Source organism: Achromobacter sp. LC458, from assembly GCF_001005835.2.
GTDB classification, from domain to species: Bacteria; Pseudomonadota; Gammaproteobacteria; order Burkholderiales; family Burkholderiaceae_B; genus Achromobacter; species Achromobacter spanius_B.
Genome location: NZ_LBHW02000001.1, coordinates 400,521 through 456,119, shown reverse-complemented (window position 1 = coordinate 456,119; position 55,599 = coordinate 400,521). Strand labels below are relative to the sequence as shown.

The 55,599-nt window shown below is 64.4% G+C and carries 57 protein-coding genes and 1 tRNA gene (2 of these 58 running past the window's edge); 19 read left to right on the top strand and 39 right to left on the bottom strand.

Translation table 11 applies throughout. From position 1 onward, the window contains the following. Nucleotides 1-719, top strand: the 3' portion of a protein-coding gene (locus tag YH64_RS02085) for a recombination-associated protein RdgC (protein WP_006218333.1). It extends 181 nt beyond the left edge of the window; 719 of the gene's 900 nt are visible here — the last part of the coding sequence; its start codon lies beyond the left edge, outside the window; it ends in the stop codon at nt 717-719. Nucleotides 720-815: 96 nt separating this feature from the next. Here YH64_RS02085 and YH64_RS02080 read toward each other — a convergent pair whose 3' ends face one another. From YH64_RS02080 to YH64_RS02060, 5 genes are all read right to left on the bottom strand, one after another. Further along, nucleotides 816-2,237: a diguanylate cyclase gene (locus YH64_RS02080; protein WP_046802819.1), complete on the bottom strand. Its 1,422-nt coding sequence runs from the start codon at nt 2,235-2,237 to the stop codon at nt 816-818. Nucleotides 2,238-2,373: 136 nt separating this feature from the next. Next, complete coding sequence (locus YH64_RS02075; protein WP_046802818.1) at nt 2,374-3,666, bottom strand: aspartate carbamoyltransferase; 1,293 nt, start codon at nt 3,664-3,666, stop codon at nt 2,374-2,376. 166 nt (nt 3,667-3,832) lie between these two features. Then, nucleotides 3,833-4,243, bottom strand: a complete 411-nt coding sequence (locus YH64_RS02070; RefSeq protein ID WP_046802817.1) for a hypothetical protein — start codon at nt 4,241-4,243, stop codon at nt 3,833-3,835. 3 nt (nt 4,244-4,246) lie between these two features. Beyond that, nucleotides 4,247-4,678: a BPTD_2524 family lipoprotein gene (locus YH64_RS02065; protein ID WP_046802816.1), complete on the bottom strand. Its 432-nt coding sequence runs from the start codon at nt 4,676-4,678 to the stop codon at nt 4,247-4,249. Between the two features lie 128 nt (nt 4,679-4,806). Beyond that, complete coding sequence (locus tag YH64_RS02060; protein ID WP_039883990.1) at nt 4,807-4,935, bottom strand: entericidin A/B family lipoprotein; 129 nt, start codon at nt 4,933-4,935, stop codon at nt 4,807-4,809. Between the two features lie 274 nt (nt 4,936-5,209). On the opposite strand from YH64_RS02060, the gene YH64_RS02055 reads away from it, so the two are divergent. After that, nucleotides 5,210-5,569: a hypothetical protein gene (locus YH64_RS02055; protein WP_046802815.1), complete on the top strand. Its 360-nt coding sequence runs from the start codon at nt 5,210-5,212 to the stop codon at nt 5,567-5,569. Nucleotides 5,570-5,582: 13 nt separating this feature from the next. After that, on the top strand, nt 5,583-5,990 hold the full coding sequence (locus YH64_RS02050; RefSeq protein WP_046802814.1) for a hypothetical protein: 408 nt from the start codon (nt 5,583-5,585) through the stop codon (nt 5,988-5,990). 28 nt (nt 5,991-6,018) lie between these two features. Here the strand turns inward: YH64_RS02050 and YH64_RS02045 are convergent, their stop codons facing one another. The 4 genes from YH64_RS02045 to YH64_RS02030 form a co-directional block, all read right to left on the bottom strand. After that, complete coding sequence (locus tag YH64_RS02045) at nt 6,019-7,281, bottom strand: TIGR03862 family flavoprotein (protein ID WP_143215216.1); 1,263 nt, start codon at nt 7,279-7,281, stop codon at nt 6,019-6,021. Between the two features lie 293 nt (nt 7,282-7,574). Further along, a complete protein-coding gene (locus YH64_RS02040) occupies nt 7,575-7,919 on the bottom strand; it encodes a hypothetical protein (protein WP_046802813.1) in 345 nt (114 codons plus the stop codon). A gap of 222 nt (nt 7,920-8,141) precedes the next feature. After that, a tRNA-Met gene (locus YH64_RS02035) sits at nt 8,142-8,218 on the bottom strand. 24 nt (nt 8,219-8,242) lie between these two features. Further along, nucleotides 8,243-8,632 carry a hypothetical protein gene (locus tag YH64_RS02030; protein ID WP_046802812.1) on the bottom strand — a complete coding sequence of 130 codons (390 nt, stop codon included), beginning with the start codon at nt 8,630-8,632 and terminating at the stop codon, nt 8,243-8,245. A 169-nt stretch (nt 8,633-8,801) separates the two neighbouring features. Between YH64_RS02030 and YH64_RS02025 the strand changes: the two genes are divergently transcribed. Next, the gene (locus YH64_RS02025; RefSeq protein WP_046802811.1) at nt 8,802-10,241 is read left to right on the top strand and encodes a PLP-dependent aminotransferase family protein; all 1,440 of its coding nucleotides are present in this window, start codon (nt 8,802-8,804) and stop codon (nt 10,239-10,241) included. Beyond that, nucleotides 10,238-10,801: a DedA family protein gene (locus YH64_RS02020; protein WP_046802810.1), complete on the top strand. Its 564-nt coding sequence runs from the start codon at nt 10,238-10,240 to the stop codon at nt 10,799-10,801. Before YH64_RS02025 ends, YH64_RS02020 begins: the two co-directional genes overlap by 4 nt. Nucleotides 10,802-10,810: 9 nt before the next feature. Here the strand turns inward: YH64_RS02020 and YH64_RS02015 are convergent, their stop codons facing one another. Together YH64_RS02015 and YH64_RS02010 are read right to left on the bottom strand one after the other, a co-directional pair. After that, nucleotides 10,811-11,083: a hypothetical protein gene (locus tag YH64_RS02015; protein WP_223264785.1), complete on the bottom strand. Its 273-nt coding sequence runs from the start codon at nt 11,081-11,083 to the stop codon at nt 10,811-10,813. A gap of 236 nt (nt 11,084-11,319) precedes the next feature. Further along, nucleotides 11,320-11,565 carry a hypothetical protein gene (locus YH64_RS02010; RefSeq protein WP_046802809.1) on the bottom strand — a complete coding sequence of 82 codons (246 nt, stop codon included), beginning with the start codon at nt 11,563-11,565 and terminating at the stop codon, nt 11,320-11,322. 183 nt (nt 11,566-11,748) lie between these two features. On the opposite strand from YH64_RS02010, the gene YH64_RS02005 reads away from it, so the two are divergent. The 5 genes from YH64_RS02005 to YH64_RS01985 all read left to right on the top strand — a co-directional run bounded on the left by YH64_RS02005 (nt 11,749) and on the right by YH64_RS01985 (nt 15,430). Beyond that, nucleotides 11,749-12,354 carry a hypothetical protein gene (locus tag YH64_RS02005; RefSeq protein ID WP_046802808.1) on the top strand — a complete coding sequence of 202 codons (606 nt, stop codon included), beginning with the start codon at nt 11,749-11,751 and terminating at the stop codon, nt 12,352-12,354. A gap of 77 nt (nt 12,355-12,431) precedes the next feature. Next, nucleotides 12,432-12,890 (top strand): Lrp/AsnC family transcriptional regulator, encoded by a 459-nt coding sequence (locus tag YH64_RS02000; RefSeq protein WP_046802807.1) that lies wholly within the window; start codon nt 12,432-12,434, stop codon nt 12,888-12,890. Between the two features lie 105 nt (nt 12,891-12,995). Then, nucleotides 12,996-13,304: a hypothetical protein gene (locus tag YH64_RS01995; protein WP_052945921.1), complete on the top strand. Its 309-nt coding sequence runs from the start codon at nt 12,996-12,998 to the stop codon at nt 13,302-13,304. Beyond that, entirely contained in the window at nt 13,301-14,281 is a 981-nt protein-coding gene (pdxA, locus tag YH64_RS01990) for a 4-hydroxythreonine-4-phosphate dehydrogenase PdxA (RefSeq protein ID WP_143215215.1), read from the top strand. The genes YH64_RS01995 and pdxA overlap by 4 nt, the downstream gene beginning before the upstream one ends. 171 nt (nt 14,282-14,452) lie before the next feature. After that, nucleotides 14,453-15,430, top strand: a complete 978-nt coding sequence (locus YH64_RS01985; protein ID WP_046802804.1) for a bile acid:sodium symporter family protein — start codon at nt 14,453-14,455, stop codon at nt 15,428-15,430. A gap of 121 nt (nt 15,431-15,551) precedes the next feature. Here the strand turns inward: YH64_RS01985 and YH64_RS01980 are convergent, their stop codons facing one another. The 12 genes from YH64_RS01980 to YH64_RS01925 form a co-directional block, all read right to left on the bottom strand. Further along, nucleotides 15,552-16,934 carry a replicative DNA helicase gene (locus YH64_RS01980; protein WP_006218311.1) on the bottom strand — a complete coding sequence of 461 codons (1,383 nt, stop codon included), beginning with the start codon at nt 16,932-16,934 and terminating at the stop codon, nt 15,552-15,554. Continuing rightward, nucleotides 16,931-17,770, bottom strand: coding sequence for an RIO1 family regulatory kinase/ATPase (locus YH64_RS01975; protein ID WP_046802803.1), 840 nt, complete (start codon nt 17,768-17,770; stop codon nt 16,931-16,933). The genes YH64_RS01980 and YH64_RS01975 overlap by 4 nt, the downstream gene beginning before the upstream one ends. 126 nt (nt 17,771-17,896) lie before the next feature. Next, complete coding sequence (gene rplI / locus YH64_RS01970) at nt 17,897-18,352, bottom strand: 50S ribosomal protein L9 (RefSeq protein WP_046802802.1); 456 nt, start codon at nt 18,350-18,352, stop codon at nt 17,897-17,899. Nucleotides 18,353-18,367: 15 nt separating this feature from the next. Next, on the bottom strand, nt 18,368-18,640 hold the full coding sequence (gene rpsR, locus YH64_RS01965; protein WP_006218308.1) for a 30S ribosomal protein S18: 273 nt from the start codon (nt 18,638-18,640) through the stop codon (nt 18,368-18,370). A gap of 118 nt (nt 18,641-18,758) precedes the next feature. Then, nucleotides 18,759-19,082: a primosomal replication protein N gene (gene priB / locus YH64_RS01960; RefSeq protein WP_046802801.1), complete on the bottom strand. Its 324-nt coding sequence runs from the start codon at nt 19,080-19,082 to the stop codon at nt 18,759-18,761. Between the two features lie 51 nt (nt 19,083-19,133). After that, the gene (rpsF, locus tag YH64_RS01955) at nt 19,134-19,508 is read right to left on the bottom strand and encodes a 30S ribosomal protein S6 (protein WP_006218306.1); all 375 of its coding nucleotides are present in this window, start codon (nt 19,506-19,508) and stop codon (nt 19,134-19,136) included. 215 nt (nt 19,509-19,723) lie between these two features. Then, nucleotides 19,724-20,647, bottom strand: a complete 924-nt coding sequence (locus YH64_RS01950) for a DUF817 domain-containing protein (protein WP_046802800.1) — start codon at nt 20,645-20,647, stop codon at nt 19,724-19,726. A 7-nt stretch (nt 20,648-20,654) separates the two neighbouring features. Further along, the gene (gene folE2 / locus YH64_RS01945; RefSeq protein WP_046802799.1) at nt 20,655-21,452 is read right to left on the bottom strand and encodes a GTP cyclohydrolase FolE2; all 798 of its coding nucleotides are present in this window, start codon (nt 21,450-21,452) and stop codon (nt 20,655-20,657) included. 292 nt (nt 21,453-21,744) lie between these two features. After that, nucleotides 21,745-23,613: a 1-deoxy-D-xylulose-5-phosphate synthase gene (gene dxs / locus YH64_RS01940; protein ID WP_046802798.1), complete on the bottom strand. Its 1,869-nt coding sequence runs from the start codon at nt 23,611-23,613 to the stop codon at nt 21,745-21,747. Between the two features lie 53 nt (nt 23,614-23,666). Beyond that, nucleotides 23,667-24,578: a polyprenyl synthetase family protein gene (locus YH64_RS01935; protein ID WP_046802797.1), complete on the bottom strand. Its 912-nt coding sequence runs from the start codon at nt 24,576-24,578 to the stop codon at nt 23,667-23,669. Nucleotides 24,579-24,585: 7 nt separating this feature from the next. Beyond that, nucleotides 24,586-24,852, bottom strand: a complete 267-nt coding sequence (locus YH64_RS01930) for an exodeoxyribonuclease VII small subunit (protein WP_046802796.1) — start codon at nt 24,850-24,852, stop codon at nt 24,586-24,588. Between the two features lie 82 nt (nt 24,853-24,934). Next, a complete protein-coding gene (locus tag YH64_RS01925) occupies nt 24,935-25,789 on the bottom strand; it encodes an IclR family transcriptional regulator (protein ID WP_046802795.1) in 855 nt (284 codons plus the stop codon). A gap of 169 nt (nt 25,790-25,958) precedes the next feature. Here YH64_RS01925 and YH64_RS01920 point away from each other — a divergent pair, with 169 nt between their 5' ends. From YH64_RS01920 to YH64_RS01910, 3 genes are all read left to right on the top strand, one after another. Next, nucleotides 25,959-26,927, top strand: coding sequence for a tripartite tricarboxylate transporter substrate binding protein (locus YH64_RS01920; protein ID WP_046802794.1), 969 nt, complete (start codon nt 25,959-25,961; stop codon nt 26,925-26,927). A gap of 244 nt (nt 26,928-27,171) precedes the next feature. Beyond that, entirely contained in the window at nt 27,172-28,182 is a 1,011-nt protein-coding gene (locus YH64_RS01915; protein ID WP_046802793.1) for an acyltransferase, read from the top strand. Between the two features lie 318 nt (nt 28,183-28,500). Then, on the top strand, nt 28,501-29,646 hold the full coding sequence (locus YH64_RS01910) for an aromatic ring-hydroxylating dioxygenase subunit alpha (RefSeq protein WP_046802791.1): 1,146 nt from the start codon (nt 28,501-28,503) through the stop codon (nt 29,644-29,646). 151 nt (nt 29,647-29,797) lie between these two features. Here the strand turns inward: YH64_RS01910 and YH64_RS01905 are convergent, their stop codons facing one another. The 5 genes from YH64_RS01905 to YH64_RS01885 all read right to left on the bottom strand — a co-directional run bounded on the left by YH64_RS01905 (nt 29,798) and on the right by YH64_RS01885 (nt 35,863). Next, the gene (locus tag YH64_RS01905) at nt 29,798-30,928 is read right to left on the bottom strand and encodes a TIGR03364 family FAD-dependent oxidoreductase (protein WP_046802790.1); all 1,131 of its coding nucleotides are present in this window, start codon (nt 30,926-30,928) and stop codon (nt 29,798-29,800) included. A 13-nt stretch (nt 30,929-30,941) separates the two neighbouring features. Continuing rightward, nucleotides 30,942-31,964 carry a putative 2-aminoethylphosphonate ABC transporter substrate-binding protein gene (locus YH64_RS01900; RefSeq protein ID WP_046802789.1) on the bottom strand — a complete coding sequence of 341 codons (1,023 nt, stop codon included), beginning with the start codon at nt 31,962-31,964 and terminating at the stop codon, nt 30,942-30,944. A gap of 136 nt (nt 31,965-32,100) precedes the next feature. Beyond that, a complete protein-coding gene (phnX, locus tag YH64_RS01895) occupies nt 32,101-32,931 on the bottom strand; it encodes a phosphonoacetaldehyde hydrolase (RefSeq protein ID WP_104143187.1) in 831 nt (276 codons plus the stop codon). 15 nt (nt 32,932-32,946) lie between these two features. Further along, nucleotides 32,947-34,701, bottom strand: coding sequence for a putative 2-aminoethylphosphonate ABC transporter permease subunit (locus YH64_RS01890; protein WP_370512717.1), 1,755 nt, complete (start codon nt 34,699-34,701; stop codon nt 32,947-32,949). Between the two features lie 7 nt (nt 34,702-34,708). Continuing rightward, the gene (locus tag YH64_RS01885) at nt 34,709-35,863 is read right to left on the bottom strand and encodes a putative 2-aminoethylphosphonate ABC transporter ATP-binding protein (protein WP_255444068.1); all 1,155 of its coding nucleotides are present in this window, start codon (nt 35,861-35,863) and stop codon (nt 34,709-34,711) included. 149 nt (nt 35,864-36,012) lie between these two features. Between YH64_RS01885 and YH64_RS01880 the strand changes: the two genes are divergently transcribed. Next, nucleotides 36,013-36,876 (top strand): LysR family transcriptional regulator, encoded by an 864-nt coding sequence (locus tag YH64_RS01880; RefSeq protein WP_046802885.1) that lies wholly within the window; start codon nt 36,013-36,015, stop codon nt 36,874-36,876. Between the two features lie 54 nt (nt 36,877-36,930). Continuing rightward, entirely contained in the window at nt 36,931-37,500 is a 570-nt protein-coding gene (locus YH64_RS01875) for a phosphonate degradation HD-domain oxygenase (protein ID WP_006218288.1), read from the top strand. A gap of 84 nt (nt 37,501-37,584) precedes the next feature. On the opposite strand, the gene YH64_RS01870 is transcribed toward YH64_RS01875, so the two are convergent. Together YH64_RS01870 and YH64_RS01865 are read right to left on the bottom strand one after the other, a co-directional pair. Continuing rightward, nucleotides 37,585-38,436: a sulfurtransferase gene (locus YH64_RS01870; protein ID WP_046802786.1), complete on the bottom strand. Its 852-nt coding sequence runs from the start codon at nt 38,434-38,436 to the stop codon at nt 37,585-37,587. 29 nt (nt 38,437-38,465) lie between these two features. Further along, nucleotides 38,466-39,320, bottom strand: a complete 855-nt coding sequence (locus YH64_RS01865) for a DMT family transporter (RefSeq protein ID WP_046802785.1) — start codon at nt 39,318-39,320, stop codon at nt 38,466-38,468. Nucleotides 39,321-39,473: 153 nt separating this feature from the next. Between YH64_RS01865 and htpX the strand changes: the two genes are divergently transcribed. Continuing rightward, nucleotides 39,474-40,355, top strand: coding sequence for a protease HtpX (gene htpX / locus YH64_RS01860; RefSeq protein WP_046802784.1), 882 nt, complete (start codon nt 39,474-39,476; stop codon nt 40,353-40,355). A gap of 88 nt (nt 40,356-40,443) precedes the next feature. Here htpX and YH64_RS01855 read toward each other — a convergent pair whose 3' ends face one another. Next, complete coding sequence (locus YH64_RS01855) at nt 40,444-41,835, bottom strand: L-serine ammonia-lyase (protein WP_046802884.1); 1,392 nt, start codon at nt 41,833-41,835, stop codon at nt 40,444-40,446. A gap of 175 nt (nt 41,836-42,010) precedes the next feature. On the opposite strand from YH64_RS01855, the gene YH64_RS01850 reads away from it, so the two are divergent. Beyond that, entirely contained in the window at nt 42,011-43,672 is a 1,662-nt protein-coding gene (locus YH64_RS01850; RefSeq protein WP_046802783.1) for a Na/Pi cotransporter family protein, read from the top strand. Nucleotides 43,673-43,831: 159 nt separating this feature from the next. Here YH64_RS01850 and YH64_RS01845 read toward each other — a convergent pair whose 3' ends face one another. From YH64_RS01845 to polA, 3 genes are all read right to left on the bottom strand, one after another. Then, on the bottom strand, nt 43,832-44,620 hold the full coding sequence (locus tag YH64_RS01845; protein ID WP_046802782.1) for a dienelactone hydrolase family protein: 789 nt from the start codon (nt 44,618-44,620) through the stop codon (nt 43,832-43,834). A 65-nt stretch (nt 44,621-44,685) separates the two neighbouring features. Then, nucleotides 44,686-45,525 (bottom strand): ZIP family metal transporter, encoded by an 840-nt coding sequence (locus YH64_RS01840; RefSeq protein WP_046802781.1) that lies wholly within the window; start codon nt 45,523-45,525, stop codon nt 44,686-44,688. A gap of 117 nt (nt 45,526-45,642) precedes the next feature. After that, nucleotides 45,643-48,360 (bottom strand): DNA polymerase I, encoded by a 2,718-nt coding sequence (gene polA, locus YH64_RS01835; protein ID WP_046802780.1) that lies wholly within the window; start codon nt 48,358-48,360, stop codon nt 45,643-45,645. 52 nt (nt 48,361-48,412) lie between these two features. Between polA and YH64_RS01830 the strand changes: the two genes are divergently transcribed. Then, nucleotides 48,413-49,039 (top strand): TIGR00730 family Rossman fold protein, encoded by a 627-nt coding sequence (locus tag YH64_RS01830; protein WP_046802883.1) that lies wholly within the window; start codon nt 48,413-48,415, stop codon nt 49,037-49,039. A gap of 160 nt (nt 49,040-49,199) precedes the next feature. Here YH64_RS01830 and YH64_RS01825 read toward each other — a convergent pair whose 3' ends face one another. Beyond that, nucleotides 49,200-50,063: a LysR family transcriptional regulator gene (locus tag YH64_RS01825; RefSeq protein ID WP_046802779.1), complete on the bottom strand. Its 864-nt coding sequence runs from the start codon at nt 50,061-50,063 to the stop codon at nt 49,200-49,202. A 105-nt stretch (nt 50,064-50,168) separates the two neighbouring features. Between YH64_RS01825 and YH64_RS01820 the strand changes: the two genes are divergently transcribed. Beyond that, a complete protein-coding gene (locus YH64_RS01820) occupies nt 50,169-50,567 on the top strand; it encodes a 4-oxalocrotonate tautomerase (RefSeq protein ID WP_046802778.1) in 399 nt (132 codons plus the stop codon). A 117-nt stretch (nt 50,568-50,684) separates the two neighbouring features. On the opposite strand, the gene typA is transcribed toward YH64_RS01820, so the two are convergent. The 4 genes in view from typA to infB are tightly spaced (at most 38 nt apart) and all read right to left on the bottom strand, a layout consistent with a single transcriptional unit that may run on beyond the window. Continuing rightward, nucleotides 50,685-52,508: a translational GTPase TypA gene (gene typA, locus YH64_RS01815; protein ID WP_046802777.1), complete on the bottom strand. Its 1,824-nt coding sequence runs from the start codon at nt 52,506-52,508 to the stop codon at nt 50,685-50,687. After that, complete coding sequence (gene truB, locus YH64_RS01810) at nt 52,505-53,257, bottom strand: tRNA pseudouridine(55) synthase TruB (RefSeq protein ID WP_046802776.1); 753 nt, start codon at nt 53,255-53,257, stop codon at nt 52,505-52,507. Before truB ends, typA begins: the two co-directional genes overlap by 4 nt. Before the next feature lie 38 nt (nt 53,258-53,295). Then, nucleotides 53,296-53,697, bottom strand: a complete 402-nt coding sequence (rbfA, locus tag YH64_RS01805) for a 30S ribosome-binding factor RbfA (protein ID WP_006218273.1) — start codon at nt 53,695-53,697, stop codon at nt 53,296-53,298. 23 nt (nt 53,698-53,720) lie between these two features. Further along, a protein-coding gene (gene infB / locus YH64_RS01800; protein ID WP_143215214.1) for a translation initiation factor IF-2 crosses the window boundary here: on the bottom strand, nt 53,721-55,599 show its 3' portion. It continues 1,175 nt past the right edge of the window; only the last 1,879 of its 3,054 coding nucleotides appear in the window; its start codon lies beyond the right edge, outside the window — the gene reads right to left on this strand; its stop codon occupies nt 53,721-53,723.

Below are 55,599 nucleotides of genomic sequence, written 5' to 3'. Positions count from 1 at the left end.
TCCTGCTTAGCCTGCGCGCGGAAAAGAAGCTTCTGCCGGGCACCGTCGTGAACCAGGTCGCCAAGGCGCGCGCCCAGGAAATCGAAGAGCAGCAAGGCTACAAGCCGGGCCGCAAGCAGATGAAGGAAATCAAGGAACGCGTCACTGACGAACTGCTGCCGCGCGCCTTCAGCGTCTATCGCGACACGCGCGTCTGGATCGATCCGCAGAACCACTGGCTGGTCATTGACGCCGCCGCTTCCGCGAAAGCCGACGAAGTCATCGGCCTGCTGGCCAAGTGCGTGGACCCCTTCCCGCTTGAAAACCTGTACGTGGCGCAATCGCCCGCGTCCGCCATGACGGGCTGGCTGGCCGAAGACGAGGCTCCCTCGAACTTCAGCATCGACCAGGACACCGAACTGCGTTCGTCGGGTGAAAGCGGCGCGGCCATCCGCTACGTGAAGCACTCGATCGACGCCGACGACGTGCGCCGCCACATCCAGTCGGGCAAGCAGTGCACGCGCCTGGCCATGACGTGGGCCGACCGCATTTCGTTCGTGCTGACCGAAGGCCTGGACGTCAAGCGCGTGTCGCCGCTGGACGTACTGAAGGAAGGCAACGAAGGCGTTGCCGCCAACGACGATGAAAAGTTCGATTCCGACATGATGCTCATGACTGGCGAACTGGCCAAGATGATGGCCGAATTGGTCGAAGCGCTGGGCGGCGAAAAGAAGATCTGATCGCTTACGCGGATCACGCCCCAAGCAAAGACCGCCCATGAATGGGCGGTCTTTTTTTGCGGCTATTTTGCGAGCGCACGAAACCGCCGCACCCTCTTACGCCGCCACGCTGCGGTCGCGTCCGGCCAGCTTGGCCTGGTACAGCGCCTTGTCGGCCTGGTCGATCAGGTAGGCGTAGTCCGGGTGGCCGTCAAAGGTGGCCACCCCGATGCTGGCCGTGATGCGTTGCGCCCCCGCCTCGGGGATGGTGAACGCGTGGCGGCGGATCTCGGCGCCCAGCTTCTGCGCCGCCGCCAGCGCGGCTTCCCGGCCGGTGTCCACCAACACCACCAGAAATTCCTCACCGCCATAACGGAACACAAAATCGCTGGACCGGCACGACTGGTGAACCACTTCGGCAAACTGGCGCAGGATGTGGTCGCCGCCCGAATGCCCGTGCGCGTCGTTGATGGCCTTGAAGTGGTCGATGTCCAGCAGCAGGACCGAAAAAAGGCTGCTCTGACGGCTGGAAATGGCAATCTCGCGCCCAATAACCGACGGTAAAAAGCGCCGGTTCAGCACGTTGGTCAGCGGGTCGCTGCCGCTTTCAATCTCGGCCACCATATCGAACAGGCCATTGAGCAGATGCTTGATGCGCGCCACCAGCTCCTGCAATTGCCGCACCTGGTCGGGCATCGACAACTGGCGCTCGCCGTCGTCCATCAGCAGCCGGGGCAGCACCACGTCGTCCAGCTCGGCAACCGCGTCGGTGATCTGGCGCAATGCAGGGGCGCTTTCAAACAGCACACCGCCCTTGTGCTGCAACCACAGGCCGAATTCCGAAGCCGCCAGGCGCGGCAGCGCCTGTTCCGGCGCGCGGTAATGCAGGCCGATCAGCACGGCCTGGCTCCACTCCAGCAGTGCGGCGCGCTGGCGCTCGCGCTCGGTGGAAATGTTCTGCCCCAACGCGAACAGCCGGTAGGCCTCGTCGTTGCGCGCGCCACGGTTGATGTCGCGCATGAAGGCACGGCTCATCTGCTCGATGGCCAGGTCAAACAGATTGCAAACGTATTGCGTGGCGATGGACGCAGCCATGCCGTCCAGATCGCTGGCACGCAGCCGTTCGGCAATCTCGTTTTTCAGCACGCGCGCGCCCGCCATCACCAGATGGATCGGGATATGGACGCGGGCATGCACTTCGCCCACCTTTTTCTGCGTGGCCATCAACGCCACGATATCGCCCTGGTCGCGCACGCAAAGCAGCCCCAGCAGCCAGTGTTTCATGCCTTTGTGCAGCCGCGTCGAGACGATCTCGTGGGACAGGCGCGGGCCGGCTTCAACGTCGGCCAGCAAGGTCGAATAGAACGCGTCCACCAGTTCCTTGGCGCTGTCCGCGACCACGGCGGCCACCTGGCCGCGCGTGTAGGCGTCCACTGACTGGTAGACCGCTTCCCACGCTTGCGCGTTGGATGCGCTGAGGTAGCACGCTTGATCAGCGCCGCTTGTCCAAACCGGCAACGCCGTCTTGCTCGAAGACATAAATCATCCGCCCCAAAAACTTCGCGCGTGCCAAAAGCGACACGCGACGAAAAACCAGCGCGGATTATGCGCTAAAAGAAAGTGGGCCCCTAGAGGGGCCCACGCGCGGCGGCGGTATCGCGGCTTATGACGCCGCTTATTCCAGGCCGTGGAAGACCGAATCGTCCGGGCCCACGTGCGACGGATGCTGCCACGTGACGTCGCGCAGCGAATGCTGCACCAGCCCTTCAACGCCCAGCAGCACCGCGAAGATCGCCATGCGGATCGGAATGCCGTTGTCCGTCTGGCGGAAGATGGCCAGGCGCGGATCATGATTCAGGTCCACGCTCAGGTCGTTGGCGCCCGGTCGGCTGTCGCGCGGCAGCGGGTGCATGACGATGGTTTCCGGGCTGCAATACGCGTCGATGATGGCGCGGTTGATTTGGAAATCGGGCGTGTAGCCTTCGTTTTCCTCGTTGGCGAAGCGCTCTTTCTGCACGCGCGTCGCGTAGATCACATCCGCGCCCGCCAGGCCTTCAGCCAGCGACGTCTTCTGCTCGATGATGTTGCCGTTGCGGCTGGCCTGCTCAATGATGTAGCTGGGCATCTCCAGCCCCTTGGGCGACACCAGCGAAAACTTCACGTTCTTGTACAGCGCCATCAGCTTGATCAGCGAATGCACGGTACGGCCATACTTCAAGTCGCCGACCATGGCGATGTGCGCGCCATCCAGCAACTTACCCAGGCGCGAAAATTCCGTCAGGATCGTGTACAGGTCCAGCAGGGCCTGGCTGGGGTGTTCGCCCGGGCCGTCGCCGCCGTTCACCACCGGAATGTTGGTGGCGCGCGCGAATTCCGCAACCGAACCTTGCTCGGGGTGGCGGATCACCATGGCGTCTACATAGCCGCTCATGACGCGGCTGGTGTCATAAATCGACTCACCCTTGGCCATCGACGAAAACGTGAAGCCCGTGGTGTCGCACACCGAACCGCCCAAGCGGCAGAATGCCGAGCCGAAGCTGACGCGGGTGCGGGTGCTGGCTTCAAAAAACAGGTTGCCCAGCACGGCGCCTTCCAGCACGCGCGACACTTTCTGGCGGCGCGCGATGGGCTGCATCATGTCGGCCACTCGGAACAGGTCTTCAACCGATTCGCGGGTGAACTGGTCCACCGACAGCAACTGGTTCTTGCCTTCTACGGCGATCCTTTCACGCAGGGGGCCGTCTTGTACGCTTTGCGTATATTTTTCCAGCAGCACGCCGTTTTGGACGATCTCGCTGACAAAGCGCTGCACCACCTCCGGCATGGCGCGAAATTCTTGCGACCCCTCGGGCAGCAACCACGTGTCCAGCGCCCGGCGTTTGACACCGATGCGCGTCGCGAACACGTCGCGCGTAAGGTTCAGGCGTCGCATGGCGTCGCGCAGGAAGGCTTGCTGGGAGATGGTCATGACGGGCCCCGAGAAAGAGGATTTATATACGCAGCGCGCATATTATTCCCAACACAAGTGCAAGTCCAATATTTTTGCGTACAAGGGTTTACCCTTGTTATTTCCGCACCACGGCCGGCCGGGCAGCACGCCTTGGCAGCGGCCGATGGGGAGGCGGCCCCATGGTCTACCGGCTGGCGTAGGACGTGTTCTGCTGCGCCCCCGGCGCCACCTGACCCAGCGAAAACCAGCAGCCCGCGCAGAACGCCAATGCGCCCAACAGATAGCAGATCATCGCCAGCAGCTGCGCCGGCCAGTGGCCCCGTGTGACGTGGCCGATGTCGCCCTGCCGCAACAAGCTGACCTGTGCCAGGTAGCCGAACAACAGGCCCATGCAAGAGGTCAACAAGCCGGCCAGGAACAGTGCCAACGGCAATTGCAGATCGGGCGCCGCGATGTCGCCGCCCACGATGCCCAGCGAGAACGCGACCAGCGCCAGCGCGGATGCACCGTTGAGCCAGCCCAAGAATCGGAAGCCGCCCGCGAGCAACGCAAAAGACATCCCCGAGGATCGACGCTGCGGGTTGCGGGCGTCCATGAATCAGCCGCCGTTGCCGGCGCGGCAGGCCGGCGTGGCGCTTTGAATCGAGGCGCGCGCGGCGGCGATTTCGGCCGCGTCCCAGCGGCCCTGTCCCAGCACGGTGACCGTGACCTTGGACTTGGCGGGGCCGTCGGCCTCGGCGGAGATCAGTTCCAGCACCTTGGCGGGTTCGCCCACCTTGTAGACCTGGATTTCATCGGGCGCGCCCTTCTCGCCCAGGGTGTGGCGCCACGCGTACGCCACCCCATACGGATGCTGCACATTCACGTGGCAGGTGCGCACATATTCGCCGCCCCGGCGGAAGGCGGCCTGGTAGTTGGTGTCGACGCTAAAGGTCTCTTTTTGCACGGCGTCGGATTCGTAAACCCCCTTGCTCGCGCAGCCGGCCAACAGGACTGCCAGCGTTACACCCACCCATACAGACTTGCGCATGATTCTTCCCGCATTGAAATTCTGACTTTTGCGATTATGCCAGCGGCCGCAAAAAGGCCACGCGGGAAATGCCTGGGCATTTCGCGCGTGGCCTTGGGCTGACTCATCAGCAACTCGGCGTTGCGGTCTTACTTCGCAGCGCCTTCGATCTTCTCACCGCCTCGTTGAATATCCTTGCCGGCGCCCGCAACAGTATTGCAGCCCGCCGAAAGCGCGGCGATCGAAAGCAGCATGACGAGAACAACTTTGTTTTTCATAAACATCTCCTGTCTGGGCGTGGAAACCGAAGCCAGCATACCGCAAAGGGACAGAGTTGCGCACCACCAGGACGCCCTGACAGCCAGCTTGCAGCGCGTGTCGCATCGGGCCTACAAATTCGCGCCTACAATTCGGCCGCCAGCCAGGCTGCGGGCCGTTGGCCGCACTTTGTAACCCGACCGGACCAAACCCCGTAACCGCCCTTACGCCGCCGTGACAACCCCGTCCCGGCGCGGTGTCGCGTATTTGCCTGCAATGGATTAGGATTCGCAAATGAACAAAAAACCCGTATCGCAGAACGCTGGCGCCGGCCCACAGGGCTGGGGCTGGGAACAGCCGCAGTGCCGCGGACAAGCGGCTTTGGCGCTGTTTATCGACGATCTGCACCGAATTCTGCAAGCCCACGCGGCGGGCAAGCTTGCCGACAGCAGCACCCTTGCCGACGCACAAAGCCATGTCAATGAACTGCTTGCCCGCTACAACGACATCAACGCCGCGCCCGAGATTTTCCTGGGGCAGTCCGTTGAACTGAAAGAAGGCGTCGACCGCAATGGCGTGTCGCACACGGTGCCGATCTTTTCGGCGCGCCTGAAGAAATCGCTAGTGTCGATGCTGGGACAAAGCCCCGGCTGACAGGAGACCCACAATGCATTCAGACAACGTCGTAGAGTTTCTCCGCTTGCTGTCCCTTGACGTCACGCTGGGCTCGGCCGCCCAGCATGCCGCTAGCCAGGCGGATGCACCTCTGGCCTTGGCGCGATTGGCCACGGCACACGGCTTGCCTTGCAGCGCATCGGACTGGTCCTTCTTTGCGCGCAGCTGCCTGGATTCTTCCATCGAAACCATGACGGACGCCGGCCCCGCCGACGCCACCGTCTGGCAGTTGGTGCAAGATCCGGCGCACGGCACCGGCATTCCCGCCAGCGCCATCACACGCGTGATCGGCATCATTACGCAGCCCGAAGAAGGCGCGCCCCCGGTGGTCGGCCATGTGGTCGGCGACCTGGCTCCGCGCGCGCCGGTGGGCATGTCTCCCTACCCGTCGGGGTCTTGAAGGCAGCGCCAAGAGCGGGCGGCCAGCCTTAGCGCTGGCCAGCCAGGTATGCGCGCACGCCCTTTGCGGCGACCACGCCACTGGCCATGCAGGCCGTCAGCAGATAGCCTCCCGTCGGCGCTTCCCAGTCCAGCATTTCGCCCGCGCAGAACACGCCGGGCGCCGATTCCAGCATCAGACCCGCCGACACCGCATCAAACGCCACGCCGCCCGCCGTGCTGATGGCTTCGTCCATGGGACGCGGCCGCAACAGCATCACCGGCAGTGCCTTGATGCGCATGGCTAACCGAGCCGGGTCCTTGAAGTCTTCCGCCGTCGCGCATTCGCGCAGCAGGCCCGCCTTCACGCCGGTCAACCCCATGCGGCTTTGCAGGTGGCTGGACATGGAGCGCGCACCGCGTGGATGTATGACGGCTGCGTTGACTTTGTCCTGCGTCCAGTCGGGCGCCAGGTCCAGCATCGCGACCGCGCGGCCGGATCGGTCGATTTCATCGCGCAACGCCGCGGACAGCGCATACACCAGGCTGCCTTCGATACCGCTTGCGGACACCACGAATTCGCCTTGCCGCGTCGGCATCGCGGCGCACGACATGGACACCGACTTGACGGGCTGGCCCGCGTAACGCTCAACAAAGTGCGCAGACCACGCCACGTCGAAGCCACAGTTGGCCGGGCGCAGTGGCGCAACAGGCACGCCGTGCGCCTGCAATCCCGGCACCCAGGCGCCATCCGATCCCAGCTTGGCCCAGCTTCCGCCGCCCACCGCCAACACAAGCGCATCCGCCGCCCACGTCTGGATCCCGTCGGGCGTCTCAAAGCGCAGCGTTTGCGGGGACATCGCCTGATCTTCCGGCCAGCCCAGCCAACGGTGCCGCATGTGGAAACGCACGCCGCCGGCACGCAACCGCGCCAACCACGCGCGCAACAGCGGCGCGGCCTTCATCTCTTGCGGGAATACGCGGCCCGACGAGCCCACAAACGTTTCGATGCCAAGTGCGTGGGCCCACTCGCGCAGCGCCGTCGCGTCCATGGCTTGCAGCCAGGGCGCGACGCGATCCGCGCGCGCGCCATAGCGCGCCAGGAATGCGCTCGGGCCTTCGCTATGCGTCAGATTCAGCCCGCCGCGTCCAGCCATCAGGAACTTGCGTCCGGCAGAGGGCATGGCGTCAAACACATCGACCTGCAAGCCCTGTGCGGCCAAGCCTTCCGCCGCCATCAGCCCCGCCGGTCCACCGCCAATGACCGCGACGCGCGGCGCGGTGGAGGACGCCTCCTGGTGCAGGTTCGTCATGGCAGCCGGCCCATCATGGCGGGCGGAAGGGAAGAGAGAAGACAGTGCATGGGGAAGTAGGAACGAGTCGCAGACGACAAAACGCGGGAAGGATTGTCGCATGGCGCTTGGCGCCAGACCGGCTTGCGGGTGCGCGCGGAGTCAGCGCAACGCCGCTATCGGGCAAAGAAAAAGGCCTGGCACCGGCCACTTATTGACCGCAGGCGCCAAGCCTTTGTTATCACTGGACAATTCGGACATGCGCAAAGGCTATCCCAAGGCTTGTCCACAGTCGCTGTGGGTAACTTCCGCCCTCAGGCGTTACCCGCGGCTTGCATGGGCCCCGACCAGGGCTCGGCGTCCATCTCGAAACGTAGCTCCTGATATTCGCCGTCCACGGCCACGGTTCGCAGCAAGCCCGCGCCCATGGCTTGGCCCAGCGCCCGGCGGCACAGGGTTTCGGGATCATCGGGCAAGGACTGGAAGACGCCATCCGGGATGCGCAGGCGCAACAGCGCTTGGGGATCACCGCGTTCCGCAGGCCGGCCAATGTGGATGTGGGCGGGATAACCGTGCGGGCACCAGATGCCGACGTGGTATTTGCCTTCAGCGCCTGTGTCGGCGACAAATCCGGGATGATCGTATTTTGCTGTACCCATGGACCCTCCTCTTGTGCGGCAACCTAGCGCGCGTGACCCATGGTAGCTCAGGGTTGAGGCGCTGTGCGGGCGGGCACATCCGGGAAACTCCGGACTGGAACAAAGGATTGACCCAGGGCAAGTGAACGTGAAAAGAACAGACAAGCGGCGCGGACGAAAAGCGCTGACGAAAAGTGCAGACGAAAAAAAGCCGCGATATGCATCGCGGCTTTTTCTTGAAACTGGTTGCGGGGGCAGGATTTGAACCTACGACCTTCGGGTTATGAGCCCGACGAGCTGCCAGACTGCTCCACCCCGCGTCTGATGTGATGAATCATACACCATTATGAAATCTTGTGCAGCGCACCCAGCCGATTATTCGCGGATTTGGCCGTTTTACGGCGAAATATTTTTGTCATAGCGTTCAAAAAGCGAGCAATTGGACCGGGCAGGTCGACGCAGATCACATCCGCGGCCTGAATCGCCGTCACGCGTACCGCCCCGCCTTCGGCCATGCCATGCGCTTCACCGGCATTGACGCGCACCGAACGCGGTAGATGCAGGCAGCCCGCGGCTTCCGCGCCCGCCGCCACTTGTTCGACCCGTACGCTGCCAGACACGCAGACCAGCGTTGCCCCCGCCTTCAGGACGAAGGCGCGGCTGGCGCCCGAGGCGATTTCGACACGGCGAGAGGGGGCTTGGAAGGGGGTGGGGGAAGCAAGGTCGGCGTGCATGATGTTCTCCAATCGGACAATGACAGACTACGTCCGCCCTGCTTCGCGCAACAGCCACACAGCGCCGCTTTCTGTACCGATGCAGATGCTCGATTTCGCCGCTGTTATGGTGTACTTTTCTCGAATCTGTGCCTTCCTTCAGTCCCACCACCCGGAGCATGATCGGCACATGGATCCACAACCGCTGTACCTACGCTTGGCGAACCACTACCGGCGCGCCATCCAGACGGGCGTCCTGGCGCCCGAGCAGCGCATGCCCTCCGTGCGCACGCTGGTGCGCACGCACCATGTCAGCTTGTCTACCGCCTTGCAGGCCTGCCGCCGGTTGGAAGACGACGGCTTGATCGAAGCCCGGCCCCGCTCGGGCTATTTCGTCTTGCAGGCGCGCCGCAACAGCATCCCCCCCGTTAGCGAGCCCGACATCCGCCAAGCGCTGGGCGCCGCGCAATATGTCGGCATCCACGATCGCGTCTCGGACTTCATCGCCAAATGCGAGGCCCATCCCGTCAGCGCCAACTTTGCGCTGGCGGCGGCGGTGCCCGAGGCGTATCCGATGGACGCCTTGAAGCAGGCAATGACGCGCGCGCTGCGGGTGTCGCCCCATGTGCTGGTCAGCCCGGTGCCCCCGCAAGGCCATCCCGAATTGCGCACCGTGCTGGCGCGCCGCGCCCTGGCCAACGGCATCAATGCCACGCCGGATGACGTCATCGTCACGCACGGCTGCATTGAAGCGTTGAACCTGGCGCTGCGCGCGGTGGCCCGCCCCGGCGACACCATCGCCGTCGAATCGCCCACCTATTTCGGCCTGCTGCAAATCCTGGAAAGCCTGGGCATGCGGGCGCTGGAAATCCCCACCAGCCCGCAACATGGCCTGTCTATCGAGGCCCTGGACCTGGCGTTTCAGACGCACGGCAATATTCGGGCCGTGGTGGTGGTGCCCAATTTCCAGAACCCCTTGGGCTGCGTCATGCCCGACGCGGAAAAGGCGCGTCTGGTCGCGCTGTGCGAGCGCCAGCAGGTGCCGCTGATCGAAGACGACACCTACGGCGCCTTGACCGATGACGACGCGCCGCTGGCGGCCGCCAAGTCTTGGGACGCCACCGGCAACGTCATCTATTGTTCGTCGATGCACAAAACCTTGGCGCCGGGCATGCGGCTGGGCTGGTTGCTGGGAGGACGCTGGAAGGCGCGCATCGCCATGCTCAAGTACGCACAAAGCCGGCCCAATGAACCGCTGGCGCAGATCGCCGTTGCCGAATACCTGGGGTCGCGCGCCTATGACCGCCACCTGGCACGGTTGCGGCGACATTTAAAAACGCAGCGCGACCAGACAGCCGAAGCCATTGCCGCGCACTTTCCGCGCGGCACACGGCTAAGCGTGCCGCATGGCGGGATGCTGCTGTGGGTGGAAATGCCAGACGGCCGGTCCGGCATGGATGTGTTCGAAGCCGCGTTGCGCCAAGGCATCCGGGTCGCGCCCGGCGCCATGTTTTCCAACAGCACGCGCTACAACCACTTCCTGCGGATCAGCTGCGGCCAGCGCACCACGCCCGACATCTCGCGCGCCTTGCTGACCCTGGCGCGCATTGTCGGTGAAGGCGCCACATGAATGCGTCTCTGCACCAGTTCATAGTCGATTACGGGCTGTGGGCCGTACTGGCCGGCACGTTCCTGGAAGGCGAGAGCGTCGTGGTATTCGCCGGCTTTCTGGCGCACCAGCATCTGATGCACCTGCCGTACGTGATGCTGTGCGCGTTTGCCGGGTCGTTCATCGCGGACCAGTTATTGTTTTTCCTGGGCCGCCGCTATCGCGATCACCGCTACGTGCGGCGCATCCGCGAAAAACCCGCCTTTGAAAGAGCGCTTGCCGCCATCGACCGCTACCCGCACGGATTCATCCTCAGCCTGCGATTTCTGTATGGCTTGCGTACCGTCGGCCCGGTGGCGCTGGGCATGTCCCGCGTGCCGCCGCTGCGCTTTCTGGTGCTCAATGCCATTGCCGCCGTCATCTGGGCGGTCTGCTTCAGCCTGGTGGGCTATGCGTTCGGCCAGACGATTGAATCGCTGCTGGGGCGCCTGCATGGCGTAGAGACCAAGCTGGCCGTGGCCCTGGCGATCGGGGTGGTGATCGGCCTGGCCTATCACCTGCTGGCGCGGCGCCGTCGTTGACCGCCGTCGTCAGCTGAATAACCTGCCGCTGGCGCGCAGCACGTGACGGCGGCGGGCCTTGCGGTACCAGCCGCCGATGAAGGGCAGCAGCGCCAGGCGGCGCAGGATGGGATGGCGTTGGTCGAAGTCGTGCCACGCCTTGAAGCCATGGCCCATGCGCTCCCAGCTCTCGCGCGCTTCGGGTGAGAGTTTGCCGGGGTCGAACGCCGCCAGCTTTGCCGCTTCCGAGACACGCGCCAACATGACGCTGCCCGGATGTTCCAATCGATACTGATTCCGCATGGGGCCGCATATTACCCGGCTTGGCGGCCGTGTGGACACCACACAATCGCGCGCTTGAAACGCGCAAATGGAGCCACCTTTGACCGCCCTGTCCAAGCCTTTGTATTTAAAGGAAAATGCGAATCTATGCCCGGACTATCCCAAGGCTTGTCCACAGAAGCTGTGGGTAACTTTCCGGTCGATGCGACGCAGAACAGCCCTTGCCAAGACAGATCCTGGCGCCCGCCCCCAGGCGCTTATTTCAACGCGGCAATGATCATGTCGCGCACGCTTTCGAAGCCCGCCACATACTGGGGGTTTTCGGAACGGGCCAGCAGGCTGGAGTAGTTCTGTTCCAGTTGCGCCTCGATGGCCTCGCGCAGGCCCGGCGAAGCCTTGGCCAGATGCAGCATCGACAGCAACGTCGAATTCAGCGCGTCGATGCGGCCGCCCTGGTGCGAAATGGTGTGGACGATAACAGCGATTTGTTCTTGAGTATCCATGGCTGAAGCCTCCTGGCAGTAATGATCGGCGCAAATCCTAGCATGCCTCCCACCGCCCCCGTACGCCTGGGCCGCGCTAGGCAAGCGCCAGGGGCCGCGCTAGCATAAAGCGTAGCCGCTCAAGCACCGCGGCGCACGCCGCCGGGCGCCATCCACGGCGCACGGGGCCACCGGAGCGCGCGTATGAAGACGATCCAGAACTATGCACCGCCAGATGCCCAATCCTTGCAGCGCTTGCAGGACAGGCTGGGTTTCAGTGACGCGCGCATGGCCGAGTTGGCCGGGCTGGATGCCGCAACGCCGTGGCCAAGTTTCCTGGGCGGCCCCGAGCCGCGCACGCTAGGCCGGCAACGCCTGTTCTTCATGATGGCGCGCCTGTCGCTGGATGAAGCGCAATGGCAACGCGTGCTGGACGCCATGCACGACGCCGGCGCCCGCTTCGACTATGACGAAGCCTTGTCAGCCAGCACGCCCCCCGCGCCGGAGCCAGTGCCCGACGAGGAACGCAAATTCGGCATGTTGCTGGTCAGCCGCAACGGCGCCTTCCACGAAATGGAGCAGCTGCGCGAATTCGCGCACTTTGCGCATGAAGCCGACGTCAGCCGCTACGTCAATTCGGTGTTCTATGACAGCGACATCGACCTTTGCCGCTTCCGCTTCGCCGACCACGACGGCCTGACCGACGCCAGCCGCGATCGCATTTTCGACGCGGCCCACAAGACCATCACCCGATTCGAATTCGATGGCCGCATCTACCACGGCGGCATTCCCCCGGAATCGGACGGCTAGCGACGCGTCATCGCATTGACGCGGGCGGGCCCGCGCCTGTACCGTCGGCTCTTCGCTATTTGCCGCACGCCTTTTGCATGAACGAACGACTCGACGACATCGACCGGCAATTGCTCAGCCTGCTCTCGGCCAATGCGCGCGAACCCGCCGCAATCCTGGCGCGCAAGCTGGGTTTGGCGCGCACCACCGTGGTCGCCCGCATCGCGCGGCTGGAACGCGAGCACATCGTGTCGGGCTACGGCGTGCGCCTGGGTCGCCGGCTGGAAGAAGCCGCCGTGCGCGCCTATTGCTTCATCAGCGTGCTGCCCAAGACACCGGCCGCCGTGATCCGCGAACTGGAACGGATGCCGGAAGTGGAAGAGGTTTCGTCCGTCAGCGGGCCCTATGACTACCTGATTTTCCTGCGCTGTGAAACCCACGAGCAGCTGGACGAGCTGCTGGACCGCATAGGCCTGATCGACGGCGTCAAACAAACGCAGACGTCCATCGTCCTTAGCCGCAAGGTCGACCGCCGGAGCGCCGTGGCCGCCCCCTGAACGTGCCCGCGGGCGTCTGCTGCCCCCGCCCGGACCGGTCGGCCGTCTTTTCTCGCGGACCGACATGGTGTTGTAATGGCGGATATCGCGTTTTCTGGATGCCCCATGCTTGCACGCCTTGCCCCCGCCGCCGCCCTGCTGACCTTGCTAGCCGCCTGCTCCAGCATGAGCGAGGTCACCTCCGTCGGCAAAGACACTTACAGCGTCACCTATAGTTCGGGCACGCAGTTGCTGACGTGGGTAGAACTGAAGAACCAGACGCTGCAACGCGCCGATCAGTATTGCCAGGACATCGGCCGCAAGCTGCAAAAGCCGAAGGTGACGTCAAACCACGCCACGGGCCTGGGCTCCAAGCGCGCCACGGTCACGTTCGAATGCGGCGTGGTCGAGCCGCCCAAGGACAAGGCATCGTGAACCCCTCATTGCCCGTGGGCATCACCATGGGCGATGCCGCCGGCATCGGCCCTGAAATCGTCGTCAAGGCGATCGCGCAAGGCCTGAGCGCTCCCTGTGTGGTGTACGGCGATGCGGGCGCGCTGCGCCGCGCGGTTGCCCAGCTGGGCGCACGCCTGGACGTTGTCGAAGTTCGCGATGTCAGCCAGGCCGGACCCGATGCGGCGCGCATCCATGTCATTGCCTGTAGTCCGGCCCTGCCTGACGATCTGCCGCTGGGGCAGATCAGCGCAGCGGCGGGACGCGGCGCCTACGACTACGTCTGCGCCGCGATCGACGACGCGCAGGCCGGGCGCATCCGCGCCATCGTCACTGCGCCGCTGAACAAAAAGTCCATGCACGAGGCCGGCATCGATTACCCCGGCCACACCGAAATCCTGGCCGACCGCTCGGCCACGCAGGACTTCGCCATGATGCTGGCCAACGACGAGCTGCGCGTCCTTCTGGTGACCATACACGTGGCGCTGGCCGAGGTCATCGCGCGCATCACGCCCGACGCCGAGCTGACCGCCATGCGGCTGGCCGACCGCGCGTGCCGCCAGATGGGCATCACCGCGCCGCGCGTGGCGGTGGCGGGCCTGAACCCGCACGCCGGCGAAGGCGGCAAGTTTGGCCGCGAGGACGTCGACATCATTGAACCGGCAATCGCCCGCGCGCGCGCCGAGGGCATCGACGCCAGCGGCCCCTGGCCAGGCGACACCATCTTCATGCGCGCCCGCCGGGGCGAATTCGACATCGTGGTGGCGCAGTACCACGACCAGGGGCTGATCCCGGTCAAGTACCTGGGGCTGGACCACGGCGTGAATGTCACGGTGGGCTTGCCCTTCGTGCGCACCAGTGTCGACCACGGCACCGCCTTCGACATTGCCGGCCGGGGTGTGGCCGACCACGCCTCGCTGGTCGCCGCGTTCGACCTGGCGCTGGCAATGACACCCTGAGGCGCACGACGGCGACGGGGACTACAATACGCCCCGTTTCCGACGCATCCCATGCGCCGCCGACTGCCCAGGCTTGATTCGCCGCGGGGTTTTCGCTTGGCTTGCCGCTTGCCTTGCCGCCTGGTTCGCAGCGCGTTGTTCCCGCTTTCGTCTGCTCCTCTCTATCCATCCATGTCACGCCTAGTCCGCCTTCTGCCCGACCGCTTCACCCTCTACCTGATCTGCACCGTCATCATCGCCAGCATCGTGCCCGCGCACGGTCAAGGCGTGGTGATATTTGGCTGGATCACAAACATCGCGGTCGGCCTGCTGTTCTTCCTGCACGGCGCGCGCCTGTCGCGCGAGGCCATCATCGCCGGCCTGACCCATTGGAAGCTGCACCTGACGATTTTCTCTGCCACGTTCCTGATGTTTCCCTTGCTGGGCCTGGCGCTCAAGCCGGTGCTGGAACCCTTGGTCACGCCCGAGCTGTATCTGGGCATCCTGTTCTTGTGCTGCCTGCCCGCCACGGTGCAATCGGCCATCGCCTTCACGTCGATGGCCCGCGGCAACGTGCCCGCGGCGGTGTGCAGCGCGTCGGCCTCCAGCCTGCTGGGCATCTTCCTGACGCCGCTGCTCGTGGGCACGGTCGTGGCCAATGCCGGCAGCGCGCCGATTTCGTTCGACGCGGTCGGCAAGATCATGCTGCAACTGTTGCTGCCCTTCGTGCTGGGCCAGTTCGCGCGGCGCTGGATCGGCGCCTGGGTGCACAAGCGCAAGGCCATGCTGAAGTTCGTCGACCAGGGTTCGATCCTGCTGGTGGTGTATACCGCCTTTTCCGAGGCCATCAACGAAGGCCTGTGGAGCACCACGCCCATCCCGGCACTTGCCGGCCTGGTGGTGTGCTGCGCGGTCATCCTGGCGCTTGCCCTGGGCCTGTCTGCGCTGGCCGGCAAGATGTTCGGCTTCAACGTGGAAGACCGCATCACCCTGCTCTTCTGCGGTTCGAAAAAGAGCCTGGCCAGCGGCATTCCGATGGCGCAGGTGCTGTTCGCCGGCCACGCCGTGGGCGCCATCGTGCTGCCCTTGATGCTGTTCCACCAGATCCAGCTGATGGTGTGCGGCGTGTTGGCCGCGCGCTATGGCAAGCGTCCTGAAATCGAAGGCTGATCGCCGCGAGTGCTATTGCGCTTAGGGTTAAAAAAACCGCGCCCCATGAAACGGGGCGCGGTTTTTTTTGGGCCGCGACCAAGACAGTCTTGATGGCGGTCAGTACAGGATCAGTACCCGGTCAGTACATGTCTCGCGGCTGCGCGCCCGAGAAGTTCAAAAAGCGCGTGCTCGAACCCTGGAACGTCAGTCGCACCGTGCCGATGGGGCCGTTACGCTGCTTGCCGATGATGATCTCGGCCGTGCCCTTGTCGGGCGAATCCGGGTTGTAGACTTCGTCGCGATAGATGAACAGGATCACGTCGGCATCCTGTTCGATAGCGCCCGATTCGCGCAGATCGCTCATCACGGGGCGTTTGTTGGGGCGTTGTTCCAGGCTTCGGTTCAGCTGCGACAGCGCAATCAGCGGGCAGTTCAGTTCCTTGGCCAGGCCCTTGAGCGAGCGGCTGATTTCCGACACTTCGGTGGCACGGTTTTCGCCCGAGCCGTTACCCGACATCAGTTGCAGGTAGTCGATGATGATGAGCCCAAGCTGGCCGCATTGGCGCGCCAGGCGGCGCGTACGCGCGCGCACTTCCATGGGGCTGAGCGCGGGGGTTTCGTCGATGTACACCTGCGCATCCTGCATCAGCTGCACCGCGTGCGTCACACGCGGCCAGTCGTCGGCGATCAGCTTGCCGGTACGCATCCGATGCTGGTCCAGCAGGCCGACCGAACCCAACATACGCATCGCCAGCTGCACGGCGCCCATTTCCATGGAAAACACCGCCACGGGCAGGCCCTGCTCAATCGCGACGTGTTCGCCAATGTTCATCGAGAACGAGGTCTTGCCCATGGACGGGCGGCCGGCCACGATGATGAGGTCGCCGCCCTGCATGCCGGACGTCATCTTGTCCAGGTCGGTAAAGCCGGTGGGCACGCCGGTCACGTCCGAGCTGCCTTCGCGGTGGTAGAGCTCGTCGATGCGTTCCACTACCTGGGTCAGCAGCGGCTGGATTTCCTGGAAGCCGGCGGCACCGCGCGAGCCTTCCTGGGCGATCTTGAACACCTTGGATTCGGCTTCGTCCAGCAGCTGGCGCGCTTCCTTGCCCTGCGGGTTCAGGGCGGCCGACGAGATCTCGTCGGCAATGGACACCAGCTTGCGCAGCATGGCGCGCTCGCGCACGATTTCGGCGTAGCGGCGGATGTTGGCGGCCGACGGCGTGTTGTGCGCCAGCGCGTTCAGGTAGGCCAGGCCGCCCGAGTCCTCGGCCTTGCCGGCGCTGATCAGCGATTCGTTGACGGTGATGACGTCGGCGGGACGCGCCAGGCCAATCAGCCGGGCGATGTGGTGCCAGATCAGCCGGTGGTCGTGGCGGTAGAAGTCTTCTTCGACCAGCACGTCGGCGATGCGGTCCCACGCGGTGTTGTCCAGCAGCAGGCCGCCCAGAACCGACTGCTCCGCCTCGATGGAATGGGGGGGAACGCGCAGGTATTCAAGCTGGGGATCGGCAGGTGTATTCATGACTTCAATAGTAACGGCTGCAGGATGTCCGCAACGCGAAAAAACCCTTGCACATCGCGCGACGGAAGACGCCGCAACAAGGGACGCAAAGGCGCCGCGACACTGCAAAGAATGCGGGCCAGACGGGTCAGGCGCGCTTTGACGGCGGCATCGGGATTGCTGTCCAGATACACGTCGAGCGCCAGTGTACCCAGCGTGACGGCCACGTCATCGGGCAATTTACGCAAAGACACCAGCGAGGACAACATCTGGAAAAGGTCGTACGCCTGGGCCAGCGGACGCGACAGCGTCGACCCGATATTCTCTTCGAAGTCGATGCGCCACAGCTCGCCGTCCTGCAGGGTGACGTTACGAATCTGCGCGCCGCCGTGCCACATGCCACGCGCGTGGAAGGCCGCCAGATCGGCGGCCGCCGCGCGGGTCAGCCACAGCTGCGCGGTCGCGTCTTCGTTGCGAATCAGATCAGCCAGGTCGTCGCCCACGTATTCCAGCACCAACAGGCCCTGTTCCTGCCACCACACTTCGGGCACACGGCAACCGGCCTCCAGCAGCATCGACAGACGCTGGGCTTCATGCGTCAGGCCATTGCGCAGCAACACGCCGGGGCGCGGAAATTCACCCAGGAACAGCTTGCAGCCCACGCCCAGCAGAAAGGCGCGCACATAGCGCAGCGCATAGCTGACGCCACGCCCAAAACTGGGCCGCCGGCGCTTGACGATGCAGCGCACGCCATCGATCGTCACGTCGCGCACCGAAGGTTCGCGCAAGGCGTCGACGCTGTCGAGCCAGGCGCGCAGGCCGGGCGGCGCGTTGTGATGGACGGGCGGGTGGGTCAAGAGGTCCTCTGAGCTGGGCAAGATGGCGCGCGATGCGTAATGCCGACAAGGCGGAACGCAACGACGGCCGGTCAAAAAGAAAAAAAGCCGGCGCGCGGGCCGGCTTCTTTTTACCGCGGGTACGGCTTAGGACAGTTCGCCTTCCACCAGAACCGTGACGTCGACGACAACGTCGGCGTGCAGGGCGACCTGGATCGGGAACTCGCCAACCGACTTCAGCTGGCCGTTGGGCAGACGCACTTGCGCCTTTTCAACGCCTTCGAAACCGGCCTTCTTCAGGGCTTCGGCGATATCGGCATTGGTGACCGAGCCGAACAGACGGCCGTCAACACCAGCCTTCTGGGCAATCTTCAGCTGGTAGCCGGAGATGCGCTCGCCCAGAGCTTGGGCGGCGGCCAGCTTTTCAGCCTGGGCCTTTTCGAGTTCGGCGCGGCGAGCTTCGAATTCCTTCAGGGCGGCGTCGGTAGCACGACGGGCCTTGCGCTGGGGGATCAGGAAGTTGCGGGCGTAACCGTCACGCACACGAACGACTTCACCCAGGTTGCCCAGGTTGACGACTTTTTCGAGCAGAATAACTTGCATTTTCAGTGCCCCGGATTAGTTGTGGTTGTCGGTGTAAGGCAACAGAGCCAGGAAGCGCGCGCGCTTGATGGCCGTGTCCAGCTGGCGCTGGTAGATTGCCTTGGTGCCGGTCAGGCGAGCCGGGATGATCTTGCCGTTTTCTTGCACGAAGTCGCGCAGGGTGTCCAGATCCTTGTAGTCGATCTCTTCGACGCCGGCTGCGGTAAAGCGGCAGAACTTACGACGCTTGAAAAGCGGGTTCTGCTGCGTGAATTTGCGTTTTTCTTTGCGTTTTCCGAAGAAAGCCATGATATGTGCCTCTATGTTTGAGGGGGCGGGTTTTACCCGGGGTTTTTAGAAACCGGGCCCAGCTCCCCATAACCTATCCGTATTCAGAAGGCGCTCTCGCACCCTTTGCTCAACCTGTTCAAGCCACCTGCGGATCGCGTCCTGCGCTACCGCTGATCTTGCGTGCCTGCTGCAAATGCAGCTTGATCTTCACCGAGTCCTTGCGGGCGGGAGCCAAAAACCCCTGCACCAGCAATTCAGACCCTAACGCGGTGTTCTTCAACAGCAACGCCAGATCGCCCAGTGCCACGGCCGTAATCGTCAATTCAACACGGCGCGGATGGCCGGCTTCGATAACTTCGGACTCGTGTGCCAGCACCATTTCCAGTGCGGGCAGGCCGGCGGGAGTGTGGCGCAAAGGCTCGCATTCAAGAACGCGCGCGCTAAGTTCCAGCTGATTCATCCTGCCAGGCACCAAGGGGACTTCATAAGTTGAGCTCTGCGTGAGCCCTGCTTATTCGGGCTGAACCGCGACAGCCTCAGCCGAAGCCTTACGGGCTTCTTCACGCTCAACCGACTTCATCATGATCGAGGGCGTGGTCTGGGCCTTCTTGGTCTTGATGACCAGGTGGCGCAGAACGGCGTCGTTGTAGCGGAACGAGTGTTCCAGCTCATCCAGCGTGGCTTGGCCGCACTCGATGTTCAGGCAGACGTAGTGAGCCTTGACGAGCTTCTGGATCGGGTAGGCCAGTTGGCGGCGACCCCAGTCTTCCAGGCGATGAACCGAGCCGCCTTGGCCCGTAACCAGCGCTTGGTAGCGTTCGACCATGGCGGGCACTTGCTCGCTTTGGTCGGGGTGAACGATAAACACTACTTCGTAGTGACGCATGAGTAAAACTCCTTGAGGATGTCCTGCCGGCCTGGCGTCTTGCACCCGCGCTTTCCATCATGGGTGGTTGTGTAGTGGTTCACAGAAGACTGTGGTGGTACACAGAAGACATCAGCCCGGCAAGGGGCAGCCCGCTACCCAAAAACCATGGGCGGTCGAGCAAGAAAGCCCTCGATTATTACCGATTGAGCATCGGTTCGCAAGCGACTGGGGCGTCAGGAAATCAGGGACGGGGCGTTTTCGCCGCCCTGCCCCGCCGCTTGCGGCAGATCGGCAACAGCGACTTCCCTGGGCCGATTAACCACGCTGACCATCACGTAGCTGATGATCATCAACAGGAACCACGACCCCAGCTTGGCGATGGACACCCATTGCCACGCGTGGGATTGGTTTGGATAGCGCCAGGCATTGGCGAAAGTGCCGATGTTTTCGGCAAACCAGATGAACAAGGCCACCAGCACGAACCCAAGCAACAATGGCATGCGGCGATAGACGCGCCAAATGCGGAAATACACCCAGGTGCGAGCAAACAGCACGGCAGTCAGCGCAAACAGCAACCACCGGAAATCCATGACGAAATGGTGCGAGAAGAAGTTCACATAGATCAGCGCTGACAAAGCCACGGTGGCCACCAGCGGGGGATGCGCGCGAAAACGGAAATCGAACAGGCGCCAGACGCGCGCCAGATAACTGCCCACTGCCGCATACATGAATCCCGTGAACAACGGCACGCCGCCGATGCGCAGCACGCTGGCCTCGGGGTAGATCCAGGACCCGGCCGCCGTCTTGAAGATTTCCATGCCGGTGCCCACTACGTGGAACATCAGGATCACGCGGGCTTCGCTCCAGGTTTCCATGCGCAGCGCCAACAAGACGGCCTGGATACCCAGCGCCGCAAGCGTCAGGAAATCGTAGCGCGCCAGCAGCGCATCCTTGGGGTACCACCAGTGAGTGCCCAGCAATAGCGCGCACATCAACCCGCCGAACAGGCAGGCCCAAGCTTGCTTGACCCCAAAGCGGAAAAACTCGTAGAACGCCACGCCCAAACGGCCGCGGCCGGCCAGGTTATTGGCCAGCCGCGATTCCCAGGCTTGCAGCCTTGCGATAAGCGGCCAGTCGGTGGCCGCCGGATGATGCACGGTGGGCTCAGCCTTCCACGACGGCGTAGGCCGAGTGGTTGTGTATCGATTCGAAGTTCTCGGCTTCAACGCGATACCGCGCGATGCCCGGGTGCGCCGTCAAGCGCGCGGCCACGTCACGCACCAAGTCTTCGACGAACTTGGGATTGTCGTAAGCGCGTTCGGTCACGTACTTTTCGTCGGGCCGCTTGAGCAGGCCCCACAGTTCGCACGAGCCTTCTTCTTCGATCAGGCGGATCACGCCGTCCATGCTGATGTCGTCGCTAAGAATGGCCGACACAGTCACATGCGAACGCTGGTTATGCGCGCCGTACTCCGAGATGGCCTTCGAGCACGGGCACAGGCTGGTCACCGGCACCTGGACGACCAGCTCGAATTCGACCGCATTACCCTTGGCGCGCGCGATCCACTGAACTTCGTAGTCCAGCAGGCTTTGCACGCCCGAAATGGGGGCGGATTTGTTGATGAAATACGGAAACGCGGCGGTGATGTCACCGCTTTCGGCGTGCAGCAACGGCAGCATGTCGGCCGCCATGGCGCGGAACCGGGCCGGCGTCATGGGCGTGCTGCGGTACTTTTCCAGCAGCGCCACGAAGCGGGACATGTGCGTCCCTTTTTCTTCGGGCGGCAGCGCAACGGTCAGCGTCCAGTTGGCGACGGTGCCCTGGGGCGCCCCATCACCGCCTTCCACCAGCATGGGATGGCGCACGCCACGAATGCCCACGCGCTGAATCGGGATGTGCCGGGTGTCCGCCGAACTTTGGACATCGGGCATTACCAGGGCGGGGTCGATCGGAGAATTCATGTCAGCGTACCTGTCTAGGCGATCAATCGCTTGCGCACGCGCCTAGGAAACTTGAAGAGGGGGCCATTATCGCCCAAAGCCTTGCCTACGCCTGGGAAAACCCTTCTATGGGTAGGTCGGTGACGGCGGAACAGACTGTTCCAGATTCCGGGCAATGGCGAGGCCAGGGCCGGAAAGTACGGCTGGGTCGACCACCGGCTGGATCAAGCGCCAAGTGGGTCGACCGCCGAGTGGGACGATCACGGCCAGTTGCACTTGGCCGGCCAAGTGAAACCGGCTAAGTGCCACCGCCTTAGTCTTTCGCCAGCAACTCGGCGTAGCGGTTACGGATCGACTGCTCGATACCGTCGGCATCCAAACCGATGCCGGCCAGCAGGGCCGACTGTTCGCCATGGTCAATAAAGACATCCGGCAAGCCCAGTTGCAGGACCGGAATCTGCACGCCAGCAGCGCTCAACACTTCCAGCACCGCGCTGCCCGCGCCGCCCATGATGGACGCGTCCTCGATCGTGACGAACGCATCGTGGCGGCCGGCCAGGTCAAGAATCAGGGCTTTGTCGATCGGCTTGACGAAGCGCATGTCCGCCACCGTGGCGTCCAGCTTGCCGGCTGCGGCCAACGCCGCTTGCACCAGCGTGCCGAAACCCAGGATGGCGATTTTCTTGCCCTCGCGCCGCACCACGCCCCGGCCCAACTCCACCGTATCCAGGCCAGGGGCCTCGACCGCGCCGCAACCCGCGCCGCGCGGATAGCGCACGGACGCCGGGCCGGGATGCTGATAACAGGTCGACAGCAGCAAGCGGGTTTCGCTTTCGTCGGACGGCGTGGCCACCACCATGTTGGGCACGCAACGCAGGAAAGCGGTGTCGTAATTGCCGGCATGGGTGGCGCCATCCGCGCCGACGATGCCGGCGCGGTCCAGGGCGAACGTCACGTCCAGGTTTTGCAGCGCCACGTCGTGGATGAACTGGTCGTAGCCACGCTGCATGAAGGTCGAGTAGATGGCCACGACGGGCTTTTGCCCTTCACAGGCCACGCCCGCCGCGAACGTCACGGCGTGCTGCTCGGCGATGCCGACGTCGAAATAGCGCAGCGGAAACCGCTTTTCAAATTCGACCAGCCCGCTGCCTTCGCGCATGGCGGGGGTGATGGCGACCAGGCGCGTGTCCTGCTCGGCCGTGTCGCACAACCACTGCCCAAAGACCTGCGTGAACGTGCGCTTGCCCGGCGCCTTCGATTGCAGGATACCGACGGCGGGATCGAACTTGCCCGGGCCGTGATAGAGCACCGGGTCCGCCTCGGCCAGTTTGTAGCCCTGCCCTTTCTTGGTGACCACGTGCAGGAATTGCAGGCCTTGCAGCGCCTTCAGGTTCTGCAAGGTGGGCACCAGCGCGTCCAGGTCATGGCCGTCGATGGGGCCGACGTAATTAAAGCCGAATTCCTCGAACAGCGTTGCCGGCGTAACCATGCCCTTGGCGTGCTCTTCAAAGCGGCGCGCCAGTTCAAGCACGGGCGGCACGTGCTGCAAGACCGCGCGGCCCACGTTCTTGGCGGTGGCGTAAAAGCGGCCCGACATGAGGCGCGCCAGGTAGCGGTTCAGCGCCCCCACCGGCGGCGAGATCGACATGTCGTTGTCGTTCAGGATCACCAGCAGGTTGATGTTGGGCGTGACGCCCGCGTTGTTCATGGCTTCGAAAGCCATGCCCGCCGACATCGCGCCGTCGCCGATGATGGCGATGTGCTGGCGCTGCACGCCCGCATTGCGCGAGGCCACCGCCATGCCCAGCGCCGCCGAGATCGACGTGGACGAGTGCGCCGTGCCGAAGGCGTCGTATTCGGATTCGCTGCGCTTGGGAAAGCCCGAAATTCCGCCCTGTTGCCGCAACTGCGCCATGCCGGCGCGGCGGCCGGTCAGGATCTTGTGCGGGTAGGACTGGTGGCCCACGTCCCAGACGATGCGGTCATGCGGCGTGTCGAACACCTGGTGCAGGGCCAGCGTGAGCTCGACCGTGCCCAGGTTGGACGACAGGTGCCCGCCCGTTTTGGATACCGACTCCAGCACGAAGCCGCGCAGTTCGTCGGCAAGCTTTTTCAGCTCGCGACGATCCAGGCGCTTGAGGTCTGCCGGGGATTGAATGCGGTCCAATAAATCAGTCGTCATGCTTTTTTGGGGTTCGTTGACCCGACCTGGACTCAGGCCGGGCTTGTCACGGATCAGCGGTCTCGAAGGACGATGAAATCGGCCAGTTGCGCCAGGCGCAACCCGGCATCGCCCAGGGGCTCCAGCGCCGCCAGCGCGGCCACACGCAATTGCTCGGCGAACTCGCGCGCCTCGGACAGGCCCAGGAGCGAGACGTACGTCGGCTTGTTTTCCGCCGCGTCCTTGCCGGGCGTCTTGCCCAGGCTGGCCGTGTCGGCGGTAACGTCCAGAATATCGTCCACCACCTGGAACGCCAAGCCCATGGCCTGCGCGTACGCGTCCAGCGCCTGGCGCGAGGCCGAGCTGGCGCCCGCCACGATGCCGCCCAGCGCCACGCTGCACGCAAGCATGGCGCCGGTCTTCATGCTGTGCATGGTCTGGAGTTCATCGCGCGACAACGAATGGCCGACGCTGAGCAGGTCGATGGCCTGGCCGCCCGCCATGCCCTGGCTGCCAGCGGCGCGCGCCAGCGACTGCGTCGCCTGCACGATCAGCGCGGGCGCGATGGGCATGGATGCCAGCAGGTCGAACGCCAGCGGCTGCAAGGCGTCGCCCGCCAGCATGGCGGTGGCTTCGTCGTACTGCACATGGGTGGTGGGCCGGCCACGGCGCAAGGTGTCGTCGTCCATGCACGGCAGGTCGTCATGCACCAGCGAATAAGCGTGGATCAATTCGACAGCGGCGGCCGCGCGGTCCAGCGAGGCCTCGATGGCCAGCACACTGCCGCTAACCGGGCAGGCCTGCCCGGCGGCGTAGACCATGGCGGCGCGTACGCGCTTGCCACCGCCCAGCACGGCGTAGCGCATCGCTTCGTGCAACCGGACGGGTAGCACATCCGCGGGCGGCATCAGGTCGTCCAGCACGTCTTCAACGTGCCGCACGCGCCCCTGCAACCACTCCGCGAAGGGGAGTTGAGTGGTCTTCATCGGTTTCTTATTCGTCATCCAGCGCCGCCGGGTCCAGCGGGCGCAGCAAGTCGCCTTCCAATACCTTGACCTGCTGTTCCGCCTGCGCCAAGCGTTCCTGGCAGACCCGCGTCAGCGCCACGCCGCGCCGGTAAGCGGCCAGCGACTGCTCAAGCGGCAACGAGCCGTCTTCCATGGCCGCAACCAACGATTCCAATTCGGCCAGGGCCGTTTCAAAATCCTGGGGCAAGGGACGGTCATCGATCTGCGGATCGGCTTGTGTGGGGTTGGCCAAACGGGTCTCCGAGGGCGCTAGGGGTGGATCAATTTGTGAATTGTACGAGATAGCCAACGCGAACCCGGATGCGCCACAAGGATCAGGCGGACGCCCCCGCCAGTCCTGCAATCGCGGCCCGTAACGCGGGGCCGACGCGGGACCGCAGCTCGGGTTCGGGCAAGAGGCTCAATGGCCCGCCGCAGCTCATCACGAAGACGCCTTCGCCGGTGATCGAGGTAAACGGCACGGCGACGGCGTTGATGCCGGATTGCCATTCGCCCAGCGCGAAACAGCAGCCGAATTCCTGCAATTCAGCGCGGGCGCGATCGATGGCGGCCACGGGCGGGGCCACCGGACCCAGGCGCGCCATCACTTCCTGACAAGCGGTGTCGGGCAAGCTGGCCAGGTAGGCCCGGCCCATGGCGCTGTCCAGGCTGGCGCGATAGCCAACCGGCAACCGCAGGTACAGCGCTGAGGATCCATGGATGGCTTCGACGTAGGTCATCGCGTCGCCATCGAACGCGCCCAAGGCCACGGCGCCGCCGGTGTCGCGCGCCAGTTCCGTCATGGACGCCTTGGCCAGTTCGCGCACTTCCAGCCCGGCCAGCAAGCCGAAGCCCAGCGCCAGTACGCCATAGCCGGGCGAATACTTGCCGGTGTCGGGGTGATAGCGCAGGTAGCCCAGTTCGGTCAGCGTGTAGGTGATACGGCTGATGGTGGGCTTGGGCAGGCCGGTCAAGCGCGCCAGGTCCAGGTTGCCCAGCGCCGTCACGCCATGGCGAAAGCACCGCAAGACGTCCAGGCCGCGCGCCAGGGCGGTAATGAAGTCCGGCGAATTGGCGCCCTCCCCCACGCCGGCTGTGCGTTTGCGGCGTGCCGGCTGGCTCAGTTCCAGCGTTTCGTCCGGTTTGACGGCGGCGTGCACCACGCGCTTGGAGTCAGAAAAAGATTGCATTTCTATTCGCTTCGTTTTTATAGTTTATTTCGAACGACAAAACTAAATTCCAATATACGGAATTTAAAACATCCAAGGAGACCTGGCAAGCCACCGCGCGACGTTACGCGACGCGGCAGCCAAGCCAGGCCCGGCGATCCACTCATGCACGCGATTTCAAGGGGAAAACATGATTCGCACGAGCCTCAAACTGCTGGCCACCGTCTTGCTCAGCGCCGCCGCGCTGGGCGCCCAGGCCGAGACCTATCCGACCCGCCCGATCAAGGTCATCTCGCCCTTCCCGGCCGGTGGCGCCACCGACGTGCTGACCCGCATCCTGGCCGAGCGCATGGCCAAGACGCTGGGCCAGCCGATGATCGTGGAAAACAAGGCGGGCGCCGGCACGTCCATCGGCGCGGCCTACGTGTCGCGCGAGCAGCCGGACGGCTACACCATCCTGATGGCCACCAATTCGACGCTGGTCACCAACCGCTATCTGTATAAGGAACTGCCCTACGACCCGGACGGTTTCGCCCGTATCGGCATGGTGGGCGTGGGCCCCCTGGTGCTGCTGTCCAGCCCCAAGCGCCCGTTCAACAGCACGCAAGACGTCGTGGCCTATGCCAAGCAGAACCCCGGCAAGCTGACGTTCGCCACGTTCGGCCCCGGCACCTCGTCCCATCTGGCGGGTGAACTGTTCAAGGAACGCGCCGGCATCGACATCCTGCACGTGCCGTTCAAGGGCGCGACCCAGGCACTGCCCGCCCTGATCAGCGGCGACGTGGACTTGTTCTTCGACATGGTCGCCACCGGCATGCCGCAGGCGGACGCGGGCAAGGTCAAGGTGTTTGCCATCACCAGCCCGTCGCGCCTGGCCACGCTGCCCAAGCTGCAAACGCTGGCCGAAGAAGGCTACCCCGCTTTCGACATGACGGCCTGGTTCAGCTTCGTGGCGCCCAAGGGCACCCCCGCACCGGTGCTTGAAAAGCTGCAAGCCGCGCTGACTGAAACCCTGAAGGACGAAGCCGTCAAGAAGCGCATGCTGGACATGGGCATCGACCCGCGTTCCGGCACGGCCGCCGAGCTGGACAAGCAGATCAAGACCGAACAGCCCATCGTGTCGCAGTTGATCAAGCAAGCCAACATCGTCTTGCAGTAAGGCGGCAATGCCCTGATGCGGCCGCCCCGCCGCCCACGGTTTCGTGACAAATCGTTGGCGCGTGGGCCAAGCCGCCGGACCTTGCCGGGCCCCCGGGCCTACCCCCCTTTGCACCGACAGCGCCCGCCTGGGTCCTGTCGGTTTTTCATGCCTTGCTTAACCGCTGGATACAGAAGCGCACCCGGGCTCACTGCTAAGGTGAAGATGCGAAAAGTGAAGATGCGAAAACACCAGCGGGAGCCCGATGCAAACCCCCGAAGACCGTTATGCCCGACTGGACGCCGCGCGCTGGCTGGCGGCCGTAGCCGTCGTCCTGCTGCACAGCGCGGCCTTGATTGTCAGTGACCCTGCCGCGTATGGCGGCGGCGCGTGGCTGGCCGCCAATCTGTACGACTCGGCGGCGCGCTGGTGCGTGCCTGTTTTCGTCATGGTCAGCGGCGCCTTGCTGCTGGACCCGAACAAACCCCACGACGCCCGCAAGTTCTACAGCCGCCGTATGGCGCGCATCTGTGCGCCCCTGCTGTTCTGGACCTTGTTCTATCTGGCCTGGCGCACAGGGCTGGATTGGTGGGACGACGGCCGGGTGGACTTTTCGTTCTGGCCCCGCAAGGTGGCGCAGGGCGAACCCTATTACCACCTGTGGTACCTGTACATGATCGTGGGGCTGTACCTGTTTGCCCCACTGGCCCGCCTGCTGTACGCACGCAGCACGCCGCGCGGCCGGTCGCTATGGGTGGTGGGTATTCTGGGCGTGGCCATTCTTGACGCGCTGTACCGCCGCGCGCTGGGCGCCCCGCACGGGTTCTTCCTGACCTGGTTCCTGCCGTATCTGGGTTATTTCGTGGCGGGCCGGTTGATTTTCGATGGCGACCTGCGCATCCCCCGGCCGGGCCTGGTCCTTGCGGGCAGCGTTGCGGCCACGGCGCTTGGCGTCACCGTAATGTCCGACGGCCACGCGCTGGATACGTACTTTTATGATTACTTCAGCCTGACAGTGCCGTTCATGTCGCTGGCCGCCTTCCAGTGGATCGTGTCTTCACCCTGGCTGCCGCGCCTGTCCGCGCTGGCGCCCTTGACCTTCGGCGTGTACCTGATCCACCCCGTGTTCCTGGACGTGGCGCGGCGCGCGGGCGCCATCTCGGGCAACCCGCGCGACGCCTGGGCCGTGCCCTTGCTGACCGTTGCCGTGTTTGCGCTGTCGGCGGCCAGCAGTTGGCTGTTAAGGCGTCATCCGGCCACGCGCAAGCTCGTCTGAAAGACCTACGCCGCGAAGGGTTAATCGGACGATGGAACGGGGTCGGCAGGCCCCGCCAACGCTGGATTTAGCCCCGTCCATCTTCCCGGGCGGCAGGGAGGCCCTTGGGGTACAATTCACGGCTTATTTGATCGGCCAGACACCGATTTTTCTTCGCGCCAGCACGTACGTAGCCAAGCTCACGGTTGAGCTCCAAGCAGTTTTCAGACCGTTTTTCGACGCAATTTTCGGATCCGGTCATTAAAACTGCTGGGCTTGAACAAAAGCGCTTGGCAGAGCTCAAACCGTCCTGGCTTTTTTATCCGAGCGGAGGGAATCATGACCGACATCGGTCGGATGGCACATGTCGTGCCAGCTCGCACCCAGCTACCCGTCAGTGCATATTTTGACGAAGCCCTCTTTGCCCGCGAGCAAGAACTCATTTTCAAGCAATCCTCGCAATATGTCGGCCATCAGAAATTGGTGCCTGAAATCGGGGATTGGCGGTCGTTGGTACAGGAAAGCGGGGGACGCGTGCTGGTTCGCAACCAGCAAGGCGTTGAACTCATCTCAAATGTCTGCCGCCACCGTCAGGCTTTGATGCTGGGCGGCGAAGCCGGCAATGTGGCCGGCAACTGCAATACGCACGGAAACCTGAAGGCAACCGGTGGCAACATCGTTTGCCCCCTGCACCGTTGGACGTACAACAACCAAGGCGAGTTGTTGGGCGCGCCTCAGTTCGAGACCACGCCCTGCATGAACTTGCAGAAGTTCCGCCTGCGCGATTGCCACGGTTTGCTGTTCGAGGGCCCGCGCGATCCGGCTTCCGACATGGCGCCGCTGTTCTCGCGCCCGGAATTCAACTTCGGCGACTATGTGCTGGACCATGTCGAGGTGCATCAGTGCAACTACAACTGGAAGACCTTCATCGAGGTCTACCTTGAGGACTACCACGTTGGCCCGTTTCACCCGGGCCTGGGCCGCTTCGTCACCTGCGACGATCTGACCTGGGAATTCAACGACTGGTACAGCCTTCAAAAAGTGGGCGTGCACAACGCGTTGGCGCAACCGGGTTCGGATGTGTACAAGCAATGGCACGACCGCCTGTTGTCGTTCCGCGAAGGCGACGCTCCGGATTTCGGCGCGGTCTGGGTCACGTACTTCCCGACCCACATGATCGAGCTCTATCCGCACGTGCTGGTGCTGTCCACGCTGTACCCGAAAAGCCCGCAGGAAACGGTGAACGTCGTCGAGTTCTACTACCCCGAGGAAATCTCGGCGTTCGAACGCGAATTCGTCGAGGCCCAGCGCGCCGCCTACATGGAAACGGCCATTGAAGACGACGAGATCGCCGAGCGCATGGACGCGGGCCGCAAGGCCTTGATGTTGCGCGGCGTGAACGAAGCCGGCCCCTACCAATCGCCCATGGAAGACGGCATGCAGCACTTCCACGAGTGGTATCGCCGGATCATGCAGGACTTGTAGGCATCCTGGCGTTCTTCCATACAGGCCATACCCGCCATACCCGCCATACAAAAAGGGCTTTGCGTCACACAACGCAAAGCCCTTTTTCTTTTGCCACAAGGGCAATCGGATCAGGGTCGACGACTGCCCGACCGTCATCCGATCAGCGCCGTTAACGTCCCATCACCTGGGCCACCGTGCGTTCGCCGATGGCCAGGCCCACCGTCATGCCCACACCCGAATGCATGACCGCGACGGTGGTGGCCGCGTCCACCGGCATCACCGAAAACGGCGCCGGCCCGTGCGCGCCGTAAACCCCCTGCCAGCGCTCCAGCACACGCAAGCGCGCACCGAGCGCCTGCGAGGCCAGGTCCAGCATCGTGTTGTCGACCGCTTCGTCGTTGAACGGGAACGCGTCCGTCCCATAACGATGCGAATCGCCAATGATGAGTTCGCCGTTGGGCGTAGGGCTGATCAACAGGTGTATGCCATTTTCCAGCAGCATCGGCGTACGTTCCTGGATGACCTGGCGCAGCGCATGCGCCGTGGGCAAGTCCGAGAACGCGCCGTAGTGCACGCAGGACAAACCCGTCAACACCGGGCGGTCCAGGGCGATGGGGTTCGTCTCGAACGCCGCGCGCAGCATTTGCAAGCGCGTGACTTCCAGGTTCATCGGCGCAAAGCGTTCGGGCAGCAGCGTCAGGTAATCATGGCCGGGGCACACGAACACATGCTTGCCCAGAAAATCGCCGGCGGTGGTACCCACCAACCCATTCTCGACCGCGCGCGCCAGGGTGCCGGTGATAAACGTCACGCCCAGCGACTCGGCCAGGTATCGCGTGATGGCCGGTAGCGCATCGCGCGAATAGATTTGCAGGTCGTCATGCCCGCGCAGCGCCAGGCAGTGATGCGCCAGCTGACCGCCATACAGGCCGGCCACCTGACGCGCCGACAGCAGCTCGGCACGGTAGCCTTCCTGCATCAAACGCGTGTCCGCGAATTCCTGCAACACGCTGGCCTCGTCGATATTTCGCGCCAGCACCAGCGCGCCGTTGGCCCGCACATGAAAGCCCGCCTTGGCGGCCAGATCCAGCCACAGCTCGCGCGCCTGCTGGGCATGCGACAGCATCATGCCGGGCGCCTGGCCGGTCACAATGACCTGGCCGAAGTTGCGGATGGTGGCGCCATGCGCCTGGCGGCTGCGTTCGATCACCGCCACCGACAGGCCGCGCTTGGCGGCCGCCCAGGCGTGGGCGATGCCAAGCATGCCCGCGCCCACCACGATTACGTCGTATGTTTTCATCGCGGGCCGTGCCTTACTTCTTCTTGGGTTCCGACTTGCCGTCGTAGCGGCGCGTCCACTCGGCGATGATGCGTTCGCGGTTGGTCGCGGCCCACACAAAGTCGTTCTTGATCATGCGCTTGGTCAGGTCGGCCGGCAGGTTCGGGTTGACCGTGGCGATGGACGGAATCGCCAGCACCGCGAAGTTGGCCTTGTACAGTTCGTTGGCTTCGCGGCTGGCCGAGAAGTCAGCCAGCTTGCGGGCCGCGTCCAGGTTCTTGGTGCCCTTCATGATGGCGGTGGCTTCGACTTCCCAGCCCAGGCCTTCCGACGGGAACACGGCTTCAACCGGCGCGCCGTCGGCCTTGAGCTTGGCCGCGCGATAGTCGAACGACACGCCGATGGGGAATTCGCCGGCGGCCGCCATGTTGCAAGGCTTCGAGCCCGAGTGCGTGTACGACCCGATGTTCTTGTGCAGGGCATCCATGTAGGCCCAGCCCTTGTCTTCGCCAAAGATCTGCAACCAGGCGCTGACATCCAGGAAGCCCGTACCCGAGGACGCCGGGTTCGGCATGACGATCTTGCCCGCGTACACCGGCTTGGTCAGGTCTTGCCACGACGTGGGCTTGGGCAGCTTCTGTTTTTCGGCCTCGATGGTGTTAAAGCAGATCGCGGCCGCGTAGCCGTCCATGCCCACCCACGACGGCTCGGCCTTGGCGTCGCGCATGTTGGCGGCGATCTGGTCCAGGCCCTTCGGGGCGTACGGCTGCAACATGCCTTCCTTGTCCATCAGGCCCAGTGCCGTGCCGGCCAGGCCCCAGATCACGTCGGCTTTGGGGTTGCTCTTTTCGGCCAGCAGCTTGGCCGCGATGATGCCGGTGGAATCGCGCACCCACTGGATCTTGATGTCGGGGTTGGCCTTCTCAAACGCGGCCTGGTAGACCTTGATCTGATCGGCTTCGAGCGCGGTATAGACCGTCAGCGTGGTCTCGGCGGACGCGGCGCTCATCACGCCCGTCAGGGCGGCGGCCAGTGCAAGCAACTTGTAGCGATTCATGAAGAACTCCGTGAATATGCGGAAAAACGCGCAAAAAAGGTGAACGTCGCCCCCACTGCCGGCGGATGCCGGCTGCGGTACAAAGGCGCACACAAAGGGAATGCAGGGCCGGCAGTGCCGGTAAGGGGAAGCTAAATCAGGGGCGTTGGCCTCGTGCCAGACGGGCTTCGATGTCGATGATGACGGCCGGCAGATCCGCCACCGTATCGATCAGGTAATGCGGCGCGGCGGTGGCAAGCTCGCGGCTGGCGTCGGCGCGGACCAGGTCGCGACCCGCCTCGTCCAGGCTCAGGTATTCGTCCAGGGTCAGGCCGGCGGCGTTGCCGGACAGCAGCAGGCCCACCGACCACATGCCGGCGCGGCGCCCTTCCTCGATGCCGGGCGCGGTGTCGTCGACCTTGACGCACGCGGCCACGTCCGACAGGCCCAGTTCCACCACGTTCTTCAACGCCATGGCCGGCGCCGGACGCGCGCGCGGCACGTCGTCGCTGGCCACGATGCAATCGGGCTCCAGCCCTTCGGACGCGGCGCGTTCGACCACGCGGCGCATCACGCTGTCCGGGTAGCCCGAGCAAGAGCCGATCTTCAGGCCTTTACGGCGCAGGGCGCGCAACAGCTCGGCCGCGCCGGGGATGGCCGCCGAATACTGGGCCACCTTCTCCATCTGCATCGGCAGGAAGCGTTCATAGATGGCCGTCACATCGTCGTCGCTGGGCACGCGGCCGAACTGGGCCTGATACTGGGCGGCGATGGCCGGCTGGTTGCACAACGCGCGGATGTGGTCCCACTTGCCCATGCCCATGGGGCCGCGCGCCTCTTTCAGCGACACGTCCATGCCGAATTGCGAGAACGCATCGACGAACACCTTGGTGGGGGCAAATGATCCGAAGTCGACCAGCGTGCCGGCCCAGTCGAAGATCACGGCTTCCAGCTGCACGGGTAAGGAAGAAACAGTCATAAGGGTCATCCTGGAATCAATCGTTCAAAGGGCCACGGGGCGGCGCCAGGCCTGGCTGCGCGACACCAGCGCGCGGCTGGCCAGATGCAGCAGCAGGGCCGCGACGGCGGAGCTGGCCATGATCACCGTGCACATGGCGGCGGCCGGGCCGATGAAGCCGGCGTCGTCCATGTTAAGGACGGCAACGGCGGCCAGCACCGTGGACGGGCTGTACAGAAACACCACGGCCGACACCGTCGTCATGGCGGATACAAACAAATAGCGGGCGACGTCCAGCGCGGCAGGCAAGCACATCGGCAGGGTGACGCGCAGGAACGTCGTCACGCGCGGCACCTTCAGCGACGCGGACGCGGCTTCGAATTCCGGGTCCAGCGCGTTCAGTGCGGTGGCGGCCGTGAGGTGGGCGCTGGTGTAGAAGTGGACGACCGTGCACAGAATCAGCAGCGGCATGGTGCCGTACAGCACGTTCAGCGGATTCATCAGGCTGTTGAAAAAGAAGATGTAGCCCAGGCCCAGCACCAGGCCGGGCACGGCCATCGGCATCAGCGCCAGCATGCTGACCGCCCCCCGCAGGCCGCGCCCCAGTTGGCCGCGCGCCGGTACTTTTTCCATCATCCAGGCGCCCACGAAGACCACGGCCGTGCCGATCACGGCGGTGAAGAACGCCAGCTGCAAGCTGTTGCGCCACGCCAGCCAGCCACCGCCGTCCATGTTGTCGAAGTCGTAGGACCGCAGCGACATGGACAGGTTGTAGGGCCACATCTTCACGAACGACGCCCACACCGCCACGCCGATGATCAGCAGCAGGAACGCGGCCATCACGCCGGCCAGCGCCAGGAAAGCAGCATCACGGCGGCGGTTCGGATTTGCCGCATAGGCCTGCGCGCGGCCGCTCATCTGCGCGCCCTGGCGGGCCCGCAGGCGCCGGTCCAGCACGAAGGTCAGCAAGGCGGGCAGCAACAGCAGGATGCCGATGGCCGCGCCCTTCGGAAAGTTCTGCTGGCCGACCACCGCCTTGTAGGCTTCCATCGCCAGCACGTTGTAGTCGCCGCCCACCACCTTGGGTACGCCAAAATCGGTGACAGTCAGCGTGAACACCACGCAGCAGGCCGAGAACACGGCGTAGCGCGTGCCGGGCAGGGTCACGGTCAGAAAGGTGCGCCACGGGCCGGCGCCCATGGCGCGCGCCGCGTCATACAGGCGCCCGTCGGCCAGCGTCAGGCCGGTCAACAAAATCATCAGCGCATGCGGGAAGGTGTAGAACGCCTCGCCGACGACGATGCCCCAGAAGCCGTAGATGGTGGCGCCGCCGGTCAGGCCCTTGAGCAGACCCTGATTGCCCAGCAGGTAGACCAGGGCGATACCGGGCAGCAGCGACGGCGCCAGCAGCGGCAGCAAGGCGATGGTGCGCAACAGGCCCTTGCCGGGCAGGCGCGTACGCGTCAGTCCATAGGCAAATCCGTAGGCGCACGGCACCACCAGCAACATCGTCACCAGGCCCACCGTCAGGCTGCGGCCGACCATCGCCAGAAAGCCGTCTGCGCCGATGATGCCGGTAAGCACCGACAGGCCAGCCCAGGCGCCGTCGTTGTCCGTCACGGACTTGGCCAGGATGGCCGCCAGCGGCAACGCCAGGAACAGCACCAGGAACAGCAGCAACGCGCCCTGCCCGACGGTCAGGCCCAACGAGCCGATCCAGGCGGGCATGGGGCGGCGGCCCAAGGCCACGGGCGAAGCCGAAGCCGACGGCGTTTCCGCCACGGAAGGAGAACCGGTCATGGGGGAATCAAGCGTAGGCGCGAATCGCATGGCGCGGCAGCTCCACCCAGCAGCGGCTGGCAGCATGAGGACCCAACAGGGCGTCTCCGATTTCGGGGGACACGATGGAATGCACGGTGGACCCGGGCACGCCTTCCAGCCGCAACGCCAGGCGGTAACCACGGCCCAGGAACACGCCGTCCAGCACGTCGGCCAGCATCGAATTGGGCTCTTCCGGGCGCGCCATGCTGACGCGCACCGCCTCGGGCCGGACGAACAGCTTGCCGAATCGGCCATCCAGCGTGTCGTCCACCGCCAGTTCCTGGCGGCCGACGCGGGCGCGGTGCGCATCCACGCGTTCGAACGGCAGCCAGTTCGCCTCGCCCACGAAATCGGCGATGAAGGCGGATCCCGGCTGGCGGTACAGCTCGCGCGGCGTGCCGTACTGTTCGATCACGCCGCCGTTCATGACGGCGATACGGTCGGCCATCACCATGGCCTCTTCCTGGTCGTGCGTGACCATCAGCGTCGTAATGGACAGGCGCTTTTGCAAGGCGCGCAACTCAATACGCAGATGCTCGCGCACGCGGGCGTCCAGCGCGGACATCGGCTCGTCCAACAGCAACAGGGACGGCGACGGGGCCAGCGCGCGCGCCAACGCCACGCGCTGCTGCTGCCCGCCCGAGATCTGTCCCGGATACTTGTCGGCGGCGCCGGCCAGCCCCACCAGCGTCAGCATTTCCTCGACACGATGGGCCACGTGCTTGCGATGCGCGCGCTTGCCGCTCAGGCCGTACGCCACGTTCTGGGCGACCGTCAGGTTGGGAAACAGCGCATAGGATTGGAACAGGATGCCGTAGTCGCGCTCTTGCGGTTCGGCATGGGAAATATCGCGGCCCGACAGCACGATGGTGCCGCTGTCCTGGCGCTCCAGTCCGGCAATCGCGCGCAGCAGCGTCGTTTTGCCGCAACCGGAGGGGCCTAGCAGGCACACCAGTTCTCCGGCACGGATATCCAGCGAAACGTCGGCCAGCGCCTTGTGGGTGCCAAACGTCTTGACCAGGTTTCGCACAGTCAGAAAGCCGCCACGCTTTGCCCCTTGCTGGGGCTCTTTGCCCGCAATGGGCTCAAGCCCGCCCCGGGGCGGCCCGGCGGGGAAAAGGTCGTTATCGGCTTGGGGCATGCTGCCTCCGGTCTGGGAACGAAGGCAGTATGGAAGCCGCGTATTGAGCGTTTATGACACTTCGCGCAAATGCAGTAATAAAAACATCAAATTATTTTGGTGTACTGGCGGTCTTGCGCATTGCGTCCCTTTCCTGCCCCCCCGTCATCGTGCTTGTCGCCGAACTCAAATCTTTCTACGCCGTGGCCCGCTGCGGCACCGTCACCAAGGCCGCCGCCCAGTTGGGCGTCAGCCAACCCACCGTGACGGGGCAGCTGCGTCAGCTGGAATCTCGCTACGGCATCGAACTGTTCCATCGCCAAGGGCGCGGCATGCGCCTGTCGGATGCCGGACAGAATCTGATGCCCATGGTGGAAAAGCTGGTCCAGCAGGAAACCGAGATCGACTTCCGGCTGCGCGACGCCAGCGACCTGCGCGAAGGCAACCTGCGTGTCGGCGCCACCGGCCCGTTCTACATCATGGACACGGTGCGCCGATACAACCAGCGCTACCCCGGCATTGATCTGACGGTCACGATCGGCAATTCGCAGTCGATGCTGCAAGCGCTGCACGATTACCGCATCGAGATTGCCACGTCGTCTTTTCTGATGGATGACAAGCACCTGTATCGGCGGATGATCGCGGCCGACCCGATCCGCGTGGTCACCCACCGCGACCATCCGCTGGCCCGCCGCGGCCGCGTGCGCCTGGCCGACCTTGCCGAGCACGCGCTGCTGGTGCGCGAGCCCGGTTCGATGACGCGCCAACTGACCGAAGACGCCCTGCAAGCCGCGGGCGTCACGGTGCGGCGCACGCTGGAGATCGGCAGCCGGGAATCGATCCGGCAAGCCATCCTGTGCGGCCTGGGGATCAGCCTGATCCCGTCGCGCGAGATTCCGTCCCATCCCGATCTGGCCGCCCTGGACATCGACGGCGCCGACATCGTGATGAATGAATACCTGTACTGCCTGCGCGAGCGCCAACCGGTGCAGTTGATCGCGCGCTTCCTGGAGATGGCGCCGGCAGCCGGCTGACCCGACTGGGTCACTGCCCGCCCCCTCCCCCTTGCGGCCAATCAGGAGACAACCATGGCCTTGACCTTGCAAGACATCGAGCAGATTTTTCTGGAACGCGGACACCGGTCATATCACGGTGAATCCGTCAGCCATTTGCGCCACGCGCTGCAAACGGCGTCGCTGGCCGAGCGCCACGGCGCCAGCGCACACCTGATCACCGCCAGCTTGTTGCACGACCTGGGGCACCTGATCGCGGACCGGCCGGGCACCCCGACCCTGCGCGGTATCGACGACAAACACCAGTATTTCGTGCTGCCGTTCCTGCGCGGGCTGTTCAGTTCGGCGGTGCTGGATCCGATCCGGCTGCACGTCGAAGCCAAGCGTTACCTGTGCTACGTGGAGCCGCAATATGAAGCGTCGCTCTCCGAGGATTCCAAGCGCAGCCTGGCATTACAGGGCGGCAGTTTTGATGCGAGCCAGGCGGTGGATTTCGCCAGCATGCCGGGCGCGCCGGACGCGATTCGGCTAAGACGCTGGGACGACATGGCCAAGGTTCCCGGCCTGGCCACGCCGCCGCTGGATCACTTTCTGGAAATCGCGGAAAGCGTATCGGGCCGCGTGAAGCTGGCCGCGATCTGGTAGCGAACCGGGGCGCAGCGCCGGCCCGCACGCAACAAGGGCGCCGCAACCCGCGCTTCCGAGTGCGCGGGCCAGGCGCCTGAGGCTTCAGGCGCCCTTCGCCACCGGGCGTGACGGGTCGCTGCACCATTCGCTCCATGAACCCGGGTACAGCCGCGAGCCGGACAGGCCGGCGATTTCCATCGACAACAGGTTATGGCACGCGGTGATGCCCGAGCCGCACTGATGCACCACGGGCTTGGGGTCGCGGTCACCCAGCAGGTCGGCGAATTCGGCGCGCAGTTGCTCGGGTGACTTGAAGCGGCCATCGGCTTGCAGGTTCTCGCCGTTGGGACGGTTCAGCGCGCCCGGGATGTGGCCGGCCACCGGGTCCATGGGCTCGACTTCGCCGCGATAGCGGTTGGCCGCGCGCGCGTCGATCACGGTAAAGGCCGGCTGGGCGATGTTGTCCAGCACGGCTTGGGCGTTGACCGACCCGGCCAGCGATTGCCCGGGCTCTACCGGCTGGCCGGCTTTGACCGCGGGCGCGGCGTCGGTCGTGGTCGGCAAACCGGCCGCCACCCACGCCTGCCAACCGCCGTCCAGCACGGCCACGCGTTCATGGCCCAACCAGCGCAACATCCACCACAGGTGCGCGGCGTACATGCCGCCGCTGGCGTCGTACGCCACGACCAGCGTTTGCGGCGTCACGCCATGAGCCGCCATCAGGCCGCCGAATTCGGCGCGCGACGGCAACGGATGCCGGCCGTTCTTGCCGGTGCGCGGTGCCGCCAGCTCGGTTTCGTGGTCCAGGTAACGGGCGCCCGGGATGTGTCCGGCGTCGTAGGCCTGGCGGCCGGCGGCGTGGTTGGTCAGGTCATGTCGCACATCGAATACGCGCACGTCGGGCGAATCGAGGCGCGCGGCCAGGTCGGCGGCGGAAATCAGTGTGGTCGTCATTCGGGGTGCTCCTGATCGAAGGGGGCGGGTCAGGTCGGCTTCGGGTCGCGCATGGTGCGCCACACCGACAGCAGGCCCGCGGAAATGATCAAGCCCATGCCGGCCCAGGCCAGGGCGTCCAGATGGTCGCCCCAGAAGCCCATGCCCAGCAAGGCCGCGAAAATAATGGTGCTGTATTGCAGCGCCGCCGTCAGCAGCGCCGACCCCATGCCAAAGGCCCGGGTCATGGCAAGTTGGCCGAACATGCCGGCCACGCCCACGCCGAACAGCGACGCGTAGCCCTGCCAGTCGGCGTGGCCCCAGCCTTCGAACCACAAGCCGGCGATGCTGGACACGCAGACCGCCACGGAGAAAAACAGCACGGTGCGCCATTCGGGTTCGCCGATGCGGCCCAGCTGGCGGATCTGCATCATCGCGATGGCCGACATGGCGCCCGCGCCCATGCCCATGACGGCGGCCAGCCACTGGTCTTCATTGATGCTGGGCCGCAGCACGGCGATCACGCCCAGAAAGCCCAACGCTACCGCCAGGATGCGGACCGGGTCGCGCTGCGCGCCGCCCCACCCCAGCATCCAACAGGCGATGAACAGCGGCGCGGTGTAGTTCAGGCTGGTCGCGGTGGCCAGCGGCAGGTGCGAGATGGCGAAGAAACCCAGCCACATCGACGTGACGCCGGACAGGTTGCGCCACAGGTGCAACTTCCAGCTGGTCGGAACGATGGATTGCCGCCCAGCGCGCGCCCACAGCAGCAAAAGTAGGACGGAAGGCAGCCCGCGAAAAAGCACGATCTGCGGCAGCGACGCGCCGTGTTCCGTGCCGAACTTCACGAACGACCCCATGATGGCGAACATGGCGGACGCCAACAACATCCAGAGAGCCTGCATTGGGGGTCTACGCTAAGGGAAAAGTGAGGGGAAATAGGGGAAAGCGATACTATACTCTTGCCCACCGGGAGCGGTGCCGGCGAGTCGGGGAACTGGCGGGCCGCCGCCATGTCGAACCCGGGTATTTCCCGCTCGCAGAGGAACACAAAAAACATGAAACGCATTGTCTTGTTCGTCATCACCAACCTGGCCGTCATGCTCGTGCTGTCGGCCACGCTGCGCATCCTGGGCGTAGACCGCTACATCACCGCCAACGGCCTGAACCTGAACGCCCTGCTGATCTTCTCGGTGGTCGTGGGCTTTACCGGAGCGATCATCTCGCTGCTGATCAGCAAGCCGATGGCCAAATGGAGCACCGGGGCCCAAGTGCTGGACCCGAACGCCCCCCGCAATCAACGCGAAGCCTGGCTGGTCGACACCGTTCACCAACTGGCCGACCGCGCGGGTATCGGCCGCCCCGAAGTGGCCATCTATGAAGGCGCGCCCAACGCCTTCGCCACCGGCGCGTTCAAGAACGACTCGCTGGTCGCCGTGTCGACGGGCTTGCTGGAAAGCATGAGCGAAGAAGAAGTGGCGGCCGTGCTGGCGCACGAAGTGGCCCACATCGCCAACGGCGACATGGTCACGCTGACGCTCATCCAGGGCGTCGTGAACACCTTCGTGGTGTTTCTGGCCCGCGTCGTGGGTTACTTCATCGACCGCGTCGTGTTCAAGAACGAACGCGGCATCGGCCCGGGCTACTACATCACCGTGCTGGTCTGTGAAATCATCTTCGGCGTGCTGGCCTCGATCATCGTGGCCTGGTTCTCGCGCCAGCGCGAATACCGCGCCGACGCCGGCTCGGCCCACCTGATGGGCGCGCGCGAACCCATGATCCGCGCGCTGGCTCGGCTGGGCGGCCTGGAACCGGGCGACCTGCCCAAGTCGTTCGAGGCCTCGGGCATCACCGGCCGCGGCGGCCTGGCGGCCATGTTCGCCTCGCACCCGCCCATCCCGTCGCGCATCGCCGCCTTGCAGAACGCCCGCGTGGTCTGATCGCCGGCCCGGTTCAAGCAGGCAGCAAAAAGCCCCTGGGGTCAGAAACCCCAGGGGCTTTTTCTATTGAGACTTCAGCGCCCGCGCATCAGCACTCGACGATGTTCACCGCCAAGCCGCCGCGCGCCGTTTCCTTGTACTTCGTCTTCATGTCGGCGCCGGTTTCGCGCATGGTCTTGATGACGGAATCCAGCGACACGTAGTGCTGGCCGTCGCCGCGCAAGGCCATGCGCGCGGCGTTGACGGCCTTGATGGACGCCATGGCGTTGCGTTCGATGCAGGGAATCTGCACCAGCCCGCCAACGGGGTCGCACGTCAGGCCCAGGTTGTGCTCCATGCCGATCTCGGCGGCGTTCTCAACCTGTTCCACCGTGCCGCCCTGCGCCGCGGCCAAGCCGCCGGCGGCCATCGAACAGGCCACACCGACTTCGCCCTGGCAGCCCACTTCGGCGCCCGACAGCGATGCGTTGTACTTGTACAGCAGGCCGATCGCCGCGGCGGTCAAGAGGAACTCGCGTACGCCCTCGCGGCTGGCGCCGGGCACGAAGCGATCGTAATAGTGCAGCACGGCGGGGATGATGCCGGCCGCGCCATTGGTGGGCGCCGTGACGACACGGCCGCCCGCCGCGTTCTCTTCGTTGACCGCCATGGCATACAGGTTGACCCAATCCATGACCGACAGCGGGTCGGACAAGGTGCGCTCTGCGCGTTGGGTCAGATTGCGGTAAAGCTCCGGCGCGCGGCGACGCACGCGCAAGGGGCCGGGCAATTCGCCGTCGGCTTCCGGGTAGTCGATGCCGCAACCGCGCGCCACGCAGTCCTGCATGACCTGCCAGATGCGGTCCAGGCCGCTGTCCGTCTCGGCGGCCTCGCGCCAGGTCAGCTCGTTCTTCATCATCAGCTGCGCCACGGTGAGGCCGCTTTCGCGGCACATCGTCAGCAGTTCGCGGCCCGAGCGGAACGGGTACGGCAGCTGATTGTGCGCGGCGATCACCTGGCTGTTCGAGGCGCCGGCGGTCACGACGAAGCCACCGCCCACCGACAGGTACCGCGATTCGCGCAGCGACTCGCCATTGGCGTCGACGGCGTGGAATTTCATGCCGTTGGGGTGCTCGGCCATGGCTTCGCGACGATAGAACACCATGTGTTCTTTCTCGATGAAGGCCACCGGGTAACGGCCCAGCAGCGGCAACTGGCGGCTGGCGCGCACCGAGGCGATCATGCCGGCAATGGCGGCGGGGTCGACCGTGTCGGGCGCTTCGCCCATCAGACCCAGCAGCACGCCCTTGTCGGTACCGTGCCCCTTGCCGGTCGCGCCCAGCGACCCGTAGAGCTCGGCGCGGACATACGCCACGCGCGACATCAGGCCATCGCGTTCCAGGCCTTGCGCGAACAGCAAGGCGGCCCGCATCGGACCCACCGTATGGGAACTAGACGGGCCTATGCCTATCTTGAACAGATCGAATACGGAAACGGCCACGCGATACTCCAATACATCAAAGAATAGTCAGGCAATGATACGCGTTGCCACCCCCGCGCGCAGGAATGGACGGCGGGGCGTATGCTGTATCGCCGCCACCGGTTCCGTCACCCGGTCAGGCATGCGATCATTACAGAATTATTACTTGTCATAAAAAGAACGGGAACACCCCTGGATGTCTGGACTTATTACCCTGCTTGACTTCGCCGGCTACGTCGCCCTGCTGCTTTGGGGCGTGCACATGGTCCAAACCGGCGTCCAGCGCGCGTTTGGCGCGGCCTTGGGCGCCGCGCTGGGCCGGGCCCTGGGCACGCGCCTGCGCGCCTTTGCCGCCGGCCTGGGCATTACCGCCGCCCTGCAAAGCAGCACCGCGACGGGGCTGATGATCACAGGGTTCGCCGCGGGCGGCGTGGTGGGCCTGGTGCCCGCGCTGGCCGCCATGCTGGGGGCCAACGTCGGCACGACGCTGATCGTGCAGCTGCTGTCATTCGACCTGACCTCGCTGGCGCCTATCCTTATCCTGGCGGGCGTCTGGATGTTCCGCCGGTATCCCCCCGGTCGCACGCGCGACCTGGGCCGCGTGTTCATCGGTCTGGGCCTGCTGCTGCTTTCCCTGCATCAGCTGGTTGAATTGTTCGAGCCGTTCCAGACGGCGCCCATGCTGGGCATGATTCTGGACGCCTTGTCGACCCAGCCCGTTGCCGCCGTCTTGCTGTCGGCCGCGTTCACCTGGGCCGCGCACTCCAGCGTGGCCGTCGTGGTGCTGGTGATGTCGCTGGCAAGCCATCACATGGTGGCGCCGCACGTGGCCTTTGCGCTGGTGCTAGGCGCCAACCTGGGCACGGCCATCAACCCGATGATCGAAGGCGTCACGGGCGACGATCCCGCCGCGCGCCGCCTGCCGCTGGGCAACCTGCTGACCCGCGTGCTGGGCGTGCTGGCCGGCCTGATCCTGCTGCCCGTGCTGCAACCCCTGATGAGCGACATGGCCAGCGACCCGGCCCGCGCCGTGGCCAATTTCCACACGCTGTTCAACGCGGTCATCGCCATCCTGTTCCTGCCGCTGCTGTCGCCCTACGCGGCCCTGCTGACACGCTGGCTGCCCAAGCGCGCCGACCCCAACGACCCGTCCCGGCCGCAATATCTGGATGAATGGGCGCATGACGTGCCCGCCGTGGCGCTGGGCAACGCCGCCCGCGAAGCGCTGCGCATGGCCGACATGGTGCAGACGCTGCTGCTGTATGCGCGCGCCGGCTTCAAGCGCGACAACCGCCACCGCATGGTGCAGGCACGGCAGCTGGATGCCGCGCTGGACAAGCTGGAAAACGCCATCACGACCTACCTGGCCACGCTGGACCAGGAAAACATGACGCGTGACGACATTCAGCGCATGGACGATATCCTCGCCTTTGCCAGCAACATCGGCCACGCGGGCGATATCGCCCACCACGGGCTCTTGAGCCACGTGGCCAAGCTGCGCAAACAGGGCTGGACGTTCTCGCCCGAGCAGCGCGCCAGCCTGGATGACACGCTGGGCCAGTTGATCGCAAACCAGCGCCAGGCCGCTGCCCTGTTCGTCAACGACGATCTGCGCCAGGCGCGGGCGCTGGCCGGCGAAAAGGCGCGTTTCCGCACCATCGAAACGCAGGCCGCCGACACGCACCTGCAAAAGATCAAGTCAGGCCAGGTGGACGCGGCCGAAGTCGGCGCGCTGTACCTGGACATCCTGCGGGATATGAAGGGAATCAACTCTCACTTGGTGGGCGCCGCGGCGTATCCGCTGCTGGCCCGCCACGGCGAGCTTCTGCCCAGCCGTTTGCGCGAAGCGGGCAACTAAGCGAAAGCGGGGTCCGGGGGAAGCGGCAACCCGGCGCGCAAGCGCGCATTAGACGGAAGCCCGCCAACCCAGGCGTGTTGCGGCGGACGGCGGGGCTTCCCCCGCCCGGCCCCGCGCTTTAGTCAGGACAGCGCAAACTGACCCTGCCCCGGGCGCACATTACAGATAGCGCTGGAACCACGCCAGCATCCGGCTCCAGCCGTCCTTGGCCGCTTCAGGCTGGTAGCTGGCTCGGTAGTCCGCCAGGAACGCGTGGTCCGCATCCGGGTACACCACGAATTCCGACTGCCTGGCCGCCGCGTTGCCGGTCGCCAGCTTGGTCTTCATGGTCTCGATATCGGCCAGCGGGATGCTGGCGTCCTTGCCGCCGTACAGGCCCAGCACCGGCGCATGCAGCTCGTTGACCACATCGAACGCCACGCGCTTGATCAGCGGGCCGTGGCCCACGCTGAGCTTGCCGTACCAGGCCACGGCGGCCTTCACGTCCGGGTTGTGAGCGGCGTACATCCACGTCAGGCGACCGCCCCAGCAAAAGCCCGTGATGGCCACGCGCTTGGGGTCGCCGCCGTTTTCTGCCGCCCAGGCCACGCTGGCGTCCAGGTCGGAAAACACCTGTTCATCCGGCACCTTGCTGACCAGTTCAGCAATCAGTTTCGGAATGTCGGTGTAGACGGAGGCGTCGCCCTGGCGTTCATACAGGTTCGCGGCCACGGCCAGGTAACCGGCCTTGGCGATGCGTCGGCAAAGATCTTTGATGTGTTCGTGCACGCCGAAGATTTCCTGCACCACCAGCACGATGGGCAGGTCCTGGCGGCCTTCGGGCGCGGCGTAATAGGCGGCGATGGACCCGTCTGCCACGGGCAGCTTGAAGTCAGCGTGAACCAGGCCTTCGGTGTCAGTGTGGATGACGGTGGGGGCAACGTTGCCGGCGGCGGCGGAAAAGCTCATGGGGGACGCTCCTGTGGGGGATTGATCGACAGATCGACAAGCAGGCATCCCGTCCGCGCGCGCCCCTAATGCGTGTGGGCGTGCTCCGCATGGGGCGCGCCAGTACCGGCGTCGGCCTCGTGCTCGTGCCCATGGTGCATCAGCGTGGTCACGCTGTAGATCAGCGCGACACCCAAGCCCACCAGCAACAACTGCGGGACGGCATCCGAAAGGGACACCCGTTCATGCATCTGCGGCATCAGGTCGGCCACCGAGATATACAGGAAGCTGCTTGCGGCAACCACCAAGATATACGGCACCCAGTCCTGCGCCTGCTGCAGCACAAAGTACCCTATTATGCCGCCCACGGCTGAACACAAGCTGGTGAACAGGATCAACGAAAACGCACGGCGACGCGGCAGCCCGGCATTGAGCAGCACGACAAAATCGCTAAGCTTGTGCGGCACTTCGTGCACGATGATCGACGCCGCCGTCAGCACGCCCAGCAGCGGGTCCGTCAGGAACGCCGCCGCCACCAGCACCCCGTCGCACAGATTGTGCAGCGAACTTCCAATCAGGATCAGCACGCCGCCGCGCCCCGCTTCGTGGTGGTCGTGGCCTTTGTGGTGGTGATGCCCGTCGCCCTCGTGGTGATGGCTATGACGCAGCAGCGCAATCTTTTCCAACACGAAAAAGCCGATCAGCGACGCCAGCATCAGGCCGAACAAGGCATGGGCGTTGCCGACCGCGCCCTCGAAGGCCTCGGGCAACAAGTGCAAAAGCGCCACCGACAGCAGCACGCCCACCGACAGGCTCACCATGTGATGCAGGTATTGGGCGAACACCTTGTAGGCCAGCCAGCTGGCGACAAAGACGGCAATAAGCCCGCCGGTTATGGTGGCAAGCAGGACCCAGAGCAGCAACATTTGGGGGACGCAGTATAGGCGGGGAGGAAGCGCAACATTATATTGTTGCAATCCCAAAATCGGAAATGGGCCGTCCAAGGACGGCCCATCGGAATATCCGTGCAGAACCCGCAGCGCTTAGTGCGCCTGTTCCCAGTTCTTGCCCATGCCCACTTCCGCGACCAGCGGCACGCGCAGTTCGGCCACCGAGCACATCAGGCGAGGCAGCGCTTCCTTGACCACATCGATCTCGGCATCCGGCGCTTCCAGAACCAGTTCATCGTGTACCTGCATGATCATGCGGGTTTGCAGTTTTTCGGCTTCCAGCCAATCTTGCACAGCCACCATGGCCAGCTTGATGAGGTCGGCCGCCGTGCCCTGCATGGGCGCGTTGATGGCGGCCCGCTCGGCGCCTTGCCGACGCGGCCCCGAGGCGCCACGGATCTCGGGCAGTTGCAGGCGTCGACCGAAAACCGTTTCGACGTAGCCCTGTTCGCGCGCCAGCCTGCGGGTATTTTCCATGTACATCGCCACGCCGGGATAGCGGGCGAAATAGCGGTCGATGTAGGCTTGCGCGGCGTCCCGGGTGATGCCCAGGTTGGACGCCAGGCCGAACACGCCCATGCCGTAGATCAGGCCAAAGTTGATGGCTTTGGCCGCGCGACGCTGGTCGGTCGACACGTCCGACAAGGCCACGCCGAACACTTCGGCCGCCGTGGCGCGGTGAATGTCCTCGCCGGCGGCGAACGCGCTTTGCAGATTGGCGTCATCGGACACGTGCGCCATGATGCGCAGTTCAATCTGCGAATAGTCGGCCGACAGCAGCACGCCCTGCTCGGCAATGAAGGCTTCGCGCACGCGGCGGCCCGCCTCGGTGCGCACGGGAATATTCTGCAAGTTGGGATCGGACGACGCCAAGCGGCCCGTGATGACCGCCGCCTGCGAATAACGCGTGTGCACGCGGCCCGTGGCCGGGTTGATCATGCGCGGCAGCTTGTCCGTGTAGGTGGACTTCAGCTTGGACAGGCCCCGGTATTCCAGCAGCACCTGGGGCAGCGGGTAGTCCAGCGCCAGCTTGGTCAGCACGTCTTCGTCGGTTGACGGTGCACCGCTGGCGGTCTTGCGCACCACCGGCAACTGCATGCGTTCAAACAGGATTTCGCCCAGCTGCTTGGGCGAATTCAAATTGAAGGGCTGGCCGGCCAGTTCATAGGCTTTTTGCTCCAGGCGCAGCATTTCCTGGCCCAGCTTGTGGCTTTGGCGGCCCAGTTCTTCGGCGTCCACCTTCACGCCATTGCGTTCGATCGTGGTCAGCACCGCCGACACCTTGATCTCAAGCTGGTAGATGCGGTCCAGGCCCTGGTCCGCCGCCACCATCGGGCGCAGCACACGGTGCAATTGCAAGGTGAAGTCGGCGTCTTCGGCGGCGTAATGCCCCGCCTTGTCGACAGCCACCTCGTCAAAGCCGATCTGCTTGGCGCCCTTGCCGCACAGGTCTTCGTACGACACGCCGCTGCGGCCCAGATAGCGCTGTGCCAGGTCGTTCAGCCCCACGCCGCGATGCGATTCCAGCACATACGCTTGCAGCATCGTGTCGTCGGTGATGCCGGCCAGCGCAATGCCTTCGTTGGCGAACACATGCGCGTCGTACTTGGCGTGATGCAGCAGCTTGGCGCGCGACGCATCTTCCAGCCACGGCTTCAGGCGCGCCAGCACCTCGGCCTTGGGCAACTGCGTGGCGCCGTCCGGCCCGCGATGCGCCACGGGGATGTAGCAGGCAACGCCCGGCTCTACCGCCAAGGACAAGCCCACCAGCCGTGCCTGCATCTGGTCCAGCGACGTGGTTTCAGTGTCCAGCGCCACCAGGGACGCGTGTTGCAGCCGCTCGAACCAGGCGTCGAACTCGGCCCAGTCGGAAATGATGCGGTAGTCCAGCTCGGCGGGCGCCTCCGGCACATCCACCGCGATGCGCGCATCGCCCGCGGGCACGCGCTCGGCATCTCCGGTCAGGTCGCGCAGCCAGGTACGGAAGCCGTAGCGCTCGTACAGCTCGGTCAAGGTGGCGTCGTCGCGCTCGCGCGGCTTCAGGTCGTCCACGCTTTCGACATGGCCGGTCAGGTCACAGTCGTACTTAACCGTCAGCAATTGGCGGGTCAGGGGAAAGTTGGGGATGGCCTCGCGCAGGTTGTTGCCGGCCACGCCCTTGATGCTGTCGGCGCCTTCGATCAGCTTGTCGATCGAGCCGAATTCGGACAACCACTTCACGGCCGTCTTTGGGCCGACCTTGGTCACGCCCGGCACGTTGTCGACGGTATCGCCCACCAGCATCAGGTAGTCGACGATGCGCTCGGGCGGCACGCCAAACTTGTTGACCACACCGGGTTCGTCCAGCACTTCGCCGGTCATGGTGTTGACCAGGGTGACGTGGCTGTTGACCAACTGCGCCAGGTCCTTGTCGCCCGTCGAAACGATGGTGTGCACATCGTGTTCGGCGGCGCGCTTGGCCAGCGTGCCGATCACGTCGTCGGCCTCTACCCCTTCGATGGCCAGCACCGGCCAGCCCAGCGCGCGCACCGCGCGGTGGATGGGTTCGATCTGCGCGGCCAGGTCTTCCGGCATGGGCGGGCGATGCGACTTGTATTCGGGATACAGATCGTCTCGGAAAGTCTTGCCGCGAGCATCGAAAATACATGCGGCATACTCTGCCTTATGATCAGATACAAGCTTGCGCAGCATATTGACCACGCCGTACAGCGCACCCGTGGGTTCGCCTTGCGCGTTGCGCAAATCAGGCATAGCGTGGAAAGCGCGGTACAAGTAGCTTGAACCGTCGACCAGTAATAAGGTTTTTTTCATGGTTACAAAGGCAGATATGGAAACACCCGCCGGCAAACAAATTCCGCTGATTATGTCAGAGATACGGACGGCGGCAGATAAGCTCGCGAACATCGGGCCCGCAGTCAGTGTCTTCGGCAGCGCACGCGTCAGCCGCAACTCCCCCCACTATGAAACCACCGTTGCCATTTCGGCCGCCTTGGCCGGCGCCGGGTTCGCGGTCATTGCAGGGGGCGGCCCCGGCATCATGGAGGCCGCCAACAAGGGAGCCTTCGAAGCAGGCGGCACCAGCATCGGGCTGAACATCAGCCTGCCGCACGAAGCGCACAACAACGAATACCAAACCATCAGCCTGTCATTCGAGTATTTCTTCTCGCGCAAGGCCACGTTCTTCATGCACAGCTTCGCCTACGTGGCGATGCCGGGCGGCTTTGGCACGCTGGACGAGCTCTTCGAAGCGCTGACGCTGATCCAGACAGGCAAAGTGCCGCCCGCGCCCATCGTGCTGGTGGGCAGCGAATACTGGTCGGGCATGGTCGAGTGGCTGGGCGATCAGGTGCTGGGTAACGGCATGATCGGCGCGCACGACCTTGACCTTTTCATCATCGAGGACGACCCCGTCAAAGTGGTGCGCCGCGTCGTGGAATTCCATGACAAAGTCACTTCCGAAGCCCAATACGCGCCGTCCCTGCCCGCCTGAGCCTGAGGCTTGGCCTGAGCTCCGGCCTGAGCCCTGGGCTCGACTTCAAGCATGATGCGGCGGCCGCCCCAGGCCGCCGTTTCAAGCGCATGGCTTCACGCCAGCATCTCGGGTCGTCATCTCAGCCCATCGCCTCAGGCCATCGCCTCAAGCCATCGCCTCAAGCCATGGCTTTGACGATGGCTTCGCGCGCCAGGCCGATGAACTCGCTCTCTCCGGGGCGGGCGGGCAATAGCCGAAATTCCACCGACGGCAGCGTCGGCAGGCCGGGCGCGTGCAACCGCGCGATGCCGGGCGCCAGCGCCGACTCGTTCAGGCAGGCCACCCCCAGGCCCGCCGAAATAGCCAGCTGCAAGCCCGCCACGCCGGATGCCACATGCGCCACCGCGTAGGGCACGGCGCGCCGCGTCAACTGACGCTCTACGTACTGGCGCAATGCGCATGTCTCGGGCAAGACCAGCAGCGGCAAGGGCTCGCCAGCGGGCGCCGCGGCGCCTTCCGCCGCCATCCATAGCAGCGGCTCGCGGCGCAGCAATGCACCCTGGGCCCTGGCCCGTGGCGCGCCGCGTTCCTGGATCGACATCGATATGCCCACGTCGATTTCACCTCGTTCGTAGGCAGCCTCGATCGCGCCGCTTTTCATGATCGTCACGTGCAGGCGCACCTGCGGATACTGTTCGTTCAAGCGCCGCAACATGCGCGCCACATCGCCGGGGCGAAAGTAATCCGTGATGAACAGCCGCAATTCGCCGCGCAGCGCCACGCCGCGTAAATCGCGATAGGCCTCGTCACTAAGCGCAAGAATGGCGCGGGCGTGACGCAGCAGCCGCTCGCCCGCCGGCGTAGCCGTCACGCCGGTTTTGGCGCGTATCAGCAGCGCCTGGCCGGCGCGCTCTTCCAGCTTGCGCATCTGTTCGCTGACCGATGACTGCGACAGAAAAACCTTGGGCGCCGCCGCCGTCAGGCTGCCGGCATCAAGCACGGCGACCAGCGTGCGCAACTGGTCAAGGTCAAATCCAGACATAGCTATCCAACGGATAAGTCGATGGGTGGGATCGTAATTTCCCGCTTTTCCGATGTCAAACGCTTCCCTACACTGGCCTTGTACCCTTACACACAGGAGCCAGTCATGCCCCATATCGTCATACACATTTCCGGTCAATCGGACCCCGCCATCAATCGTCGCGTGGTCGACTCGGTGGCCGGGCTGACACAGTCCGTGCTGGGCAAGAAGCTGCCTGTCATCGCCATTACGTTGCAGCACATTCCGCACGATCTCTGGTTCATCGGCGGCAAGCCGCTATCGGAACTGGGCAAGAACGCCTTCCACCTGGACATCAGCGTCACGGACGAAACCAACACCAAGGCCGAAAAGGCACGCTACATCAAAGAGATCTATGCGTCCTTCCAGCAGATATTGGGTGAGCTGCACGAATGCTCGTACGTGCACGTGATCGACGCGCGGGCAGCAGCCTATGGATACGGCGGCGCCACGCAGGAATACCGGCATCAGCAAAGCGGGGTGTAGTCCTCCGGCGGCGGCCCCGCAGCGGGCCGACGCACGCATGAAAAAAAGCCGCGCACCCAAAGGTGCGCGGCTTTTTGCTGCCGAACCGCCAGGGAGGAATATCCCCGGGGGCTCGCCTTAGACCGAGGCTTCGCGCGCGGCGCGCTTGCGTTCGTTTTCCAGCAGATGGCGCTTGCGCAGACGGATCGACTTCGGCGTGATTTCCACGAGCTCGTCGTCGTCGATGAATTCCACGGCGTATTCCAGCGACATCTGAATCGGCGGCACCAGGCGCACGGCTTCGTCGGTACCCGAGGCGCGCACGTTGGTCAGCTGCTTGCCCTTGATCGGGTTCACGACCAGGTCGTTGTCACGGCTGTGAATGCCGATGATCATGCCTTCATACAGCGCATCACCCGGGCTCACGAACATGCGGCCGCGATCTTGCAGCTTCCACAGCGCGTAGGCCACGGCATCGCCTTGGTCCTGGCTGATCAGCACGCCGTTGCGACGCTCGCCGATCGAACCTTCCTTGACCGGGGCGTATTCGTGGAAGATGTGGCTCATCAAACCCGTGCCGCGCGTCAGCGTCAGGAATTCGTTCTGGAAGCCGATCAGGCCACGGGCCGGGATCAGGTATTCCAGACGCGTACGGCCACGGCCGTCCGGCTGCATGTCTTGCAGGTCGCCCTTGCGGCGGCCCAGCTCTTCCATGACGCCACCCTGGTGGGCATCTTCAACGTCGATGGTCAACGATTCGAACGGCTCGCACTTCACGCCGTCGATGTCCTTGAACACCACACGCGGACGCGACACGGCCAGCTCGTAGCCTTCGCGACGCATCGTTTCCAGCAGAATCGTCAGGTGCAGTTCGCCACGGCCCGACACTTCAAACACCGTGTCGTCGCCCGTGTCGCGCACACGCAGCGCCACGTTGGACTTCAGTTCGCGGTCCAGGCGGTCGCGCACTTGGCGGCTGGTCACGAACTTGCCTTCGCGGCCGGCCAGCGGCGACGTATTAACCATGAAGTTCATGGTCAGCGTCGGCTCGTCGATGCGCAGCATCGGCAGGGCTTCCTGCGTGATCACGTCGGTCACGGTGCAACCAATGCCCAGTTCTTCGATGCCGTTGATCAGCACGATGTCGCCGGCTTCGGCTTCTTCAACCACAACGCGCTCCAGGCCGTGGAACTTCTGGACCTGGTTGATGCGGCCCTTGCCGCCTTGGCCGTCGGGACCAAACTTGTAAGCCACTTCCATGCCGGGGCGCATGCGACCACGGTTGATGCGGCCCACGCCGATCTTGCCGACGTAGCTGTTGTAGTCCAGCGAGATGATTTGCATCTGCAGCGGGCCGTTGGGATCGTCGTCACGCTGCGGCACGTGCTGCAGAATGGCTTCGAACAACGGGCGCATGTTGCCTTCGCGCACGTCCGGGGTCAGGCCGGCGTAGCCGGACAAGCCCGAGGCGTACACCACCGGGAAGTCCAGCTGTTCTTCCGTCGCGCCCAGCTTGTCGAACAGGTCGAACGTGGCGTTGATGACGAAGTCGGTACGGGCGCCCGGGCGGTCAACTTTGTTGACGACCACGATCGGCTTCAGGCCCAGGGCCAGCGCCTTGCGGGTCACGAAAATGGTCTGCGGCATCGGGCCTTCAACGGCGTCAACCAGCAGCAGCACGCCGTCAACCATGGACAGCACGCGCTCGACTTCGCCACCGAAGTCAGCGTGGCCCGGGGTGTCGACGATGTTGATGTGCGTGCCTTCGTATTCAACGGCACAGTTCTTGGCCAGAATCGTGATGCCGCGTTCTTTTTCCAGGTCGTTCGAGTCCATGACCCGTTCGGTCAGCGCCTGGTTTTCGCGGAAGGTGCCGGATTGGCGCAGCAGCTGGTCGACCAGGGTTGTTTTACCGTGGTCCACGTGGGCGATGATGGCGACGTTGCGCAAGGCGCGAGTCATAGCGAGTCCTTTAAGGTCAGGGTGGAGGGCAGCAAGCCCTCCGGCAATTCGTTCAGTGCAAGCAATGCCTGCTTGGGGTCTGGCATGGCCTGCAAGGCTTCCAGCTCAACGGCGCGTTCCAGAGAAAATGGCCCGACATGCGTGCGCCGCAGCGCCGTCAGGTGGGCGAAACAGCCCAGCACGCGCCCGATGTCCTGGGCCAGTGTTCGGATGTATGTGCCTTTACTGCAAGCCACATCGATCTCTGCCTGCGTTCCCGAAAGGGACAACAGCTCGATGCGGTGAATCGTGATCTGGCGCGGGGCCCGTTCCAGCTCGATGCCGGCGCGCGCGTACTCGTACAGCGGTTTGCCATCGCGCTTGAGCGCGGAGTACATCGGCGGAATCTGCTCGATCGTGCCCGAGAAACGTGACAGCGCGTCGCGCAGCGCCTGTTCGTCAACGGTAAAGCCCGGTTCGGCGGTGGACACGACATTGCCGGTCAGGTCGCCAGAATCGGTTTCGCTGCCAAATTGCAGCGTAGCGCGATACGCCTTGTCAGCGTTAAGCATCGCGCCGGAAATCTTGGTTGCGCGTCCCATGCAGCACACCAGCAAGCCGGTGGCGAAGGGATCCAGCGTGCCCGTATGACCGGCTTTCGCCGCGTCCATGGAACGCTTGGCGCGTTGCAAGGCGTGGTTGCTCGACAAACCTACGGGTTTGTCGAGCAACAGCACACCGTCGAGCAAAAGCCCGCGTCGTTTAGCCATCGTCGGAATCCGGTTGAAAAGCAGTGACGACAGCCCGATCAGGACTGGTCTTCAGGTTCGTCAGGCACGCCCGAGTGCGGGCCAGGCCGGTTTGCGCGGTCGATGAGGATCGACATTTCGATGCCACGGGCAATCTGCTCGTCGTGGAAGAAGCGCAAAGTGGGGACAGTGTGAATGTGCAGCAGCTTGTAAAGCTGGGAATGCAGCCAACCGGCTTTTTCGTTCAGCAAGGCGGTGGCGGCTTCGGGCTCGGCGCCCAAAACCGTGAACCACACCTTGGCATGCGCGTAGTCGGTCGACAATTCCACACCAGAGAGCGTGATCAGCCCGGCGCGAGACATATCGATCTCGCGCTGGATGATCTCGGCCAGATCCTTCTGGATCTGGTCGGCCAGCCGCAAATTGCGGCCGGGGATGGCTTTGGACTTGTGACGGCTCATTAGCAATAATGCCTCGCGACGCTTTACAGCGTACGCGCGATTTCCTTGATTTCAAAGACTTCCAGCTGGTCACCCACCTGGATGTCGTTGTTGCCGCGCAGCGTAAGACCGCAATCGAAGCCCGACTTGACTTCCTTGACGTCGTCCTTGAAGCGGCGCAGCGATTCAAGATGCCCCGTCCAGTGAACCACGTTGTTGCGCAGCAGGCGTACCTGGGAATCGCGGCGGACGATGCCGTCAAGCACCATACAACCAGCGATGTTGCCAAGGCGCGAGATGCTGTAGACCTCACGGATCTCGACCAGGCCGATGATTTCTTCCTTCTTCTCGGGCGCCAACATGCCCGACATGGCCGCCTTAACTTCATCCACGGCGTCATAGATGATGTTGTAGTAGCGCACGTCGATGCCGTTGTTCTCGGCCAGCTTCTTGGCGCTTGCTTCCGCACGCACGTTAAAGCCGATCACGACCGCGTTCGAGGCAATAGCCAGGTTGATGTCGGTTTCCGAGATGCCGCCCACGGCCGCGTGCACCACTTGCACACGGACTTCGTCGGTCGACAGCTTGACCAGCGACTGAACCAGCGCTTCCTGCGAACCCTGCACGTCGGTCTTGACGATAAGGGTAAGCGTTTGCGTGCCCTCGCCCAGGTTGTCGAACATCGATTCGAGCTTGGCGGCCTGTTGGCGTGCCAGCTTGACGTCGCGGAACTTGCCCTGGCGGAACAGCGCGATTTCGCGCGCCTTGCGTTCGTCGGACAGCGCCATCAGTTCGTCGCCGGCGGCGGGAACTTCGGTCAGACCCTGAATTTCCACCGGGATGGACGGGCCCGCCGATTGGATCGGCTTGCCGTTTTCGTCCAGCATGGCGCGCACGCGGCCAAAGCTTGCGCCGGCCAGCACGACGTCGCCGCGCTTGAGCGTGCCGCTTTGCACCAGGATCGTCGCGACCGGGCCACGGCCCTTGTCCAGACGGGCTTCGATGACCAGACCCTTGGCGGGTGCGTCTTCCGGAGCCTTCAATTCCAGCACTTCGGCTTGCAGCAGGAGGTTTTCCAGCAGATCGTCAATGCCTTCGCCGGTCTTGGCCGACACGCCCACGAAGGGCACGTCACCACCGTATTCTTCCGGCACGACCTGTTCGGCAACCAGTTCCTGCTTGACGCGTTCGGGGTTGGCCGACGGCTTGTCGATCTTGGTCACGGCCACAACCATGGGCACGCCCGCGGCCTTGGCGTGGTGGATGGCTTCACGCGTTTGCGGCATCACGCCGTCGTCGGCGGCAACCACCAGAATCACGATGTCGGTCGCCTTGGCGCCGCGGGCACGCATGGCGGTGAACGCCTCGTGGCCCGGGGTGTCAAGGAATGTCACCATGCCGCGTTCGGTTTGAACGTGGTAGGCGCCAATGTGTTGCGTAATGCCGCCGGCTTCGCCCGCGGCAACCTTGGCGCGGCGGATGTAATCCAGCAGCGAGGTCTTGCCGTGGTCGACGTGGCCCATGACGGTCACGACCGGAGCGCGCGGCAGTTGTTCGGCTTCGGACACCGTGGCGGATTCGTCCAGGAATGCTTCCGGATCGTCCAGCTTGGCGGCGATGGCCACGTGGCCCAGTTCCTCGACCACGATCATGGCCGTTTCCTGGTCCAGCACCTGGTTGATGGTGACCATCTGGCCCAGCTTCATCAGATGCTTGATGACCTCGGCGGCCTTCACGGACATCTTGTGAGCCAGGTCGGCCACGCTGATGGTTTCCGGCACGTGAACTTCGCGGGCAATGAATTCCTGCGGTGCGGGCTCGTTGCGGCGGTCGTTCTGCTGGTTGCGGCCACCACGGCCGCCGCCCTTGCCACCACCCTTGCCACCTGCACGCCAGCCATCACGGCTGGCCGGGGCGGCCGGC

Bases quoted from the DNA above. Each gene is read 5' to 3' on its own strand.
- YH64_RS02080 (WP_046802819.1), bottom strand. From the start codon at position 2,237: ATGTCTTCGAGCAAGACGGCGTTGCCGGTTTGGACAAGCGGCGCTGAT.
- YH64_RS02075 (WP_046802818.1), bottom strand. From the start codon at position 3,666: ATGACCATCTCCCAGCAAGCCTTCCTGCGCGACGCCATGCGACGCCTG.
- YH64_RS02070 (WP_046802817.1), bottom strand. From the start codon at position 4,243: ATGGACGCCCGCAACCCGCAGCGTCGATCCTCGGGGATGTCTTTTGCG.
- YH64_RS02065 (WP_046802816.1), bottom strand. From the start codon at position 4,678: ATGCGCAAGTCTGTATGGGTGGGTGTAACGCTGGCAGTCCTGTTGGCC.
- YH64_RS02060 (WP_039883990.1), bottom strand. From the start codon at position 4,935: ATGAAAAACAAAGTTGTTCTCGTCATGCTGCTTTCGATCGCCGCGCTT.
- YH64_RS02055 (WP_046802815.1), top strand. From the start codon at position 5,210: ATGAACAAAAAACCCGTATCGCAGAACGCTGGCGCCGGCCCACAGGGC.
- YH64_RS02050 (WP_046802814.1), top strand. From the start codon at position 5,583: ATGCATTCAGACAACGTCGTAGAGTTTCTCCGCTTGCTGTCCCTTGAC.
- YH64_RS02045 (WP_143215216.1), bottom strand. From the start codon at position 7,281: ATGACGAACCTGCACCAGGAGGCGTCCTCCACCGCGCCGCGCGTCGCG.
- YH64_RS02040 (WP_046802813.1), bottom strand. From the start codon at position 7,919: ATGGGTACAGCAAAATACGATCATCCCGGATTTGTCGCCGACACAGGC.
- YH64_RS02030 (WP_046802812.1), bottom strand. From the start codon at position 8,632: ATGCACGCCGACCTTGCTTCCCCCACCCCCTTCCAAGCCCCCTCTCGC.
- YH64_RS02025 (WP_046802811.1), top strand. From the start codon at position 8,802: ATGGATCCACAACCGCTGTACCTACGCTTGGCGAACCACTACCGGCGC.
- YH64_RS02020 (WP_046802810.1), top strand. From the start codon at position 10,238: ATGAATGCGTCTCTGCACCAGTTCATAGTCGATTACGGGCTGTGGGCC.
- YH64_RS02015 (WP_223264785.1), bottom strand. From the start codon at position 11,083: ATGCGGAATCAGTATCGATTGGAACATCCGGGCAGCGTCATGTTGGCG.
- YH64_RS02010 (WP_046802809.1), bottom strand. From the start codon at position 11,565: ATGGATACTCAAGAACAAATCGCTGTTATCGTCCACACCATTTCGCAC.
- YH64_RS02005 (WP_046802808.1), top strand. From the start codon at position 11,749: ATGAAGACGATCCAGAACTATGCACCGCCAGATGCCCAATCCTTGCAG.
- YH64_RS02000 (WP_046802807.1), top strand. From the start codon at position 12,432: ATGAACGAACGACTCGACGACATCGACCGGCAATTGCTCAGCCTGCTC.
- YH64_RS01995 (WP_052945921.1), top strand. From the start codon at position 12,996: ATGCTTGCACGCCTTGCCCCCGCCGCCGCCCTGCTGACCTTGCTAGCC.
- YH64_RS01985 (WP_046802804.1), top strand. From the start codon at position 14,453: ATGTCACGCCTAGTCCGCCTTCTGCCCGACCGCTTCACCCTCTACCTG.
- YH64_RS01980 (WP_006218311.1), bottom strand. From the start codon at position 16,934: ATGAATACACCTGCCGATCCCCAGCTTGAATACCTGCGCGTTCCCCCC.
- rplI (WP_046802802.1), bottom strand. From the start codon at position 18,352: ATGCAAGTTATTCTGCTCGAAAAAGTCGTCAACCTGGGCAACCTGGGT.
- rpsR (WP_006218308.1), bottom strand. From the start codon at position 18,640: ATGGCTTTCTTCGGAAAACGCAAAGAAAAACGCAAATTCACGCAGCAG.
- priB (WP_046802801.1), bottom strand. From the start codon at position 19,082: ATGAATCAGCTGGAACTTAGCGCGCGCGTTCTTGAATGCGAGCCTTTG.
- rpsF (WP_006218306.1), bottom strand. From the start codon at position 19,508: ATGCGTCACTACGAAGTAGTGTTTATCGTTCACCCCGACCAAAGCGAG.
- folE2 (WP_046802799.1), bottom strand. From the start codon at position 21,452: ATGAATTCTCCGATCGACCCCGCCCTGGTAATGCCCGATGTCCAAAGT.
- dxs (WP_046802798.1), bottom strand. From the start codon at position 23,613: ATGACGACTGATTTATTGGACCGCATTCAATCCCCGGCAGACCTCAAG.
- YH64_RS01935 (WP_046802797.1), bottom strand. From the start codon at position 24,578: ATGAAGACCACTCAACTCCCCTTCGCGGAGTGGTTGCAGGGGCGCGTG.
- YH64_RS01925 (WP_046802795.1), bottom strand. From the start codon at position 25,789: ATGCAATCTTTTTCTGACTCCAAGCGCGTGGTGCACGCCGCCGTCAAA.
- YH64_RS01920 (WP_046802794.1), top strand. From the start codon at position 25,959: ATGATTCGCACGAGCCTCAAACTGCTGGCCACCGTCTTGCTCAGCGCC.
- YH64_RS01915 (WP_046802793.1), top strand. From the start codon at position 27,172: ATGCAAACCCCCGAAGACCGTTATGCCCGACTGGACGCCGCGCGCTGG.
- YH64_RS01910 (WP_046802791.1), top strand. From the start codon at position 28,501: ATGACCGACATCGGTCGGATGGCACATGTCGTGCCAGCTCGCACCCAG.
- YH64_RS01905 (WP_046802790.1), bottom strand. From the start codon at position 30,928: ATGAAAACATACGACGTAATCGTGGTGGGCGCGGGCATGCTTGGCATC.
- YH64_RS01900 (WP_046802789.1), bottom strand. From the start codon at position 31,964: ATGAATCGCTACAAGTTGCTTGCACTGGCCGCCGCCCTGACGGGCGTG.
- phnX (WP_104143187.1), bottom strand. From the start codon at position 32,931: ATGACCCTTATGACTGTTTCTTCCTTACCCGTGCAGCTGGAAGCCGTG.
- YH64_RS01890 (WP_370512717.1), bottom strand. From the start codon at position 34,701: ATGACCGGTTCTCCTTCCGTGGCGGAAACGCCGTCGGCTTCGGCTTCG.
- YH64_RS01885 (WP_255444068.1), bottom strand. From the start codon at position 35,863: ATGCCCCAAGCCGATAACGACCTTTTCCCCGCCGGGCCGCCCCGGGGC.
- YH64_RS01875 (WP_006218288.1), top strand. From the start codon at position 36,931: ATGGCCTTGACCTTGCAAGACATCGAGCAGATTTTTCTGGAACGCGGA.
- YH64_RS01870 (WP_046802786.1), bottom strand. From the start codon at position 38,436: ATGACGACCACACTGATTTCCGCCGCCGACCTGGCCGCGCGCCTCGAT.
- YH64_RS01865 (WP_046802785.1), bottom strand. From the start codon at position 39,320: ATGCAGGCTCTCTGGATGTTGTTGGCGTCCGCCATGTTCGCCATCATG.
- htpX (WP_046802784.1), top strand. From the start codon at position 39,474: ATGAAACGCATTGTCTTGTTCGTCATCACCAACCTGGCCGTCATGCTC.
- YH64_RS01850 (WP_046802783.1), top strand. From the start codon at position 42,011: ATGTCTGGACTTATTACCCTGCTTGACTTCGCCGGCTACGTCGCCCTG.
- YH64_RS01845 (WP_046802782.1), bottom strand. From the start codon at position 44,620: ATGAGCTTTTCCGCCGCCGCCGGCAACGTTGCCCCCACCGTCATCCAC.
- YH64_RS01840 (WP_046802781.1), bottom strand. From the start codon at position 45,525: ATGTTGCTGCTCTGGGTCCTGCTTGCCACCATAACCGGCGGGCTTATT.
- polA (WP_046802780.1), bottom strand. From the start codon at position 48,360: ATGAAAAAAACCTTATTACTGGTCGACGGTTCAAGCTACTTGTACCGC.
- YH64_RS01830 (WP_046802883.1), top strand. From the start codon at position 48,413: ATGTCAGAGATACGGACGGCGGCAGATAAGCTCGCGAACATCGGGCCC.
- YH64_RS01825 (WP_046802779.1), bottom strand. From the start codon at position 50,063: ATGTCTGGATTTGACCTTGACCAGTTGCGCACGCTGGTCGCCGTGCTT.
- YH64_RS01820 (WP_046802778.1), top strand. From the start codon at position 50,169: ATGCCCCATATCGTCATACACATTTCCGGTCAATCGGACCCCGCCATC.
- typA (WP_046802777.1), bottom strand. From the start codon at position 52,508: ATGACTCGCGCCTTGCGCAACGTCGCCATCATCGCCCACGTGGACCAC.
- truB (WP_046802776.1), bottom strand. From the start codon at position 53,257: ATGGCTAAACGACGCGGGCTTTTGCTCGACGGTGTGCTGTTGCTCGAC.
- rbfA (WP_006218273.1), bottom strand. From the start codon at position 53,697: ATGAGCCGTCACAAGTCCAAAGCCATCCCCGGCCGCAATTTGCGGCTG.